The organism is Aeromonas sp. EU05-FHT14A05 (assembly GCF_058791175.1).
In genome coordinates, this window is record NZ_JBYTDH010000003.1 from 112,819 (window position 1) to 155,407 (window position 42,589).

Here is a 42,589-nt window from a genome sequence, read left to right on the forward strand (position 1 = left end):
GGGCTGGGCGGCCGAGCCCGCCGCCTCGGGCTGGCAGCTGACCCCTTTCCTGGGTTACAGCTCGTCCATCGACTTCGAGGCCATGGATGAACCCGCTCCCACGCCGCACTCGACCGGCATCGACTCACTGCAAGGGGAGAGCTCGGGCAACTGGGGCCTCTTCATCAGCCGGGAGGTGGATGATCCCGGCATGGTGGAGCTGCTCTACAGCCATCAGTCCACCCCCATCTCCCCGGATCAGCCGGACAGGCTGACGGTGGATACCCTGCACTTCGCCGGGGCACTGACCCTCTCGGACAACCTGATGGCACCCTATCTCGGCGCCGGGATCGGGGTGACCCGCTTCGATGCCTATGACAGCGAGACGGCCCCCTCCATGTCCCTGGCGCTCGGGGTGCAGCCGCGCCTGGGGCAACATCTGGCGCTGCGGGCCGAGGTGCGCGGCTACGGCTCCCTGCTCAATGACGACAGCGCGTTTCTCTGCAACCCCGAGGTGTGCGCCTTCCGGGTGCGGGGGGATCTGCTCACCCAGTGGCAGGCCAATATCGGCTTGACCCTGAGGTTCTGAGCCCGCTCTTTGGGCCGGTTGATGGGATGCCGAAGGTGAGACGGCTCTGGGACTCGTTGACGCCAAATCCCCTGTCGTGCACCGCGTTGGCACCCATGGTGAGCCCCCGCTGCTCGTATGGCTTGGCTCATGCAGGCTCGCTGGCTGCAGAGGCCTGCGCGAGCGGCCTCAGCGAGCCCGCAGCAGCCAGCCGCTGATCCGGTTTGTCGCCAGCAGTCGGCAGGCGAGCAGAGAGAGCACCAGCAGCACCGGCACCTTCGCCAGCTCCCACCACAGCAGCTTGCCCTGGGGGCCGAACACCATCAGCCAGACCACCAGCATCATGTGCAGGCAGTAGAGACCCAGCACTTTGGGGGCCTGGCGTTCCAGCCAGCTGCCCTTGCCCCAGTTTGGATTGGCCAGCAGCAGGCCGAACAGGCCGAGCGCCCAGGGCAGGGAGCCCAGCAGAAAGTCGTGACGGTTGAGAGGCACGGCGGCGAAACGCAGCAGGCCTGCGGCCTCCAGGGCATAGAGACCCATCCCCGCCACCATCAGCAGGGCGCTGCGCCTGGCATCGGGTTGCCAGCCACGCAGGCGCAGCTCGGCGCCAAGGGCCACGAACAGCAGCGAGAAGAAGGGGCCGTTGCGGGTCAGCAGGGCCCACTCCCCCCCTAGCAGCGGACCATAGGAGCCGCCGATCAGGGCCAGGCCGTAGAGCAGGGCGCCCGCCACCAGAGCCAGTCGGGGCAGCCTGACCCGCCAGCAGAGAGCCAGCAGCAGGATGGCCAGCATCAGGGCGGGCAGGAACCAGAGGTGGATCATGCCACCCACCCACCAGGCGTTGAGAGGATCCCCCAGCTGCATCTGCCACTGGCCCGCCATGCTGGTCAGATAGCCTTCCGTCATGGCCGCGACCGGGTTGAAGGGCACCAGCAGATAGAGCAGGCTCCAGGCCAGCCAGAGCCCCAGCAGGGGGCGGCAGTAGCGCAGCGCCACCGCCATCGGCTTGCCTGCGGCGAGGGCGGGTTGCAGGAAGTAGCCGGCGCAGAGGAAGAAGAGCGGCACCGCGAAGCGGCACAGCTGGTTGATGACGGCCCCGAGCCAGAGGTAGGGGGTGCCGTCCCAGAGGGTGGGATCGAACGGATTGCTGAAGGGGGAGAGGTGAATGGTCATCACGGCCAGGATGGCCAGGACTCGCCCGCACTCGATGCTGGAAATGCGCATGATGGTTTCCGACGGCTGAAACCCGGCACCCTAGCAGCCGGGCACATGCCTCTTCCAGCCGGGGGGTCGTCAACTGTGACCCCCATCGGTGGCCGGTTACCCTTTGTTACCCGGGGGATGGGCAGGGTTACCCCGGGTGGGAGGCGGATCCCGTTTTGGTGTCGGTAAAAGCCCTAGAGCAGGGCGACCAGCACTGTCGCGACGACGCCCGTCAGCAGCAGGGCGATGCCACGGCCGGCCGGGCCGTGCAGCTTGTTCCACATCAGCAAACTGGTGAGGGCCAGCAGCAGCATGGAGAGGGCCGCGAGATCGCCGACCAGTTGCCAGGAGAGGCCAGTGCCCATGCCGCGATGAAGCCGGTTGAGGCTGGCGGCGACGTTGGCCCGCTGCAGCTCGATCTGCACCAGCAGGGTACCCTCCACATAACTGGCGGCCAGGCTCTGGCGGAGGGTGACGCCGCGCAGCTCCCAGCGAGCCGGCAGGGTGAGGGGGCCTGTGGGGGTGGGCAGGGTCCGGGCCGGGGTGATGCTGATCCGCCCCTCCTCCAAGCCCTCGGGGTAACGCTGTTGCAGCAGGGCTTTCAGTGCGTCAGGGCTCGCCAGCGGCGTGGCCAGCGTTATCTCCTCGCTCGACTTTTCGGTGTGGGGGCCGGGCAGGGGCAGCACGGCCCTGTGCTGGAGCCAGAGGCCGGTCAGGCCGTAGAGCAGCATCAGGGTGAGGGTGGCAAAGCCCGCCCAGGCGTGGATGCGGCGCACCCACTTGTTGTTGTGAAGGGGGAGTCTCTTGGGTTTCATCATGGTGGCGCGTCATAAAAAAACTGGCCAGCAGAGGCTGGCCAGTTTGGCTGTGGGCAGGAGGATCAGAAGCGGTAGGCGGCGGTGAGATTCAGCTGACGGGGGCTGCCCGGCATGATCTGGGCCGCGCTGGTGGCGCTGACAAAGTAGTCGTGGTCGGTCAGGTTCTCCACGCTGAGCTGGGCATCCCAGTGCTGCCAGCGGTAACCGGCGCGGGCGTCATAGCGGGCGTAGCCCGGCAGCACTGTGGTGTTGGCGTTGTCGGCGAAGCGATCCCCCACCGCCGTCACCCCGGTTTCCCCATACCAGCCCTGCTTGCCGCTCTGGTAGCCGGCGAACAGCTGGCCGTTCTCGCGGGAGACGTTCATCGGCCGCTTGCCCTGCAGATCCGCATCCGCCTTGACCTGCTCCGCATCCTGGATGGCGATGCCGCCGTGCAGGTAGAAGGCGTCGGTGAGCTGGGCGCGGGCGCTCAGCTCTATGCCGTCGGTGCGCTGCAGGCCGGTGAGGAGCACCTTGGTGGGATCCAGCGGATCCTTGCTGCGCTTGTTGTACATCTCCAGCCGGTAGAGGGAGAGGGTGGTGGCCAGGCGGCCGTCCAGCCAGTCGCTCTTCACGCCCCCCTCGTAGAGCCGGGTGTGCTGGGGATCCAGGTTGTTGTTCTTGTCCCCCGGGGTGATGCCGATCAGCTCACCGCCGACCGGGGTGAAGGTCTTGCTGTAGGAGGTGTAGAAGGCGTGCTCCTCGATGGGGTTCCACACCAGGCCCAGACGCGGGCTCAGGCTGGTGACCGAGAGGGTCTCCTCCTTGTCGAGGTCGTTGCGGCGGCTGGTGACGGTGAACGCGTCCCGACGCAGGCCGCCGAGCAGGTGCCAGTCCCCTAGGCTGAGCTGATCCTGCACATAGAGGCCGTAGCCGCGCACCCTGTGCCTGGCGTCGCTGGAGAGCTTCATGGCACCGTTGTAGCTGGGCAGTGAACCCGGATCGTACAGGTTGCCCGGGGGGATAGCGGTAGCGTTCTGATAGAGCTTGGGGGTGCGCTCCTGCCAGCTCTGCTCCAGGCCCACCAGCAGGCGATGCTCGACGGGACCGGTCTGCAGCTGGCCTTCCGCTTCCGTGTTGCTGGTCAGGTTGCTGGCCTTGAGATCCTGCTGCCAGCGGGCGCGGGTCACCTGGTCGCCCTTGACGCTGGTGACATAGGTGTTGTCGAACTGGCTGTCGAGGCTGGTGTAGCCGAGCTGCTGGCGCAGTTGCCACTGCTCGTTCAGATCCCAGGTGAGCTGGGAGCGGGTGGACTGGGCCACGTCATCGATGAAGTCGCGGCTGGTGTCGCTGTAGACGCTCTCGATGGGCACGTCGGCCGGGCGACCGTTGACGCCGGGGATGCCGCGATCCGGGGTGCGATCGCTGCCGTTGCGCTCGTACTGCACCAGCCAGTTCAGCTTGTCGGTGATCTCCCAGTTGGCGGACGGGGCCAGCAGGGTGCGCTTGCTGGTCACGCCGTCGCGAAAACTCTCCTTGTCCTCCTGGGCCAGGTTGAGGCGCAGCTGCACCTGCTCGCCTGCCTCGGCATTGAGATCCGCGGCGAGGCGCAGGCTGTCGAAGCTGCCGACCCGGGCGGTGACGCTGGAGGCCTGGCCCCGTTGCGGCTTCTTGCTGACCCGGTTGACTATGCCCCCGGTGCTGCCACGGCCGTAGAGCACGGCGGCCGGCCCCTTGAGCACCTCGACCCGCTCTATGTTGCCGAGATCCCGGGTGTACTGCATGTCGTCCCGCAGACCGTCGAGGTAGAAGTCGTTGCTGGCGTTGAAGCCGCGGATGTTGACGCCGTCGAAGCGGGTGTCGCCGCTGGCGTTGACCCCGGGGATGCCGCTCAGGGCCTCGCTCAGGGTCGGTTGGCCGTAGGCGGTCAGCTCGCTGGCGGAGACGCTCTCTATGGTCTGGGGCACCAGCTTGGCCGGGGTGCTGGTGCGGGTGGCGGTGGCCACCTCTTCGTGCTGGCTGCGTTTGCCGACCACGGTGAGGGTCTCGTCTTCGGCCTGGGCGCTGGCGCAAAGGGACAGCAAGGCGACGCCCAGCAGGGCGCGCGGGGGGTTGGGGTTATGCATCTGCGTGTGACTCTTCTAATCGACCTGTTGGCCTGAACTTATTGATTTATTAGTAATTATTAAAATGCTCCCGATGCGGGAGGGCGCTAATGATATTTATTTTCATTTGACTGGCAAGGCAAAGATGCAAAAAGCCCACACCTACGACCAGTTTTGCGGTCAGTTGAGGCTCATTGCCCTGATGCAACGGATCGGATGAGTCTTGGTTGTGGCAAAGGGCTGGTTTACCATCCGGGTTCGGTGGCGCCGATGCCGCCCCAGGGAAACAGGAAACGGAACATGGAAGAGATCATCAGGGCAGACCTTCATAACCGGCAGCACGGCGAGGCGCTGGTCTATCTGCTCAACGAATACGCGAAAGACGAGATGGGCGGGGGCAGCCCCCTCGCCGATGAGGTGAAGGCCAATCTGGCGCAGGCCCTGGCGGCGAGAAGTGGTGCCCATGTGTTGCTGGCCTGGGTCGATGGGCAGCCGGCCGGGGTGGCTACCTGCTTCGAGGGCTTCTCGACCTTCGCCTGCCGGCCCCTGTTCAACCTCCACGACCTTGCGGTGCACCCGGGTCATCGCGGGCGCGGCCTCGGCAAACGGCTGCTGGCACAGGTGGAGCAGCTCGCCCGGGAGCTCGACTGCTGCAAGCTGACCCTGGAGGTGCTGGAGGGCAACCGGGTGGCCCAGGCCGCCTACCTGGCCAGCGGTTTCGAGGGTTATGAGCTGAACCCGCAAGTGGGCCGGGCCCTGTTCTGGCAGAAGAAACTCTAGCCTCTGTGGCTCAGCCCCCCAGCGGGAGGGAAGAATGAAAAACGGCGCGCAGAGGGATCTGCGCGCCGTTTTGTCTGGGGCCGGAGTTAGAAGTCGTAACGGGCCGCCAGCTGGAAGTCATCCTTGGTGTTCAGCTTGCCGCTGTCATTGCTGTCCAGGTTGTTGATGCGGTACTCGCCGATGACCCTCAGGTTCTTGTTGAACTTGTACTGGGCACCCAGGGTGTAGTAGTCGATGGAGTCGTAGTCGGACTTGCCGCTCTGCTCCACCTTCTGCTTGTTCCACAGGGCCATCAGGCCGAAGCCGCTCTCGAAGTTGTAACCCAGGGCCCCTTCCCAGCCGGTGTGATCCTTGCCGGTGGCCAGGAAGTCGCTGCCGTCGGCATAGCTCAGGGCGGCATAGACGGCCTTGTTGTCGTACTTGGCGGAGAGCAGCCACAGCTTGGCATCCTCTTCCCCGCTCTTGTCGCGGATACCCACGTTGTAGGCGGTACCCAGGGCCAGGTTGAACGGGAAGGTGTAGGCCAGGGCGGCGCCGTAGGCGGCATCGCTGTCCTTGCTGGTGGTCTCTTCGGTGTCACCGCCGTCGAACTTGTAGCTGGTATCGACCTGGAAGCCGTTGAACAGGCCGGAGTATTTCAGCACAGAGCCGGCACGGTTGGTGGCGAAGGTGTCGGTCTTGGCGCCCAGGGCGTCGTTGCCGTAGCCGTCGGAGAGGGAGACGTCGGTCCAGTCGGCCAGCAGGCCGGGGGCGCCCTTCTGGCGGCCGAAGGTGACATTGCCCCAGTCGGCGCCCACCCCGGCGAAGGCCAGGCGGGTGCGCATGTTGTCGGAGTTCTCGCTGACGGTCTTCTCGCTGTCATTGACGTAGATCTGCAATTCGTACTGGGCCAGGGCCTTGAGACCCGGGTTGATCTCGCTCTCTACCTTGGCGCCCAGGCGGACGAACTGGTTGGCACCCTGCTTGTCGCTGTATTCGTTCTTGATGTCGCCATTGGCATCCAGCTCCTTCTTCTCGCCGAAGAACTGGCCGGCGTAGATGCGGCCATAGAGATCGAGCAGAGTGGAGTCATTTTTATAGACTTCGACGGCTTGAGCCTGGAAGGCGGCGGTGAGAGCCAATGCTACTACTGTCAGCTTTTTCATCATGATCCCTTGTGTTGCAAGCTTCTGTTTTAAAAGACGGGGCCATGCTAGAAGTGACAGATGACAGCGGGGTGACCGGGGTGTGAACAAGCCGTGGCGGTTTCATGTCAGCGGGATGAAAACCGGGATTTATGTGGCTGGTCGCCACTTTTGCGCGCAAAGGTTTGCCCTTGTGGTAGAATGCCGCCCGTTTTCGAGCTCCTAAGGTTGGATATGCGATGAGACGTGAACTGGCAATCGAATTTTCCCGAGTGACGGAAGCGGCTGCACTGGCTGGCTACAAGTGGCTCGGACGTGGTGACAAGAATATCGCCGATGGCGCGGCCGTTGCGGCCATGCGTCACATCCTCAATCAGATCCAGATCGATGGCGAGATTGTGATAGGCGAGGGGGAGATCGACGAAGCCCCCATGCTCTACATCGGCGAGAAGGTGGGCACGGGTCAGGGCGACGCCGTGGACATCGCGGTCGACCCCATAGAGGGCACCCGCATGACCGCCATGGGACAGTCCAATGCCCTGGCCGTGCTGGCCGTGGGCGACAAGGGCTCCTTCCTCAAGGCCCCCGACATGTACATGGAGAAGCTGATCGTGGGTCCGGGTGCCAAGGGCGCCATCGATCTCGATCAGGCCCTGGAGCTGAACCTCAAGGCCGTCGCCAAGGCGCTCGGCAAGCCCCTCTCCCGCCTGACCGTCATCACCCTGGCCAAGCCGCGTCATGACAAGGCGATCAAGGAGATGCAGGGGCTGGGGGTGCGGGTGTTCGCCATCCCCGACGGGGACGTGGCCGCCTCCATCCTCACCTGTCTGCCTGACAGCGAAGTGGACATGCTCTATGGCATCGGCGGCGCTCCGGAAGGGGTGATCTCGGCGGCGGTGATCCGCGCCCTGGACGGCGACATGCAGGCGCGCCTGGTGCCCCGTCACCAGGTCAAGGGGGACAGCCCCGAGGTGCGTGCCCTGGGCGAGCAGGAGATTGCCCGTTGCCAGGAGCTCGGCATCGACGTGAGCAAGGTGCTCAAGCTGGAAGATCTGGCCAAGAATGACAACGTCATCTTCTCGGCCACCGGCATCACCAAGGGTGATCTGCTGGAAGGCATCACCAGCAATGGCGTCATGGCGACCACGGAGACCCTGCTGATCCGCGGCAAGTCACGCACCATCCGCCGCATCAAGTCGATTCACTTCCTGGATCGCAAGGACAGCGTGGTGCGCGACATCATTCTCTGATGAGAGTGGGTTGAACCTGCGGCAAGATGAAAAGCCCGACCGCTGCTGCCGTCGGGCTTTTTGTTGCCCTGCGTCCGGGTCTGGACTATTTAGCGGGACAGGGCGGATAAGGCTAAGGGGAATCGGGGCCCTTTGATAGACTGCTTCGCCATGCACAGGAATGCATCATATGGAATGTCGTCAAGGTTGCGGTGCCTGCTGCACAGCCCCCAGTATCAGCAGTGCCATCCCCGGCATGCCGGAGGGCAAGCCGGCCGGCGTTCCCTGTGTTCAGCTCGACCAGTGGCTGGGCTGCAAGATCTTCGGCCAGCCCGAGCGTCCTGCGGTGTGCAGCAGCTTTCGGCCCATGCAGGACGTGTGCGGCTCACACCGCCAGGAGGCCGTCTGGCTTATCGGCGAGATGGAGCGGCTGACTGCCTGAGGCGAGGTGGTGGCTCGTCCGATGATGTGGCGATGTCCGCAACGACATCACCTTGTCCGATTACGCCGCTGCGCGGCTAATCGAACCTACATGGCCAATCAAGCCTCCACATCCAGCCGTTCTCGTAGGTTCGAATAGCGAAGCGTATTCGAACGATCGCGAAACGTGGAGAAACCCGGAATAGAAAAAGGCCGCAATTGCGGCCTTTTTTTGTCTCCCGTGACGGGGAAGGTCAGACGTCGGCCAGTTGCAGGGCCTGACGATAGTACTCGTTGGCCTTGTTGGTGAGACGGCGCTTGTCCATCACCTGCCCGAGGGCATGGTAGAGGGCGGCATCGGGCCGCTTCGCCACTTCCTGCTCCAGCAGGTGCTGGGCCTCGTCCAGCTGGCCGGCCAGCAGGTAGACTCGCGCCAGTGCCGCCTCGGCGCCCGGCTGATCCTGGATCTTCTTGAGCAGGGTCAGCATGGGCTGATAGTCATCCAGCCTGAGCTTGGGCAGGCGGGCGAACAGCTCGGGGGAGGGATCCTTGCGCAGGGCCTCCAGCCAGAGGTCGGCCGCCTCGCTGTCGGCACCGAGCCGGCGCAGACGATCCCCGTAGCTGGCCAGCAGTGCGGGGTCCTGACGCAGCTTGCGGGGCAGCGCCTGCCACACCGGGCGCAGGGTCTCGAGGGCGCCGCTGGCGGCCTCGAGACGGCCAATCCAGGCCTGGTGCAGCAGCGCCTCTTCCTGCTGGGCGGTCAACTTGCCCACCTTGCGCAGGGCCGGGGCGAGATCGATGAGGGCCGCCCAGTCTTCCCGGGCCAGATAGACCTGGCGCAGCTGATCCAGCACCATGGGATGGCGCGGGTGCAGGGCGTAGACGGACTCGAGCCGACCGAGGGCACTGTCGTACTGGCCCTGCTCTATCTGCAGCTGGGTCTGGATCAGGGTCAATGCCAGCTCGGCCTTGGGGTTCTCCTCCTGCGCCTTTTGCAGGTAGTGATCCCGGCGCACGTCATCGCCTCTGGCCTGGGCCACCTTGGCGGCACTCAGATAGTTGAGCAGCGGGGTGTCGCTGTTGTCGGCCCCCTTGATCAGCAGCTTCTCGGCCTGGTTGTAGTGCCCCTCGGCCATGGCCAGGGTGGCATTCACCGTTTGCAGGTTCGCCTTGCGGCGACGGCGCGAGCCGAACCAGCCCTGGGTCTTGCGGCGCAGGCCGAAGACCCGGCCCAGCACCCACTCGACGATGAGCAGGGCACCGTAGAAGAGCACCGCCAGGATCACGGCGCTGGTGACCGAAGACTCCACCGTGTAGTTGCCGAGCGAGATGAGCACATAGCCCTTGTTGCCGGACGCTTCGGGGCCGAAGATCAGGCCCGCGACCATCACGGCCACCACGACGATCAGACGAATCATGGTCTCCTCCTCAGTTGCCGGCCAGGATGCGTTGCAGGCGCTCGGTCAGCACCTGTTCCAGCATGGCCTGGGTCTTGAACTGATCCGGGTAGTCAAACTGGATCTGCTCGTCTTTGAGCTTGTCGAGCTCGGACTGCATGTACTGGGTCGCGCTGTTGTCGGTATCGAAGTACTGGGTCAGCCAGCGCTGGGCCTTCTCCAGGCTGTCGGTATAGAGCGCCTGCTGCTCGCGATAGACGGCGAGCTGGGCCTGCAACAGCTTGGTCTTGAGGTTCTCCCGCAGGAAGATCTCCTGCTGCGGTGAGAGCAGGGCCTCCACGGCCCCGTCGCGGCGACGTATGGTGATGAAGTTCTCGGTGAACTTGACCCAGTTCTTCTTGAGATTGCTCTCCCACTCGTCCGGATTGGTGCTGACCGCCTGATCCGGCTCGGCCTTGGCTTGTGGCATGCTCACGGTGGAGAGGGGCAGCAGCTCTATCTGGTCCGACAGCGCGGCCAGCTTCAGGGTCAAGCCTTCGCGATCGACCCGCGGCATCCCCTTGAGCTTGGTTATGTCTTCCGCCAGCGCCTTGCGAATGGGCATCAGGCTGGGGTCGTTGAGCGCCTTGATCCGCTCGTCGGCGTTGCCGAGCAATGTGATGGCGGAGACGATGTCGTGTTCCAGCCACAGCTTGCGGCCCGCCATGCGTACCAGGTATTCGGATTCGGCCAGCATCCAGTCGTTGGGGCGCTTGTCGTCGAGATCCAGCACCTTGTGCTGCAGGGCGTCCAGCGCCTCCTGCTGCTGTTGCTGGCTCTTGCCGAGGGCGCTGAACTGTTCGGCATCCTTGCTGTTGTTCTGATCCAGCTTGCCCATGGCCTCGGCCAGCTGCAGCTTGAGGGCGCCGAGTTCGGCCTGCTGGGCGACGGCATTCTGGTGGCCGTGCAGATAGAGGCCGCCGGTCAGCCCCAGAGCCAGCAGGATGGCAACGCCACCGAGGACGACGCCGGCGCCGCCCTTCTTGTTGCCGACGGCCTTGTGCTCGGGCTTGTTGTTGTCGGCCCCGGGGGCCGCAGCACTCGGCTGGACTTCTTGCTGTTCAGTCATTCCATCTTCCTCAGTTCCAGGGCGGCCACCAGAGCCTGGTTGGATGCACCTTGGGCAATCACGATACGGGTAAAACCAGCTCCCTCGGCCATCTCGGCCACCCGGGGACTGGGCACCACCAGCAGGCGGTCATAAAGCCAGGGTCGCTGCGGGCCGGGCACCAGGGCCAGCAACCGCTGCAAGAGTTCACCACTGGTGATGAGCAGGCTGTCGAGGCCGGCTGCCTGCCAGTGGCGGGTCAATGCGTCCCCGTCGAGCTCGGGGTAGTGGCGCTCGTAGGTGGCACAATAGTGCACCAGTGCGCCGCGTGAGGCCAGTGTCCGGGCGATGAGATCCCGCCCGTCGTTGCCGCGCAGGATCAGCACCCGCTTGCCGCTCACCCCTTGCAGGGGCGGCAGGGCCAGCAGGCCTTCACTGCGGGGATCGGTCGGGCAGAGGGACTGGACACCCACCTCGCTGAAGGCATCCGCGCTCGCCTGACCGACCGCAAAGTAGTCAATATGTGGCCAGGTCAGACCAGTTTGCAACAGAAAATGATGAGCAAATTTAACGGCATGGACGCTGACGGCGATGATGATGTCCGTTTGGGGCAGCAGTTCGGGCAGGCGGGGGAGTTCACTGCCCGGCCGGGTTTCCAGCAGCGGGCAGCACAGTGGTGCATGGCCCTGCTGGCGCAGCAACTGCACCAGCAGGGTGGCCTGGGCGGCCGGGCGCACCACCAGCGGGACCATCAGGCGGCGCTCCGGGCACATGACCATGAACCGGTCCGCGCTGCACTCATGCCCGGTAGACCTCGGCCAGAATTGCGTCGGCGCCGGCGGCCAGCAGACGCTGGGCCAGGGCGTGGCCCAGCGCCTCGCCGTCCGCCAGCGGGCCGCGGATCTCGTCCCGGATCACCCGGGTGCCATCCGGGCTGCCCACCAGGCCACGCAGCCAGACCTCGTCCCCCTGCACCAGGGCATAGGCACCGATGGGCACCTGACAACCCCCTTGCAGGGCGCGATTCATGGCGCGCTCGGTCAGCACCCGGATTCGGGTTTCGGCGTGTTCCAGCGGCGCCAGCAGGGCGTGCAGCTCAACATCGTCCTGGCGGCATTCGATGCCGACGGCTCCCTGGCCGTTGGCGGGCAGGCTCTGCTCCGGCTCGAGGAAGGCGGTGATGCGGTGGGCCATCTCCAGCCGTTTCAGGCCGGCGGCGGCGAGTATGATGGCGTCGTATTCACCGGCATCCAGCTTGGCGAGGCGGGTGTTGACGTTGCCGCGCAGGTCGCGGATCACCAGATCCGGGCGGGCGGCCCGCAGCTGGCACTGGCGGCGCAGGCTGGAGGTGCCGACCACGGCCCCCTGGGGCAGCTCGTCTATCTGCTTGAAACGGTTGGAGACGAAGGCATCGCGCGGGTCTTCGCGCTCGCAGATGGTGTGCAGGCCGAGCCCCTCGGGGAACTCCACCGGCACGTCCTTCATGGAGTGGACGGCGATGTCGGCCCGCCCTTCCAGCATGGCAGTCTCCAGCTCCTTGACGAAGAGCCCCTTGCCGCCGACCTTGGCCAGCGGCGTATCCAGGATCTTGTCACCCTGGGTGCTCATGGGGACCAGTTCGACTCGCAGATCGGGATAGAGGGCTTCCAGCCGATCTTTTACAAAGTTGGCCTGCCACAGGGCCAGTGGGCTCTTGCGAGTGGCAATTCTCAGGGTTCGGGCTGCCATATCAATCAGTTGTTTCATCTTTAGTGAGGAAAACGATCTTACCACCCTTTGCATGGGCTTTCATGGCGCAGCCGGCAAAAGCGGGGCCAAGCTCAAAAAGGGTCGCTGAAATTAATTTTCATTCGCTCATTATATGATGGCAACTAATTGAAAATATTATTTTTTATTGCTTTCCATTGATACCGTTACGGGGCGTGCCAGAAATAATCCGGTGATTGTGTGCGGGCTTGTTTACCACTGCTGTTTGCATTGTTAACATGATCACACTTTTTTGACGTCTCCCCGTTTTGGTGCGTCATTTCTCTTCCCCATAGGTAGGGCATTGCTGGTAAAACTCGACACGCTGGTGGCGCGCTACGACGAGCTGAATCGTCTCAAGACGCAACGAGCGTTGGATCTCATGAGTCGCTATGGGCAGCAGGTCTTCCAACTGCTGCCTGTCATGCTGCACTTCAATCATCCCCTTCTGCCCGGCTATGTGGCAGGGGACGTGCCTCATGGTATCTGGAGTTTCGTCGCCAACGAGGCCCAGCAGGCCTTCATCCAGGATCTGTGCCAGAACGCCAACTGTCAGGGCGGCCTCAGCACCCACGACAAGTCGATCCAGGGCCTCTACTCCATGGGCAGCACCTCCTCCATCGGTCAGTGCTGCCACTCGGATCTCGACATCTGGGTCTGTCACGTGGCCGGCTTGTCCCAGGAGCGACTCGCCCTGCTGGAGCAGAAGTGCCAGCACCTCTCCCTGTGGGCCGAGCAGCGCGGGGTCGATCTCAACTTCTTCCTGATCCCCGAAGACAAGTTCCGCCAGCGCAACGATGCCCAGATGCAGGGGGAGAGCTGCGGCAGCGCCCAGCACCTGCTGCTGCTCGACGAGTTCTATCGCAGCGCCATGCACATCGCGGGCAAGCGGCTGCTCTGGTATCTGGTGCCGGCTGAATATGACGATCACTACGACGACTACGTCAACGGCCTGTTCGCCCACGGCAAGTTGAGCCAGGATGACTGGCTCGATCTCGGGGGCTTTGACCGCATCCCCGCCGAGGAGTACTTCGGCTCCGCCCTGTGGCAGCTCTACAAGGGCATAGATTCCCCCTACAAGGCGGTGCTCAAGTCGGTGTTGATGGAGGCCTACTCCCACGAGTATCCCAACACCCGGCTGCTGTCGGTGACCAGCCGCGACTGGTTCCAGCACAACGAGGGGATGCACTACCGGCTCGACAACTACTGCCTGATGCTGGACAAGGTGACCAACTACCTGAAATCCATCGGCGACATGCAGCGCCTGGATCTGGTGCGCCGCTGCTTCTATCTCAAGGTGTGCGACGGTCTGAGCCATCCGAAGGAGGATCACTCCCCGGACTGGCGCCGGGAGCAGATGGCCCAGCTGGTGGCTTACTGGGGCTGGAGCCCGGAGCGGCTGCATCACCTGGATCATCGCCAGGAGTGGAAGGTAGAGGACGTCAAGGTGGCCTACGCCGAGTTGCTGGAGGCCCTGATGCAGAGCTACCGCAACCTCATCCAGTTCGCCCGGCGCAACAACATCAGCGAGTCCATCAACCCGGAAGACATCGGCATACTGTCGCGCAAGCTCTATGCCGCCTTCGAGAGTCTGCCGGGCAAGGTGCAGCGGATCAACCTCAAGATAGCGCCGGATCTCGGCGAGCCGGATCTCAGCCTGGTGCAGGTGCCCCACGGCCGCCTGAATCGCGCCGGCTGGTATCTCTACAAGCATTCCCTCGAGCCCGCCGACATCATAGGTCGGGCGCCGCTCGAATATAACGGCTACATCAGCAAGCTGGTGGCCTGGGCCTACTTCAACGGCCTGCTGACGCCCCAGTCCAGGGTGCACCTGTTCAATCAGGGCTCGGATCTGCACATCGACAACCTGCACCAGTTCTGCCGCGATCTCTCGGGGACCTTCCCGGTCAAGTACCCTCGCGCCACCAACCTGGCCCTGAGCCGCCCCTGCGAGATCCATCAGCTCTCCATCTTCCTGAACCTGGAGACGGATCCGTCCAGTCACTGGGTGGGCCAGGTGATCGAGTTCGACGCCAATGCCGCGGACGTCTTCTCCTTCGGCCGCAACCAGGAGTGCCTGGTGGGATCCGTGGATCTGGTCTATCGCAACTCCTGGAGCGAGATCCGCACCCTGCACTTCCAGGGGGAGGAGGCGGTGGTGGATGCCCTCACCACCATACTCGGCAAGATGCACCAGGATGCCGCCGCCCCCGAGAAGATAGAGGTGTTCTGCTACAGCCAGCACTTCCGCTCCCTGGTGCGCGCCCGCTTCCTGCAGCTGGTGGCCGAGTGCATCGAACTGCGTCTGGCCCGGGACAAGCAGCAGCTGGTCAAGACGCTGGCGCTGGGGAAAGAGAAGTACGGCATCTTCTTCGAGCGGCGCGGGGTCTCGGTGAAGAAGCTGGAAAACGCCATCGACTTCTATCGTCACATCTCCCACAACAAGCTGGATCACCTGCCGCTGCGCCTCGACAAGACCCACAGCCAGCACCTGCCCGGCATAGTCGACGCCTACGCCAGCGAAGGATTGGTGCAGTTCTTCTTCGATACCCGGGATGCGGGCACCAATATCTATATCCTTGACGAGGCGAACCGGGTGGAGATCTACCAGCACTTCGCCGGCAACAAGGACGAACTGGTGCAGGGGGTGAACCGCTTCTACACCTCGGGCCACGAGCGATTCAGCAATGCGGGCCAGTTCAGCAACTTCAACCTGCCCCAGTATTACGAGATCGTGCAGATGGGCGACAAGCTGGAGGTGATCCCCTACCGCAGCCAGAATCCCCAGCGGGACAATCCGGGGGCGGCCCGGGAAGTCGGGTGAGGGAAGTGGAATGATGTGCCGGTGTAGCGCCGGAAGGGATGAAAACAAACGGCCTGCATGATGCAGGCCGTTGTCCTATCCGTGATCCGAAAATCAGGCGCCGAGGCGTGCCAGCAACCAGCGACGGATGTCGGCGAGCTGGGGCCGGCAGATCTCGTGGCGCATGGGGTATTCGTGCCACTCGGGGCTGAGTCCCGCCGCCTCCAGCCGGTTCTTGGCGTCCCAGCCCATGGAGAGGCTCACCACGTCGTCATAGATGCCGTGCATGTAGCAGATGGGCAGGGCGCGGGCGGCCTCGCTCATTTCCTCGACCAGTTGCTCGGGCGCCGCCAGATAGGTGGACATGCAGAGCAGGCCTGCCAGTGGCACCGGATGGCGCAGGGCGGTGAAGGAGGCGATGACGCCCCCCTGGGAGAAACCGGCCAGCACTATGTTGCCCGGGGCGAAGCCCTCGGCCACCAGCCGATCCAGCAGGGCGGCGATACGATCGGCGGACTCGCGCACATGGGACTCCACGGCGCGATCCGCCGGATCCTCGAAGCTCTTGATGTCGTACCAGCCGCGCATCTTGTAGCCCATGTTGATGGTGATGGGCCGCTCGGGCGCATCGGGCAGCAGGTGGCGGACCGGCAAGTCGGCGGGCAGCGCCAGGGCATCCACCAGGGGCGCGAGCCCGGCGCCGGAATCCCCCAGCCCGTGCAGCCAGATCACCGCATGACGGGCGCCCTGGGGATGCAGATCCATCATGGAGGGCTCAGCCATCATGGGAACCGGACGGGCTCGCCCGCCTGGGTGGTGCAGGCCCGGGTCAGCAGAGCCTTGAGCTCGTCGCCGAAGCGGTTGTCGATCCAGCTGTCACCGCGCAGCTCGAAGTGGAAGCCGTTCTCCCGGGTGGCGACCCAGATCTGGTGCAGGGGCTCCTGCTTGTTGATGATGACCTTGGTCTTGTTCTCGAAGCTCAAGGTCAGCACACCGCCGGCCCGCTCGCAGTCGATATCCGGATACCCTTCGTCGATGACGTCTTCCACATACTGGAAAAAGGCGTCGGTCAGGGCGTGATACTCGTGATCCTTCATCGGTTTATCCTGTTGCTTTTAACAATGTGAGTGCGATTATAGAGGGCCAAAAATTTTTTCGCAGCGAACCATTATGATTACCCAGTTCACCAAGTGCCTGTTTGCCGCGTCGCTGTCGTTCGGGTTGGCCGCCTGCGGCCTGACGGGGCCGCTCTACATGCCACCGGCCGAGCAGCCCGCCTCCACTGAGCAAGCACCGGCACAGCCCAAGACAGAGAGTACACCGCAAGCCGCCTCGCCTGCGACCGCCAAACCGGCCTCCGAGGCCGCGCCGCAATAATCTAGGAAGGAACCGCCCCCTTGGATCACTTTAACTACGACGCCGACGGCCAGCTTCAGGCCGAGCAGCTTCCCCTGCAACAGCTCGCCGACCAGTACGGTACCCCGCTGTATGTCTACTCTCGCGCCACCCTGGAGCGCCACTGGCACGCCTTCGATCAGGCGGCGGGCGACATTCCCCATCTGATCTGCTACGCGGTCAAGGCCAACTCCAACCTGGCACTGCTCAACCTGCTGGCGCGCCTGGGCTCGGGCTTTGACATCGTCTCCGGCGGGGAGCTGTCCAGGGTGCTGGCGGCGGGGGGAGATCCGGCCAAGGTGGTCTTCTCCGGCGTCGCCAAGAGCGAGGCCGAGATGCGCCTCGCGCTGGAGAAAGAGATCCTCTGCTTCAACCTGGAGTCGGAAGCCGAGCTGGAGCGCCTGAACCGGGTCGCTGGCAGCATGGGCAAGAAGGCGCGGGTCTCGGTGCGGGTCAACCCGGACATAGACGCAGGCACCCACCCCTACATCTCCACCGGCCTCAAGCAGAACAAGTTCGGCATCCCCATCGAGCAGGCGCCCGCCATCTACCGCAAGGCGGCGGCCATGGCCCATATCGAGATCAAGGGGGTGGATTGCCATATCGGCTCGCAACTCACTGAATTAAATCCCTTTATGGAGGCGGCGGACAAGCTGCTGAAGCTCATCGACGAGCTGGCGGCGGAAGGCATCCACATCCATCACCTGGACGTGGGTGGCGGCCTTGGGGTCAACTATGGCGCCGAGCAGCCGCCGCATCCGACCGAGTACGCCGAGGCGCTCAAGCAGAAGCTGGCGGGCCGGGATCTGACCCTGCTGTTCGAGCCGGGCCGCGCCATCGTCGCCAACGCCGGCGTGCTGCTGACCCGGGTCGAGTTCTTGAAGCCTGGCGAGACCCGCAACTTCGCCCTGATCGACGCCGGCATGAACGATCTGCTGCGCCCCTCCCTCTACGGCGCCTGGATGAACATCATCGAGGTGGACAGCCGCACGACCCACGAGAAGGCGCTGTATGACGTGGTCGGCCCGGTGTGCGAGACCGGTGACTTCCTCGGCAAGGAGCGTACCCTGGCGATTGCCGAGGGCTCATTGCTGGCGGTGCGTTCCGCCGGGGCCTACGGCTTCACCATGTCGTCCAACTACAACACCCGTCCCCGTGCGGCCGAGGTGCTGGTGGACGGTGACCAGGCCCATCTCATCCGTGAGCGGGAGCAACTGGCCGACCTCTGGCGTGGCGAGCATCTGCTGCCGTGATGGATGGATTTTCAGCGTTCCTCCATGTGAGAGCGTGATTAACGGTGAGACAGGAACGCGCGATGTTGATTGAATTTTCCAAGATGCACGGCCTCGGGAACGACTTCATGGTGGTGGACGGCGTCACCCAGAAGGTGTTCTTCAGCAACGACGTCATCAAGAAGCTGGCGGATCGCCACTTCGGCATCGGCTTCGATCAGCTGCTGCTGGTGGAGCCGCCCTATGATCCCGAGCTCGACTTCCATTACCGCATCTTCAATGCCGATGGCAGCGAGGTGGAGCAGTGCGGCAACGGTGCCCGCTGTTTTGCCCGCTTCGTGCGCCTCAAGGGGTTGGTCAACCGGGATCGCATCGCGGTCAGCACGGCCCGTGGCCGCATCACCCTGCAACTGGAGGGGGAGAACCAGGTCACGGTCAACATGGGGGTGCCCCAGTTCGAGCCGGGCAAGATCCCGTTTCGCGCCCAGAAGGCGGAGAAGACCTACCTGCTGCGGGCACAGGATCACACCGTGATGTGCGGTGCCGTCTCCATGGGCAATCCCCACTGCGTCATCGAGGTGCCCTCGGTGGCCGATGCCCCGGTGGAGACCCTGGGCCCCATCATGGAGCGCCACGAGCGTTTCCCCGAGCGGGTCAACGTCGGCTTCATGGAGATGGTCAGCGCCAGCGAGATCAAGCTGCGGGTGTTCGAGCGCGGTGTGGGGGAGACGCTGGCCTGCGGCACCGGCGCCTGCGCCGCCGTGGTGATCGGCATCAGCCAGGGCAAGCTCAGGGAGCGGGTTACCGTCACCCTGCCGGGGGGCAAGCTGACCATCGCCTGGAAGGGGCCGGGTCAGCCGGTCTACATGACAGGTCCGGCCGAGCATGTCTTTGATGGCCAGATAGAGCTGTAAGTCAGTGAGCGGGCCAGTCGAGCATATGACGGGCACGGCCGAGCACGTGTTCGACGGCCAGATAGAGTTATAGGCATCGAGCGGGACCTCCTCCGCGCAGCCACAAGGTTATGTCGGGGCCCTGTGCCCCTTTTTCGGATGGATCAACCAAGTTATGAGCGAACTCAAACGGCAGGAATCACTGATGGACGAAGCCACAGTGCTGGAGTACCTGGCCCGTTACCCCGAGTTTTTCCAGCGCCACGGGGCCATGCTGGACAGGATCCGTATCCCCCATGAGCACAAGGGCACCATCTCCCTGGTGGAGCGCCAGCTCGACAGGCAGCGCGAGCGCATCGAGCAGTTGGAGCAGGAGATCACCGAATTGATGGGGATCGCCAGCGAGAACGAGCGGATCTTCCGGGTCTATGCGGATCTCTATGGCGAGTTGTATGGCTGCCAGACCCTGTTCGAGCTGAGCGCCGTGATGGGCAAGGCCTTCGTGCAGCGGCTGCGGCTGACCGGTCTGCGCCTCTGGCTCAGCCCGAAGAAATTCCAGCTGAGCGGCCCGGAGCAGCGCTTCCTGGCGGACGGCAAGCAGCTCGATCAGTTGCTGGGCCAGCGGCTGCCCGGGACGGATTACTACTTCGGGCGGCTCAACCAGAGCGAGAAGCAGGCGCTGTTTGGCAGCGACGTGCTGGTCAACTCCGTGGCCCTGATGCGGCTCGGGGATCTCGGCGTGCTGGCCTTCGCGAGCTCGGATCCCAGCCACTTCACCCCCCACAACGACACCCTGCTGCTGGGTCAGCTAGGGCGTCTGCTGCAACTGCGTCTGCCCGAGCTGGTTCGTGGCTAAGGCACCCCTCCCTGCCGCCGACCCCCTGCCTCCCGCCTTGGCGGGGGAACTCACCGCCTTTATCGAATACCTGAGGGTCGAGCGCCAGCTCAGCCCTCATACCCGCAGCAACTATCAGGCCCATCTGGAGGCCATGGCCGCCGAGCTGGTCAGGCTGGGGGTGGATGACTGGGCCCGGCTCGAGGCGAGCCAGGTGCGCAGCCTGGTGACCCGGATGCACAAGGCCGGCCTGGCCCCCCGATCCCTCGCCACCAAGGTCTCTGCCCTGCGCAGCTTCTGCGACTGGCAGGTGCGCCAGGGGCGGCTCCCTGCCAACCCGGCCCGCGGCATCGTCACCCCCAAGCAGGGGCGGCCGCTGCCCAAGAACCTCGACGTGGACGAGATGTACCAGCTGCTCAACATCACCGACGAGCAGGATCCGCTGGCGGTGCGGGATCGCGCCATCATGGAGCTGATGTACTCCTCCGGCCTGCGCCTCGCCGAGCTGGTGGGGCTCAACCTTGCGGACGTGAAGCTCGACGAGCGCCAGCTCAGGGTCACCGGCAAGGGGTCGCGGGAGCGGGTGCTGCCCATGGGCAGGATGGCGGTGGAGTGGCTGCACAAGTGGCTCAAGGTGCGGCCAGCGCTGGCGGGGGACGAGGGGGAGGCATTGTTCGTCTCCAAGCGCCGGCAGCGGCTGTCGGCCCGCTCGGTACAGGAGCGGCTCGACGGTTGGGGCAACAAGCAGGCCCTCAATGCCCACGTCCATCCCCACAAGCTGCGCCACAGCTTCGCCACCCACATGCTGGAGTCCTCCGGGGATCTGCGGGCGGTGCAGGAGCTGCTGGGCCACGCCGATCTCTCCACCACCCAGATCTATACCCACCTCGACTTCCAGCATCTGGCCAAGGTGTATGACAGCGCCCACCCCAGGGCCAAGCGGGATCCCGACACCCCGGAAGATGAGTGAGCTTGATTGATGGTGGCCTGATATCAAGGGGGTCAGGGGAGTGACGGCGCCCCCTCGCCAGAGCCAGGCGGGATCCTGCCACCCCGGAAGATGAGTGACAGCAAGGAGCCCGGGGGCTCCTGTTGATGACGCAGAGGAGAATGCATGCATTTTTACCGTCGCTGGCAGCCGGTGGCCGCAATCTCGTTCGACCTTGACGACACCCTCTATGACAACGGCCCCGCCATAGCGCGGGCGGAGCAGTGGATGCTGAGCCATCTGCGCAGCGAATACCTGGCCACCGCCATGCTGGACAAGCCGCGCTGGCTCGAACTCAAGCGCCAGTTGCTGCTGGCCCGGCCCGAGCTGAGCCAGGACGTCAGCCTGGCGCGCCAGCACGGCATCCGCGAGGCCATGGTGCAGGGGGGCATGGCCGCCTCCCTGGCCGAGCAGGAGGCAGAGCGGGTGTTCGCCGCCTTTCTCGCCGAGCGCTCGAAGATAGAGGTGAGCGAGGCGACTCACGCCCTGCTGGCGCGTCTGGCGGCGCGCTACCCCCTGGCGGTGATCACCAACGGCAACCTGGATCTGGAGCAGGCGGGTCTGGCTGGCTACTTCACCCAGGTCTGCAAGGCGGGGGCGGGGGCCAGGATGAAGCCGGCACCCGACATGTTCGTGCAGGTGCAGCAGGCCCTCGGGCTCGCCCCCGGCCAGATACTCCACGTGGGGGATCATCCCGAGACGGACGTGCTGGGGGCCAGGTTGCACGGCTTTCGGGCCGCCTGGCTCAACGAGCGCCAGCTGCCCTGGCAGTCGCTGAAGTTGCTGCCGGATGTGGAGCTCGCCACCCTCGACGAGCTGGCCGGGCTGCTGCTCTGAGCCCTCTTGAGGGGCAGAGAAAAAGGTGCGCAGGCGAGGCCATTTATTTATTCTTGGCGCGGACTGACAAGGGAGTGCTGGGCGTGAGTGGAATGAAGAGTGTCATCTGGTTGGCCATCCCCATGGTGCTGGCGGGTTGCGATCTGTTTCGCGATCACTACCGGATGGAGTTTCGGGATGGATCCTGGCGGGATATCGCCATTTCGCCTTTCTCGGATCAGGCCCGCTGGCGCGAGGGGTGCGCCACCGGCGAGATACTGGTGGACATGACCCTGCCCCTGAAGCGGGGCAAGGTGGTCGATGGCCGCGAACAGCTGCTGATCGGCGGCGAGCTGTTCGAGCTGGAAGAGGCCCGGCTCTATCGCGGCAACGGCATGGTGCTGGGGCAGGCACCTGACCATGTCCAGCGTGGCCTCAAGGGGCTGGATGTCTGCCGTACCCTGCGCCCCGATCGCGGTGCCCTGCCCAAGCTGAAGGGCAAGGGGTTCGGCGACTAGCCGACCCGCTGTCCCTGCGCCCCGATCGCGGGGCCCTGCCCAAGCTGAAGGGCAAGGGGTTCGGCGACTAGCCGACCCGCTGCCGATACTGGCGACAGGCGTCGCCGAAGGCGCGAAACAGCTTGATAGAGTGGGGGTTCTCTTTCGCCTTCCACTCCGGGTGCCACTGCACCGCCAGGGTGAACTGGGGCAATCCGGGAGCATGAATAGCCTCGATCAAGCCATCCTCGGCATGGGCAAGCGGTGCCAGCCCCTCCCCAAGGCGCCTGATCCCCTGGCCATGCAGGGAGTTGACCGGGATCTGCGCCTCCCCCATCAGGTCGGCAAACCAGCTGCCGGGCACCAGGCTCACCTGGTGGCTGTGGCCATACTGCTCCTCCACGGGATCGTCCGCATCCTCCCTGTGATCCGCATAGCCGGGCTCGCAATAGACCTTCTGATGAATGTCCCCCCCCAGGGCCACGTTGATCTCCTGCATGCCGCGGCAGATGCCGAGCAGGGGCAGTCCCCGATCGAGGGCGGCACGCACCAGTGCTATGTCGAACAGATCCCTGTCCCTGTCCTGTGCCTTCTCCGGGGTCAGGTTCTCCTGGCCGTAGAGGGCGGGATCTATGTTGGATCCCGCCCCGCTCAGGTAGACCCCATCGGCGAGATCCAGATACTGCTCCAGATCAGCGGTCCCGCAGCAGGTGGGAACCAGCAGGGGCACGCAGCCGCTGATCTCCACCAGGGGGGTGATGTATTTGTGGGTCATTACCTGGTAGGCGTGGCCGCTGCGGGCCTGGGCCCCCATGGTCATCAGCACGACGGGTTTGGAACGGGAACTGGGGTTGGGCATAGGTCACCTTGGCTATCCTTGGCGGTCTCATCCTGCGCCTTGGGAAGGCCCTTGCCGCGTCACTCTCGCAAGGGCTTGCCTCAAGGCATGGTCATGGGATCAGGGTCGTGCCGCAGTGCCAGAATCGTCGGTCAGCCTGGGCGATGACAGCCTGGATCCCGATCCCAGTCTGCCAAGGCCGTTCAATATGTCAAACGAAATGATGCCAAAATGTTAATTCGATAATGTCTGAGCCAGCTTGAGTCCCTGCATCAGGGACTTTAGCCGCAGTCGGCGGGCGTTTAGGGGAAAGTCGTGGTGGATATATTAAACATTCGGCCCTGATGGCCGGATAGCAGAAGGGGCCCGCAGGCCCCTCGTCGATTCAGGCATTAAGGATGAACTGCTCTATCACCCTGGCCACGCCGTCCTCGTCGTTGCGGGCCGTGGTGTGCTGCGCCAGCGCCTTGATCTCGTCGGTGGCGTTGCCCATGGCGACCCCGAGTCCGGCATATTCGATCATGTGGCGGTCGTTGCCCGCATCGCCCACCGCGATCACCCGGGAGGCGTCCAGACCCAGGTGCTCCGCCAGGGCGGCCACGCCGGTTCCCTTGTTGCTTCGCTTGTTCATAAACTCGAGGAAGTAGGGGGAGCTGCGCACCACTGTGTAGCGCTCATCGAGCTCGGCGGGCAGCTGGGCGATGGCGCGGGAGAGCTGGGGCTCTGGGTCTATCATCATCACCTTCATGATCTGCTCGTCGGCGGGCAGGGTGGCGAAGTCCACCAGGTTTATCGGCATCTTGATCAGCCGTGACTCGTGCTCCGTGTAGGTGCTGACCCTGGGGCTGATGAGGCCCTGGCGGACGGAGAAGCCGTGGACGTTGACCCCCAGCTCGGAGGCCAGATGGGCGATGGCGCTGGCATCGCTGCCGGTCAGCAGCTGGCTGCGCAGTATGCGTTGATCCGCGACCTGTTGCACCAGGGCGCCGTTGTAGCAGATGACGTAGTCATCCTGGCCGGTGAGGCCGAGCTCGGCCAGATAGGGGGTCATGCCTTCCAGCGGGCGGCCGGAGGTCAGCACTACTGTGACGCCCTGGTCGCGGGCGGCCGCGATGGCGGCATGGGTGCGGGGGGTTATTTGACCTTGCGGGTTCAGCAGGGTGCCATCCATATCCAATGCGATCAGCTTGTACATCTTCTCACTACCTGAGTCTGGCCGGCCCGCCCTATGGGGCCAAGGGGAGGCCGAGTGTAGCGAAAATCGCCGCCGGGATCACGCCGCCATCGCCGCAGAGTGGCCATGGCGCCTCTCAGCGCTGGCCCTGATAGGGGGTCAGCTGCAGCTGATCTTCCCGGATGGCGAAGTGGATGGGGCCGTGCTCTATGTCGACCCTGTTGTGGTGATGGGCCATCTCCACCTCGACGCCGGGGAAGAGGCGCTGGGTGGCGATGATGTCCATGTTGGCCATCAGGGCCTGCAGCTCGCGCTGCGCCTCGGCAAGCTGTTCGTCGAGGGACTTGCTCTCGTCCAGCTGCCGGGTGCGCAGCGCCTTGATCTTCTGCAGTGTCTCGGGATTGCGCTTGTCGCCGGGCTGTTGCAGCAGCCGCAGGATGAGATCCTGCAGCTTGTCGAGCTGCTCCCGGCAGGCCTGCTTGCGTTGACGCAGGGCCTGTTCCCGCTCCTTGTGGCTGAAGTAGCCGCCGAGGATCTGCAGCCGGGTCCGGTTCGCCGCCGAGGCGCCGAGCACGGGGGCCATGATGAGGCGGTTGGCGATGTTGATGCCGCCGATGAGGTGGCCCTTGCGCATGGCGCTGTCCCCGACCCTGAGGTCCTGGCCGCTGCGACAATAGCTGTGGCTGAGCTGGCTCTGGATATGGATGTCGCCATCGGCCTCCAGCCTGGCGTACTGGGCATAGCTGGCGTGGATCTCGCCCCCGGCGTTGAGGTGGCAGAGGTACTGGTCACCCTCCAGCTTGCGCCCTATGATGCCGTTGCGCACCGTGATGGTGCCGCCGGATTCGATATAGCCCCCCTCGACGAAGCCCCCTATCACCACGTCGCCGCTGGTCTTGATCCGCATGCCGGGCATGACGTCCCCGGTGACCAGCAGGGAGCCCTCGAACATGACATGACCGTGGCGGATGTCGACCTGCTTGACGCTCAGCACCTCGTCCACCCTCATGCCGGCCCGCTCCTGGCAAGGCAGCCCGGCGCGGGTCGCCAGCAGCAGATCCGGATCCTCGGGGGAGAAGCAGGTGCCTTCTCCCGCCGTCATGGCGCTCTCCTTGCCGTGGCGGGCGGGCAGGGGCTGGCCCGTCACTGTGAAGCCGTCTATGCCCTGGGTGGCGGGGTGGCGCCGCATCAGGGGGGCTCCCGCCTTGACGGTGAGCAGGGTGCCGAGATCGCGCATGTCCACCTTGCCGTGGTCCACCTCCTGGGGCCTCAGGATCCGTTCCGCCGCCGTCTCCACCAGCCGCTCCAGGCGGGTATCAAGGCCGTGTCTGGCCGCCTTGCCCAGGGCGATGACGGGGGTGAGGCGAGCGCCGGGAGCCGCCTCGCTGGCGGCCTTGATGGCGGCGGCGAGCAGCCGCTCGCTCACCCCCTGCTTGATCGGGCTCGCCGCCACCGCCTCCTGCAACTGCGCCAGGGTCAGGGGGCTGCCGCCCCAGTCGGCGGTGATCTGGGCGCTGGCACTCATCTGATCCTTGTCCACCAGGACGAGGAGCCGGGCGTCCTGCCGCTGGGCTATGGGCACGGGAGGGTGGGAGGGGGCGTCCGGCTGGGTCAGCAGGGTGTTGAGCAGGGCGACGGCCTGCCGGATCCCCTCGTCGAGGGGCTGATAGCGTCGGCAGTTGGAGAGCCGCAGCAGGGCCAGGACATGCTGCTCCTGGACGGGCTCGGTGAGACCCGGGGTAATGCGCAGACAGACATAGGTCATGTCTGCCGACAGCTGAAACCACGCTTTGCTTAACACCGGGATCCTCCTTCGTTGTCCCGATCCGGCTAGCCCCCCTGTGGCCGGGGGCGGGATCCTTGCCAAGAGCCGATGCCGCCAGGGCGAGAGCGGCCAAGAACCGCAGTATTCTGGCATTTCGCCTCCCGGGTCAACGAGCCGAGTGCAAATGGGTGAGCCGGGTTGAGGAAATCCTGTGTGACGGGGAGTTGGGCCGATGGCGCTGGCCCGACCGCTTGCTGAGTGTCAAATGAGGTGTGTCTGGCGGTATCTGCTGACTATTTCACCGACGGCGGCTCCCGGTGGGTATCAAGTTCAGGGTGGCGATACGATTCACCTTGCCAGAGGCGGTTCAAGGGATTTTAATCTGCCGCCGCCCCGAGGCGTTGACGCGGGTCGCAGCCGACCCTACTGCCCTCTTGTCCAACCGAACGAGCCCCATGACCGCCCAAGGCCACCTGCTGTTTTCCGTCACCTGCGCCCTGCTTGCCCACAAGGTCGAACTCACTCCGGCCCTGGCCGAAGGCAGCCTGTGGCACATAGTGCCCATGGCCCTGGCCAGCGCCCTGCTGCCGGATCTCGATCACCCACAGTCCCTGCTCGGTCGGCAACTGCCTTGGATCTCGGGGCCCCTCTCCCGCCTGTTTGGCCATCGCGGCTTCACCCACAGCCTGCTGGCTGTCGGCCTGGGGATATGGGGGCTGGCGCAGTTTCAGGCCCCCGGCCTTCTGTCCGGGGTGATGAAGGATGCCCTCATCGTCGGCTACCTCAGCCACCTGCTGGGGGACTGGCTCACCCCCATGGGCATCCCCCTGTTCTGGCCCTGGCGCCGGCGCTTTCGGCTGCCCGGCCTGCCCCTCAAGAGCGGCGGGGGCTACGAGAGGGCCTTCTGCCTGCTGACCCTGGCGCTCGCCGGATACTGGGTGCATGGGAACATGGGCTTAGGCGCCTTCTAGCCCGGCATCAGTCGATGCGGCTGGCGGTTCTGGTCAGGGTGAGGTAGTCGGCGAGCACCGGCAGCCCCTGCAGGTGACGGCGCAGCATGTCGAGGGCGGCGAAGGCGAGGATCCGGCGGCCGCTCTCGGGATCCGGGTGACTTAGCTTCACCCGCTGGCCGATTCGCTGGCCGTCTGCGCACAGCAGCAGCGGCACGCCGTCTGGGCCCGCACTGCCTATGGTCAGGCTGGGCTCCCGTCCGCTGCATGTCAGATGGTCGAGCTCGCAGGGGAGGCTGTGGCTGAAGCTGGCCTCCAGCCCCGGATGGGGGTGGCACATGGCCAGCAGGGCGCCCCGGCTCTCCCCTTCCTGCAGGCACAGCGGCCGCTCCCCCAGCAGGGCCAGGATCTGCTGCGCCGGCGCCTCGTTGCCCCGCCCCACCAGCCAGGGGGCTATCTCCCCGAGCAGGCGCGCCTCGGCAGCATCCATGTCGGCGGCGCTGGCGCCGTGGCCGATGAGTTTCAGCTCGATGAGGGGCATGGAGGAGCGGTAGCCGAGCTCGATGCCCGCAGGCCAGGGCGCCCCATCCAGCTTGTCCGAGAGGGCGGATTCCGAGATGCCGAAGGTATAGAAGCGGCGCAGCTCGGTGTCCGTCTCTTCCCCCGCCAGCGCCTTGAGGCGCGGCAAGATCTGCTCGCGCACCATCTGCTTGAACTCGAACGGCACGCCCGGGGTGAAGAAGAGCCGGCTCTGGCCGTGGCTGGCCGGGTGGCTGACCACGAAGCCGCAGGCGGTGCCGACCGGGTTGTCGAGGATGTCGCAGTCCCGGGGCAGCCAGGCCTGCTTGCTGTTGCTCTGGGCCATGATGCGGCCCCGGCTGGCGTAGCGCTCGGCCATGGTGGCGAGCCAGTCGGGGAACAGGGCGAGCGGCTGCTCAAAGGCTTCGGCCGCCGCCTGGGCGGTGAGATCATCCGCGGTGGGGCCGAGCCCCCCGCACACCAGCACCACTTCTGCCCGGTCGGCGCTCTCCTGCAAGGCGGCCTTCAGATCCGCGAGGTTGTCCCCCACAGTCAGGCGACGGCGCACCTGCCAGCCTTGCTCCAGCAGCAGGGCGCTGAGCCAGGCGGCGTTGGTGTCCACCACCAGGCCGGTCACTATCTCGTCCCCCGTGCTGATGATCTCGATACGCATGCAGACTCCTTGGATGGTGGACCCCGATCAGGGCTTGTTGTGCTCGAAGTAGTAGCTGATCCGGGTGCGGGGGTTGAGGTACTCGAACACCGCCGGCGGCAGTCGCTTGGGGTGGATCACCTTGGCAATGGAGAGCTCGGCCTGCTCGAGATCTATGATGGCCGCCTCCTGGCGCGGGATGCGGGGATCGTACACCAGCACCGCGGGGTAGAGCAGGCGGGAGGCGTTGACCGACATCACCAGCCCGACCTGGCCGTTGGAGAGCTGCACCACGCTGCCGGGCGGGTAGATGCCCATCAGGCGGATCAGCATGCCGAGGTGGTCGGTGTTGAATTGGGCCTTGCGCTGCTTGTAGAGGTTGCCGAGGGCCGAGTAGGGCACCTTGGCCTGCAGGTGGCAGAGGTTGTCGTACTCGTTGATGAGGGAGACGATCTGGGTCAGGGGGTCGAGCTGATCCCCCCTGAGCCCCTGTGGTCCGCTGCCGTCCAGGTATTCGTGGTGGTACTGCACTATGCGTTTCGCCGGCTCGGGGAAGTCACTGGCCAGGCTCAGCAGCTCCAGGCCGTAGCGCGGGTGCTGGGCCATCAGATTCTGCTCCGGCTTGGTCAGTGGGCTTGTCTTGCGCAGGATCTGGCTCGGGATCTTCAGCTTGCCGATGTCGTGGAACAGGGCCCCCATGCCGACCTGGCGAATAGCCTCCGCCGGCAGCTTGCACTCCCTGGCCAGCAGCATGCTGAGCACGCTGACGTTGAGGGAGTGAAACTGGAGGCTGTTGCCATCCGCGCTGTCGGAGACCAGGTGCAGCACCATCTCGTCCACCGACAGCAGCTGCTCCGTCATGGCGTTGATCAGCTCCTGGGCCTCATTGATGGCGTTGAGGGGGCGGGACTGGATCTTGCCCATCAGGTTGCGCACCTGGGCCAGGGACTGCTGGAAATGCTTCTCGCACTGCTGCAGATCCCGGCGATAGCGCTGCAACTGCTCGATGCGCCTGGTCTTCTCCTGCTGCATCTCCTGCTGGCGCCCGACCAGATCGTCAGCGCCATCCGGTGCGGGCTGCACCTGATCGAGGGGCTTGGGGGGGGCGTCGCTCTTGTCGGGGATGATGGTCACCAGCTTGAGACCGAGCCGGCGGATCAGCTCTATCTCCTCTTCACTCTTGAGTTTGAAGCTGGAAAACAGGAAGGGGTGCTCACGCCATCCCAGTGGCAGGGAGACGTAATTGCCGACTTGCAGCCGATCGACCGAGATCTTGATTCCTGTCATGGGGTTGGGCACGAGAGACACACAGAGCCGTATGCTAGTCAAAGGCAGGGGTGAATACAAAAGGTATCTGATGACAGGATGAGTGCTTTATTATAGGCTTCTAGATGTCCAGACATATTTACCGATGCAGTACAGGGAGTCAGCATGCCGATCAAGATCCCGGACCAGTTGCCCGCCGCCGAAGTGCTGGGGCAGGAGAACATCTTCGTGATGACGGAATCCCGGGCCGTCACCCAGAACATCCGTCCGCTGCGGGTGCTCATCCTCAACCTGATGCCCAAGAAGATAGAGACCGAGATCCAGCTGATGCGGATGCTCTCCAACTCGCCCTTGCAGGTGGACGTGGATCTGCTGCGCATCGACGATCGGGAGTCGAAGAACACGCCCCAGGCGCACCTGGAGAACTTCTATCACGACTTCGAGCAGGTCCGTGGCAACAACTACGACGGCATGATCATCACGGGGGCGCCGCTCGGGCTGGTGGAGTTCGAGGAGGTGGTCTACTGGCCGCGTATCGTCGAGATCATCGAGTGGTCCCATCAGCATGTGACCTCCACCCTGTTCCTCTGCTGGGCGGTGCAGGCGGCGCTCAAGGCGCTCTACGGCATGGAGAAGCAGACCCACGGCGAGAAGCTGTCAGGGGTCTATCGCCACCACCGCCTCGATGAGCACGAGCCGCTGCTGCGCGGCTTCGATGACGAGTTCGTCGCGCCTCACTCCCGCTATGCGGCCTTCGACGGGGATCTTATCCGAGCCCAGACCGATCTGCAGATCTTCGCCGAGTCCGAGGAGGCGGGTGTCTATCTGGCGGCGACCAAGGATTGCCGCCAGGTGTTCGTCACCGGCCATCCCGAATACGATGCCCTGACCCTGGATGGGGAGTACCGGCGGGATCTGGCGGCCGGCCTCACCCCCGTCATCCCGGTCAACTACTACCCGGGCGACAATCCCGATCAGACCCCGCGCGCCACCTGGCGCAGCCACGGCCACCTGCTGTTTTCCAACTGGCTCAACTACTACGTCTATCAGCTCACCAGCTATCGGCTGGAGGACATCGGCAAGGTGTTCACTTACGAGCAGCCCAAGGGCCAGGTGTAGGGCCGGTTCACCCGCTATTGGCCGGAGGAGACCGGCAAGGTGCTCAGCTATAAATCGCCCAAGAGGCAGGTGTCATAGGGCTGGAGGAGATCGACATGGTTTTTACCTGCGAGCACTCCAAGAGCCAGGGCACCCTTCAGTCGGCCCCGGCCAGCCGTCTCCCCCGGGTGTCGAGCCAGTGACGGTGGCAGGCCAGGGTGAAGGCGCCGGGCCGCCTGGCCCGGATGGCGGCCATGGCCTCCGGCTGGGGCTGGCCAAGGGCCATCAGCAGCAGGGCCGCCACCAGCCCGGTGCGGCCGCTCCCTCCGTGACAGTGAATGGCCAGGTATCTGCCCTCGCGCAGCAGGGCGATCAGTTGCGGCAGCATGGGGGGCCAGGCTCGCTCGAAGGCCTCATCGGGGGCCTCATCGTCCGCTATGGGCAGGTGGAACCAGGCCATGCCCCTGGCCTCGACCAGTGAGCCGAGGGAGCCTGCGCCGTGTGCGGCCAGCTCATCCTTCGTCATCAGCGTGAGCACTCCACCGGCACCGGCCAGCTGCAACTGGGCCAGGGCGAGCGGCATGGCAACCTGCTGGTTGCCGGGGCAGGGGGTGAGCAACAGCTGGCCGTCGAGGCGCGGAACCTCCAGGCTCCAGAAGGGGTGGGCACTGAGCATGAGGATCCTTGTCGGTGCTAGTAGGGTGTCAAACGAGCTTATTGGCCCCCTGTTTGAGTGCGGCACAGCATAGAGGGCGCGGGTGTGATGTCAATCTGCGTTGTGTTCGGCCCGGTTTACGGGCAGAGTCTAAAAAAATAGAGCGATGGAAGGAGTAGAGATGAGAAACCTGGATCAACTGGACTTGGACATCCTGGCCCATCTGTTTCGCGATGCGGGCATGACCAACAAGGATTTGGCGGCCCTGGTCGGGGTGGCTCCCTCCACCTGCCTGGAGCGGGTGCGCAAGCTGCAACAGGACGGGGTGCTGAAGGGCGCTCATTGCGAGGTGGATTATCAGGCCCTGGGCGGCCATATCCAGGCCATGGTCTCCCTGCAGCTGGCGCGCCACAGCCGGCAGATCATAGATGCGTTTCGCGATGCCATCCTGGCGTTGCCCGAGGTGATCAGCCTGTTTCACATGGGTGGCAAGGATGATTTCCTGGTGCACCTCTGCGTCGCCGACACCGAGCACCTGCGCAACTTCGTGTTCGATCACTTCACCTCCCGGGAAGAGGTGGTACACCTCGAGACCTCCCTGGTGTTCGAGCACAGGTTCAGCCGATCCCTGCCCTGTTTCACCCATCCCTGAGCGCCAGGGGGCAGAAAAAAACCGCCAGCTGGCGGTTTTTTCGTTTCTTCATCCCGTCAGTTGAGGGCGAGCCTGTCGTCCGGCGCCGTCTGGTAGAGCCCCTGCTGGTAGGCCAGGTTGCCCCAGAGCACCAGGCCCAGCGCGGCATCCTTCATGGCATCCGGCTGCGGGGCCGGGGTGAGGGTCTCGCTGGCATCGTCATAGATGAAGCCTTCCGCCGCCCGCTCCGGCTGCAGTATCACCACATCCTTGCCCCGCATCAGAGCGAAGTTCTTGTCGTACTGCATGATGGCGCGCCCCGGCCAGTCTGCCGGCATGCGGGTCAGATCCTTGCCCAGCATGGGGTAGTCGGCACTTATGCCCATCAGGGAGAGCAGGGTGGGCGCCATGTCTATCTGGCTGACGATGCGCGGATCCTGTTTCGGCGCTATGCCCTCTCCCACTATGACCCCAGGGATATGGAAGCGGGGGATGGGTACCAGGCTGGCGCCGCCGACCCGGCTGTCGTGATCGGCGATGACCAGGAACAGGGTGTCCTTCCAGTAGTCCGATGCCTTGGCCCTCCTGAAGAACTCGCCGACGGCGTAATCCGCGTACTTGGCGGCGTTGTTGCGGGTCGCCTTGGGCTGTTCATAGAGGGAGATGCGGTCGTCCGGGAACTCGAAGGGATCGTGGTTGCTGGAGCTGAACACCAGGCTGAAGAAGGGCTTGCCCTGCCTGTGCAGTGCCTCGAAGGTGTCGTTGGCCTTGGCCATGAGATCTTCATCCGAGGCGCCCCATGAGCCCTCGAACACCGGGTTCTTGAAGTCCTTCTGCTCGACTATGGTGGTGAAGCCATTGCCGAGGAAGAAGCTGCGCATGTTGTCGAAATGGCTCTCGCCGCCGTAGATGAAGCTGGTGTCATAGCCCCGCTGCTTGAGCAGATCCGCGATGGTGAAGAAGTTGGTCTGGCTCTTGCCGAGCTTGACCACGGCCTGGGCCGGGGTCGGGGTGAAGCCGGTCAGTACCGCCTCTATGCCGCGCACCGAGCGGGTGCCGGTGGCGTAGAGCTGCTCGAACGCCCAGCCCTCCCGGGACAGCGCATCTATGTTGGGGGTCAGCGGCAGGCCGCCGAGGGAGCCGACAAACTGGGCGCCCAGGCTCTCTTGCAGCAGGATCACCAGGTTCTTCGGCTTGCCGCTATGGCTGGCTTCGTTGAAGGTCTGGCTGGGTTGTGTCTCGGAGCTGAAGTCCTGGTCGGGGCGGCCGCTCTCCTCGCGCACCAGCGCCATGATCCGCTCCCTGGGCAGTTCCCCGTAGAATTCGCCGGCACTCTCCTCGTTGCTCATCTGCTTGATGGCGAAGAAGAGGGAGTAGGCGGAGTTGACCGTCAGGGCGTTGACCAGGGGATCGCTGGCGAATGCCACCATGGCCGGGTTCAGGGCTCGGTGCCCAAGGCTGGAGCGGGCGCCGAGGAAGCCGATGGCCAGGATCAGCAGGGCGAAGGCCGGGCGCAGATGCCAGCGCGGGAAGCTCAGGTGCCGCATCAGGCGCCCGCTCAGCCACCAGCCGCCCCCCAGAGTCAGCAGGCTGAACACCAGGGCCAGCAGCAGCTCGCCCTTGCGCCCCGCCCACAGCATGGCGAGCACCTCCTTCGGGTAGATGAGGTATTCGATATAGAGGCGATTGGGGCGCACCCCGTATTCGGTGACGAAGGCTGGGGTGGAGATCTCGAGGAAGAGCATCAGCCAGAGCCCCAGGGTCAGCCAGACCCGGATGAGTTGCAGCCAGGCGCGGCCCAGGGCATGGGGGCCGGCCAGCAGCAGGGTGAAGACGGCGGGGACACCCCACAGCCAGCAGAGGGTGGCAAGGTCGACCCGGATACCTTGCAGCAGCAGTTGCGACCAACCGGCGACGGCGTCGACCCGCTCCTGTTGCCAGAGCCCCAGGCCTGCCCGGCTGGCGGAGAGGGCAATGAGCGCGATCACTGAAAAAATGGCGATGGGCCAAAATGGACCCAGCCAGTGTCTTATTTTTGTCATTGTTTTTCCTGATAAAGCCTGTTTTTTGATGCCCATCCGAGGACAGCTTTTTTTATATTGCAGGGTTATGACAATGGGGGCGGGGAAAGGTTGCGGCGCAGGGGGCCATAGGATGCTATTGATAACATTGATTTTTTAATGAGGTGTCCCGAGGGAGCCCAAAGACAGCATAAATGACTGGGCGTTGTGTGATCCCCACTGCAAAGCGCGGCGGGGGGCTTGCCTATAATGGCGCCGGATTTTCTCAATCGGAGCCGAAGGGATGCCGGTCTTTATCGATGTGGAGTATGTGCACGGCTGGTGCCTGTTCGTGGTGCTCTCGGACGGCACCACCGGGGTGCTGGATCTGACCCCCTGGCGCAGCCAGCCCCTGTTCGCTGCGCTGGACTCGGAGCGGCATTGTGCCCGGGTCTTCATCAATCGTCGCCACCAGCTGGAGTGGCCCTCGGGCTGCACCCTGTCGGCCCAGGAGGTCTATCACCTGATTGCCCCCGTCGACGAGCGCGAGGCCTTCCCGGATCGCAACCCGGGCTGAGAGTGACGGGCTAACTCGTTGAGTCAGGTAACGTTTTCAGTCACAGACCCGCTTTAGCTAGGCCGTTATCATGGCCTCAGGGTGGCGCATTTTGCGCCAGCACCACAGCGGGAAGATAACAATGAAACAAGGAAGGTTGCGCCATGGCGGCCTGATCGGGGCCGCCTTGTTACTGACAGCGTGCGGCAGCGGCGGTGGGGGATCCAGCAGCGAGACCCAGCCCCCCGTGGTCAATCCGCCTCCCACCTCGGACAGTCGCGCCTGCTACGGCGATGATCAGCCCGCCTGCAACCTGAGAACCTATCAGGTGATGGTGGAGTCCTTCGTCGATGGCGACGGCAGTGCCAACTACGGCGTCGGCTACGGCCCCTCCAGGCACAACGGCGATCTGCAGGGGATCATCGACAGCCTGGACCACATCAAGAGCCTCAACGTCAACGCCATCTGGCTCACCCCTGTGTTCGACTCCTGCGCCGGTCAGGCCGGGGACGATCGGCTGGATGCCACCGGCTATTTCGCCTGCGACTTCTTCAACGTGGATCCCAACTTCGGCAGCAATGCCCAGCTCAAGACCCTGGTGGACGCGGCCCACCAGCGCGGTCTCTACGTCTTCCTCGACGGTGTCTTCGGCCACGTCAACAGGGTGGGGGTGAGCAAGCCCTCGCCAGAGGGCCGCCTGCCCGTCCTCAAGAGCGGCGGTGCCGGTTATCCGGGCCAGCTGGTGGATTACAGCCAGCCCGAGAGCCTCGCCTACTTCAAGGAGGTGGCCCGCTACTGGGTCCAGCAGTACGGCATCGACGGTTGGCGCCTCGATCAGGCCTATCAGCTGGGGTTGGACGACTGGCGCGCCATTCGCGCCGAGGTGGCGCAGGCCAGCGCAACGCGCAAGGCCGCCGGCCAGCAGTGGGGCACGCTCGGCTACATGGTGGGCGAGGTGTGGAAGGGGGCCGACGAAATCCGGGCCCAGGCGTATGGCAGCAGCGACAACCCGGCGCTCTCCTCGGCGTTCGACTTCCCGCTGCGCTACGGCCTGGTGCAGGCGCTGGCGGTGGAGGAGTCCGGCAAGGGCGGGCAGGGGGCCGGCGTGCTCGACGCCAGCTGGAACAAGGTGGAGAACTACCCGAACCACGCCATGCCGAACCTGATGCTGGGCAACCACGATCTGGTGCGCTTCGGCGATCTGCTGGAGCGCGGCAACTTCAACCAGGCGGACTACTGGCAGCGCCACAAGGCGGCCTTCAGCTTCCTGGCGGCCCGCTCCGGCCCCATCACCCTCTACTACGGCGAGGAGTTTGGCGACGAGGTGCCGGGCTTTGCGGCCCAGGTGGGCGGTGACTGTGCGGCCCAGGGATTGTGCGACGATCACGTGGCCCGCAGCGACGGCAAGGTGCCCGGTGTCACCGGCTTCGTGCCGAGCGGCGAGCAGAGCGATCTGAAGCAGTGGCTGAGCGAGTTGCTGGCCCTGCGCGCCGCCCACCCCGCCCTCTACCAGGGGGAGCGAGTCAAGCTGGTGGCCGAGGGCAGCGTCTACGGCGACATCAAGCAGACGGCGGCGGAACAGATCGTCTATCTGCTCAACGTTTCAAGTACGCCCCAGAGCTACAGCCTGCCTCTGGCCAAGCTGCGCAGCGGCAGCACCCTGGTGGATCTGCAGAGCGGCGAGCGCCTGGCCATGGGGGGCAGCAGCCTGACGGTGGGCCTGCCGCCCCTCACCGGCCGCTTCCTGCTGCTGCAATGAGATGGCAGACAGCAAAAGGGCTCCCGCGGGAGCCCTTGTTGTTGCCAGCTGGCGGCAGGGTCACTTCTCGAGACCGCTGCCGAGCTCCTCCTGGCGGGGGCTGGCCGGCGCGCCGCGCTCGTTGCCGTTGCGCCAGTGCTCCAGCCGGTTGTGCACGCCACGGCGCAGGCTCTTGAAGCTGGTCTCCAGGTAGTGAACCCCCACCAGGATCCCCAGGGTCACGCCGGTGAGCAGCACTGCCTGGTGCAGCATTCCCATGCCGATCAGGGCGCCGAGGGCGGCCAGCATCCAGATGGTGGCGGCCGAGGTCACCCCCAGCACCTGACCATCCCGGGTCATCATGACCCCGGCACCGAGGAAGCCGATGCCGGTGATGAGCTGGCCCAGCACCCGCGCCTGATCCGCAGACTGCGGGCTGACGGCGGCGCCGATGGCGAGAAAGCAGTAAGTGCCGAGCACGATGAGGGAGGAGGTGCGAATGCCGACCGGCTTACCGTGCAACTGCCGCTCCAGCCCCACCAGACCGCCACACACCAGACAGGCCAGAATGTTGTTCCAGCCAAGGGGCGCTATGTCCCACCACTGCATTGTCATCATACCCACCTCTGCCGATCCTGCTTGTTATCCTGCCGCGCTCTGCCCCCGGTTCTCCAGCCGTTGCCGGAAGGCCCTGGCCAGGCGCTCGTAGAGATCTTTGGCCTCTCTGTCTTCAATATCGCCACGTATCCAGGGATTGTCGATGATTTCCAGCAGCACGCAGCCCTGGCCCTGCTGGCGCAGATCCACCCCGAACAGGCCGTTGCCGAGCTGGTGCACGGCGCGGCGGGCGGTCTGCAACACCCGCTCCGGCACCTCGGTGAGCGGCAGCGCCTCGATCCGGCTCATGTCGAGGGGGTGCTTGCGGCGGCGGATGCGATTGCCAGGCTCCGGCCGGTAGCGGCGGCAGGCGAACAGCGGCGAGCCGTCGAGAAAGCCGATGCGCCAGTCGAATTCGGCGGGGATCCGGCTCTGCACCAGCAGCAGGGCGGAGCGACCCAGCCCCTCGTCCAGCAGGCGGGCGAGCTGGGTCTCGTCGCTTGCCATGGCGAGATCCCGGCCCTGGGCACCGTCGGGCACCTTCACCATCAGCGGCAGGCCGAGGCGCTGCACCAGCTCGTCCACCTGGTGGCGGCCGCGGCGGGTCACCACCATGGTGGGGGGCATGGGCACGCCGCTGCGCACCATCAGCTCGTAGAGGTAGAGCTTGTTGCTGCAGGCGAGGATGGCACGGGAGCTGTCGATCACCGGCATCTTGAGCTGCTCGGCGCGGCGGGCGAACTCGAAGGTGTAGTGGCCGACCGCGGTCTCGGCCCGTAGCCAGAGGGTGTCGAACTCCGGCAGCCGCTCGATGGCGGAGGGGGCCAGGATCTCGGCCTGGATCCCCTGGGCGGCGGCGGCCTGGATGAAGCGCTCTATCGCCAGGGCATCGCTGCTGGCCCGGCCATCGTTCTGATCCATCAGGATGGCGAGCTGATAGAGGGGCGCCGTCTGCTCCTCGCCCCCTGTGCCCACCAGCGCCTGGGCGTGCTGCACCATCAGTGCCTTCTCGCTCGGGCTGAGCGCCAGGGGAGAGAGGCTCTGCTGCTGGCGCACCGACCAGCCGTGACGGCCTCGCTTGAGGGTCAGCTCCTGCAGCGGCAGCTGGCTCAGGCCGTAGTAGTAGCGGGCCAGCCCCGCCAGCTCGCTCTGTTCGCACTGGCCGAAGATGGCGCGCACCCGGATCCTGTCCTCGCTCTGGCGGGTCAGCCAGCCCTGCAGCTTGCGCCACAGCTTGGCCGGTGGCTGTTGGGGTTGCAGCCGGCTGATGGCCTGCAGCCCCGGCAGGCAGTGGTGGCTGCGGGCCTGGGCCAGCAATGAGCAGTAATAGCCTGCGCTCAGGTGCTCCAGACTGCGGCAGAGGTTGATGATGCGGGGGCGGCCGCCGGTGGTGGGCACGCCGTGTTGCAGATAGGTGCGGGCGGTCAGCAGATAATCGGCATGGCAGGGCCAGTCGCCCAGCTCGTCGACGATGACATAGGTACTCATATTTTCGGCTCCACAGAAAGGACTGCCCGAGAAGGCAGGATCCCCAGTGGGCTTCGATGCACCGACAAGCACGACAATGGCGCGAGGGGAAACAAGAGGTTACAGTGCCTAATATTCTGCCTTGGTAACTTGTGATACAAGTCGCATTTCTGGTGCTGAGGATAAATAACCGAACAAGGACTCCCCGTGTTGACCGTGCGCGCGGCCCGAACCGATGATTTGGGCGCCATCGTTAAGCTGGAACGCTACTGTTTCCCCCCCGAGGTCGCCTTCGGCCGCAGCCGCTGGCACTACCTGCTCAGCCATGCCAGGGGGCGCACCCTGCTGCTGCTGGATGAGAAGGCGCAGTTGATGGGCTACCTCAGCGTGCTGGAGCACAGGGGCTGGGACAGGCTCATCATCCAGACCCTCGCCATTCGCTGGACGGTGCGCCGCCAGGGCTGGGCCCGGCGCCTGCTGGAGCAGGTGATCCGGGAAGGCCGCGAGGCAGGCTGGGGCGCCATCCGGCTCGAAGTGGCTGATGCCAACCCCGAGGCCCAGACCCTCTACCACGGGCTGGGGTTTCGCCCAAGGCTCAGGCTGCCGGACTACTACGGCCCGGGCCAGCATGCCCACCGGCTGGTGCTGGCGCTGCGCCCCGCCGGGCGGGATGCGTCGTGAATCGCCCCCTGACATCGAGGGGCAGCCATGAGCTGTGATGACTGTCTGGCCACCGCCATCAAGGCCAAACTCGGGCGCTGCCCGATCTGCGCCATCCAGACCTTCGTTATCGGGGCCGTGGGCTGGCTGGTCTGGTGGTGGTGTGGCGCCGACACCTCGGTCAACGCCCTCACCGGCCTGCTGTTTGCCCTGGGGGGCAGCGGCCTGCTGCTGCTGCACCTGTCGGTCTTCCTCTGGCGCAAGGTGACGGGGCGCGAGCTGGATAATGAGTGAATTCTTTTTGTTTCAACCAGATAAATAACAATGGAGGTTCAGATGATCGCAATGGTAACGGGCGCCTCGTCCGGGTTTGGTGAGGCCATCAGCCGTCTGCTGGTGCAGGCTGGTTACAGGGTGATAGGCACCGGTCGCCGCGCCGAGCGGCTGGCCGCCCTGGCCGACGAGCTGGGCGAGCAGTTCCTGCCGCTGGCGTTCGACGTGCAGGACAAGGCCGCCACCCGCGCCGCCATCGCCGGGCTGCCGGCCGAGTGGCGCGAGGTGGATCTGCTGGTGAACAACGCCGGGCTGGCGCTCGGGCTCGAGCCCGCCCACAAGGCGGATCTGGAAGACTGGGAGCAGATGATCGCCACCAACATCAGCGGCCTGACCCTGCTCACCCGATTGCTGCTGCCGGGCATGGTGGCGCGCAATCGCGGCCACGTGGTCAACATCGGCTCCATCGCCGGCACCTATCCCTATCCGGGCGGCAACGTCTACGGCGCCACCAAGGCGTTCGTGAAGCAGTTCAGCCTGAACCTGCGGGCCGATCTGGCGGGCACAGCCCTCCGAGTTACCAATGTGGAGCCTGGCCTCTGTGGCGGCACCGAGTTCTCCAACGTGCGCTTCCACGGTGACGACGCCAAGGCGGCCACCGTCTATCAGGGGGTGCAGGCCATCCAGCCGGAGGACATCGCCAATACCGTGCTCTGGGTCAGCCAGCAGCCCGCCCACGTCAACATCAACAGCATAGAGATCATGCCGGTGGCCCAGACCTTCGGCCCGTTGCAGATCAGCCGTCGCTGAACTCCGTCTCGCCGGGATGAGAAGAGGCACCCCCGGGTGCCTCTTCTCGCTCTGTTTTCTATCCTGCCCGCTGCCCCCGTCTGGCGCCATCCACCCTCTATCCCAGATCGCTGCCAGCTGGTGGTCAAGTTGGCCTGCAACTTGCTGAGTCATGGTGATTGGCGGGGAGTGTCTCCCCGGACGCCGGTTTGGCCGGCAGCAGCTTGGAGCCTTCATGGACATCAAACCCTATGGTCAGCAACTCGCCCAGAGTGCGTCCCACAGCCGTGCCCTGGCCACCCTCAGTGGCGATGACAGCCAGCAGGGAAGCTGGGATCAGCAGGTCAGCCTCTCCAGCCAGGTGCTGACCGGCAAGGCGCAGCAGGTACTGACTTACGAGCATCTGGCCAGAAGCGGCAAGAGCGCCTCCCTGGCCGGGAGCGCCAACAATACGGTGGTGCAGCAGCTGGTGGACAAGGCACTCGGCTTCGATCGCAAAAAATTTGACGATCTCGAGAGCCAGATCAAGGGGGTGGCCGACAACAAGACGCTCTCGGCCGAAGAGCGGGAGACCCAGACCCGGGCCCTGACCGAGCAGCGTGATGCCATGCTCAAGGCGGCCATGGACAGGCTCACCGGCAAGTCGTCGAGCGGGCAGAGCACCCAGGCCTGACACTTCCGACTCGAACGGCAATCTTTGGTGTCGGATGGGCAAGATGTTGCCCCGGATGCCGGGGAAGGATGAAGCAGGGAGCGCCAGCGCCCTCCCTGCCGCAGACGGCGTGCCTCAGGGCTGTTTGGGCACGATTCCTATGGCGATGGCCGTGGTCTGGACGGCCTTGATCTGATCCCCCTTGGCGATCAGGGCGAACTGGGCCGGATCCCTCACCTTGAGGGTGAGGGTATTGTCCACCCCCTTGACCCTGATGGTCTGCTGCGCCTTGTCGACGTCGATGACGTCGGCATAGATGGTGACCTGCATGCCAGCCCCGGCGCCCGGTTGCTGGCCGGCGGCCGCCTTGCTCCCCTCTACCTCTACCACCCGCTTTCTCACGCCGGCTGTGCCCTTGAGCAGCTCGAGATCCAGCAGCTGCAGGTAGCGCAGCGCCACCACGTCCCCCACCTTGAGGTTCTGGAGGTTGGTCACCTCTTCCCCGGCGACCAGATCGAAGGTCTCGCCTTCGGCATTCTTCAGGCTGATCTTGCGGGTCGCGAGATCGAGGGCGGTGACGGTCGCCTCGGCCTTCACCTCTTCTGCCAGGCTGGCCTGGCCCGGAGTGACTGCCACATTGGCGGTCACCTCGGCGGCCTGTATCAGGGGATTGACACAGAGAGTGAGCACTCCTGCGATCCATGCGTGCTTCAGTTTCATGATTAGACCCTATGGCTGGAAAACAGAACCCCGTGAGAGGCGTCAGGATGACGACATGGCGCGGCGCCATGACGGAGCAGGGGAGTGAGCCCCCTGCTCCAGTGACACCATAGCAAAGTCACACCTGAGTACCATCATGCCAAAGAGAGCGCATCACCATTTTGATGGCTCGCTCCCGTTTTTGACCCAATGGGATGACGACATGGCGCGGCGCCATGAGGGAGCAGGGGACTGCGCCAGTGACACCATGGAAAGTCATGCCTGAGTACCATGATGCCAAAGGGGGGGGGCATCACCATGTTGATGGCTCGCTCCCGTTTTTTGACCTGATGGTATGGCTGGCGCACAATCCCCCTGCATGCATTCAACCGAGGGCTCTGCCGTGTACAACTTCCAATATGCCAATCCCACCCGCGTCTGTTTCGGGGAGGGCCAGATAGCCACGCTGCCGGAGCTGATCCCGGCGGGCAGCCGCCTGCTGGTGCTCTACGGCGGCGGCAGCATCAAGCAGAACGGCGTCTATGAGCAGTTGACCCAGGCGCTGGCGGGCAGGGAGTGGCTGGAGTTTCCCGGCATAGGTGCCAACCCCCAGTACGATCAGCTGATGGAGGCGGTGGACCTGGTCAAGCGCGAGCGCATCGACTTCCTGCTGGCGGTCGGCGGCGGATCCGTGGTGGATGGCACCAAGTTCGTGGCCGCCGCGGCCTGCTTCGAGGGGGAGGATCCCTGGGACATCCTGCTGGAGAAGGCGCCGGTCAAGGGGGCGCTGCCGCTCGGTTGCGTGCTGACCCTGCCTGCCACCGGCTCCGAGAGCAATCCCGCCGCCGTGGTGAGCCGGGGAGAGGCCAAGCTCTCCTTCTACAATCCGCTGGTGCTGCCCCGGTTTGCGGTGCTGGATCCCACCACCACCTACAGCCTGCCGGTGCGCCAGGTGGGCAACGGCGTGGTGGATGCCTTCGTCCATATCCTGGAGCAGTACCTCACCTTCCCGGTGGGAGGGGATGTGCAGGATCGGCTGGCGGAGGGCCTGCTGCAGGTGCTGGTGGACAACGGCCCGCGGGCGCTGACGGAGCCCACCAACTACCAGGTGCGGGCCAACCTGATGTGGGCCGCCAGCCTGGCCCTCAACGGCCTCATCGGGCGCGGCGTGCCCCAGGACTGGTCCACCCATGCCATAGGTCACCAGCTCACCGCCCTGCACGGGCTGGATCATGCCCAAAGCCTGGCGGTGGTGCTGCCCTCCTTGCTGCGGGAACAGGCAGCCCAGAAGCAGGAGAAGCTGGCCCAGTTCGCCGAGCGGGTCTGGCACTCCCGCCGGGAGGACAAGGCGCTGCGCATCGAGGAGGCCATCATCCGCACCGAGCAGTTCTTCCAGCAGATGGGAGTAGGCACCCGCCTCGCCGACTACGGCCTGAACGAGAGCTGCATCCCCGCCATCTGCTCCAACCTCAAGCGCTTCGGGCTGACCGCCCTGGGTGAGCAGCAAGATATCGATCCCGACAAGGTGGCGCGGATCCTCTCCCACGCGCTGTGATCCCTGCGTTCTGTCTGCTCCAACCTCAAGCGCTTCGGGCTGACCGCCCTGGGTGAGCAGCAGGACATAGATCCGGACAAGGTAGCGCGGATCCTCTCCCACGCGCTGTGATCCCTGCGTTCTGTCTGCTCCAACCTCAAGCGCTTCGGGCTGACCGCCCT

At 64.8% G+C, this 42,589-nt stretch carries 42 protein-coding genes (1 of these 42 cut by a window edge); 22 read left to right on the forward strand and 20 right to left on the reverse strand.

Annotated features, from left to right (window positions below; all coding sequences use genetic code 11):
• On the forward strand, window positions 1–568 hold the 3' portion of the coding sequence (locus AC3WR3_RS05760; RefSeq protein ID WP_492291523.1) for an outer membrane beta-barrel protein. Its footprint begins 29 nt before the window's first position; the window shows 568 of its 597 coding nt (coding positions 30–597); the start codon falls outside the window, past its left edge; it ends in the stop codon at window positions 566–568.
• 168 nt (window positions 569–736) lie between these two features.
• On the opposite strand, the gene AC3WR3_RS05765 is transcribed toward AC3WR3_RS05760, so the two are convergent.
• The 3 genes from AC3WR3_RS05765 to AC3WR3_RS05775 all read right to left on the reverse strand — a co-directional run bounded on the left by AC3WR3_RS05765 (window position 737) and on the right by AC3WR3_RS05775 (window position 4,673).
• A complete protein-coding gene (locus tag AC3WR3_RS05765; protein ID WP_492291418.1) occupies window positions 737–1,771 on the reverse strand; it encodes an acyltransferase family protein in 1,035 nt (344 codons plus the stop codon).
• 173 nt (window positions 1,772–1,944) lie between these two features.
• Window positions 1,945–2,565, reverse strand: a complete 621-nt coding sequence (locus AC3WR3_RS05770) for a PepSY-associated TM helix domain-containing protein (protein ID WP_492291524.1) — start codon at window positions 2,563–2,565, stop codon at window positions 1,945–1,947.
• Between the two features lie 65 nt (window positions 2,566–2,630).
• The gene (locus AC3WR3_RS05775) at window positions 2,631–4,673 is read right to left on the reverse strand and encodes a TonB-dependent receptor (RefSeq protein WP_492291419.1); all 2,043 of its coding nucleotides are present in this window, start codon (window positions 4,671–4,673) and stop codon (window positions 2,631–2,633) included.
• A 279-nt stretch (window positions 4,674–4,952) separates the two neighbouring features.
• Here AC3WR3_RS05775 and AC3WR3_RS05780 point away from each other — a divergent pair, with 279 nt between their 5' ends.
• The gene (locus AC3WR3_RS05780) at window positions 4,953–5,432 is read left to right on the forward strand and encodes a GNAT family N-acetyltransferase (RefSeq protein ID WP_492291420.1); all 480 of its coding nucleotides are present in this window, start codon (window positions 4,953–4,955) and stop codon (window positions 5,430–5,432) included.
• A gap of 86 nt (window positions 5,433–5,518) precedes the next feature.
• On the opposite strand, the gene AC3WR3_RS05785 is transcribed toward AC3WR3_RS05780, so the two are convergent.
• Window positions 5,519–6,577 carry a porin gene (locus AC3WR3_RS05785; protein WP_139435509.1) on the reverse strand — a complete coding sequence of 353 codons (1,059 nt, stop codon included), beginning with the start codon at window positions 6,575–6,577 and terminating at the stop codon, window positions 5,519–5,521.
• A 218-nt stretch (window positions 6,578–6,795) separates the two neighbouring features.
• Between AC3WR3_RS05785 and glpX the strand changes: the two genes are divergently transcribed.
• Together glpX and AC3WR3_RS05795 are read left to right on the forward strand one after the other, a co-directional pair.
• Window positions 6,796–7,806: a class II fructose-bisphosphatase gene (glpX, locus tag AC3WR3_RS05790; protein ID WP_041206766.1), complete on the forward strand. Its 1,011-nt coding sequence runs from the start codon at window positions 6,796–6,798 to the stop codon at window positions 7,804–7,806.
• A 169-nt stretch (window positions 7,807–7,975) separates the two neighbouring features.
• A complete protein-coding gene (locus tag AC3WR3_RS05795) occupies window positions 7,976–8,227 on the forward strand; it encodes a YkgJ family cysteine cluster protein (protein ID WP_025325492.1) in 252 nt (83 codons plus the stop codon).
• A 232-nt stretch (window positions 8,228–8,459) separates the two neighbouring features.
• Here AC3WR3_RS05795 and AC3WR3_RS05800 read toward each other — a convergent pair whose 3' ends face one another.
• The 4 genes from AC3WR3_RS05800 to hemC are packed head-to-tail and all read right to left on the reverse strand — an operon-like array spanning window position 8,460 to window position 12,417.
• The gene (locus AC3WR3_RS05800; protein ID WP_139435507.1) at window positions 8,460–9,623 is read right to left on the reverse strand and encodes a heme biosynthesis HemY N-terminal domain-containing protein; all 1,164 of its coding nucleotides are present in this window, start codon (window positions 9,621–9,623) and stop codon (window positions 8,460–8,462) included.
• A 10-nt stretch (window positions 9,624–9,633) separates the two neighbouring features.
• Complete coding sequence (locus AC3WR3_RS05805; RefSeq protein ID WP_139435505.1) at window positions 9,634–10,710, reverse strand: uroporphyrinogen-III C-methyltransferase; 1,077 nt, start codon at window positions 10,708–10,710, stop codon at window positions 9,634–9,636.
• A complete protein-coding gene (locus AC3WR3_RS05810) occupies window positions 10,707–11,441 on the reverse strand; it encodes a uroporphyrinogen-III synthase (RefSeq protein WP_492291525.1) in 735 nt (244 codons plus the stop codon). The genes AC3WR3_RS05805 and AC3WR3_RS05810 overlap by 4 nt, the downstream gene beginning before the upstream one ends.
• Window positions 11,442–11,487: 46 nt before the next feature.
• Window positions 11,488–12,417: a hydroxymethylbilane synthase gene (gene hemC, locus AC3WR3_RS05815; protein WP_319912287.1), complete on the reverse strand. Its 930-nt coding sequence runs from the start codon at window positions 12,415–12,417 to the stop codon at window positions 11,488–11,490.
• 322 nt (window positions 12,418–12,739) lie between these two features.
• Here hemC and AC3WR3_RS05820 point away from each other — a divergent pair, with 322 nt between their 5' ends.
• The gene (locus AC3WR3_RS05820; protein WP_492291421.1) at window positions 12,740–15,259 is read left to right on the forward strand and encodes a class I adenylate cyclase; all 2,520 of its coding nucleotides are present in this window, start codon (window positions 12,740–12,742) and stop codon (window positions 15,257–15,259) included.
• A 93-nt stretch (window positions 15,260–15,352) separates the two neighbouring features.
• Here the strand turns inward: AC3WR3_RS05820 and AC3WR3_RS05825 are convergent, their stop codons facing one another.
• Together AC3WR3_RS05825 and cyaY are read right to left on the reverse strand one after the other, a co-directional pair.
• Entirely contained in the window at window positions 15,353–16,006 is a 654-nt protein-coding gene (locus AC3WR3_RS05825; protein WP_202047724.1) for an alpha/beta hydrolase, read from the reverse strand.
• A 14-nt stretch (window positions 16,007–16,020) separates the two neighbouring features.
• Window positions 16,021–16,335, reverse strand: coding sequence for an iron donor protein CyaY (gene cyaY / locus AC3WR3_RS05830; RefSeq protein ID WP_005330957.1), 315 nt, complete (start codon window positions 16,333–16,335; stop codon window positions 16,021–16,023).
• A gap of 73 nt (window positions 16,336–16,408) precedes the next feature.
• On the opposite strand from cyaY, the gene lptM reads away from it, so the two are divergent.
• The 7 genes from lptM to AC3WR3_RS05865 all read left to right on the forward strand — a co-directional run bounded on the left by lptM (window position 16,409) and on the right by AC3WR3_RS05865 (window position 21,915).
• Entirely contained in the window at window positions 16,409–16,615 is a 207-nt protein-coding gene (gene lptM / locus AC3WR3_RS05835; protein ID WP_202047723.1) for an LPS translocon maturation chaperone LptM, read from the forward strand.
• Window positions 16,616–16,635: 20 nt separating this feature from the next.
• Window positions 16,636–17,886: a diaminopimelate decarboxylase gene (gene lysA, locus AC3WR3_RS05840; protein ID WP_042649014.1), complete on the forward strand. Its 1,251-nt coding sequence runs from the start codon at window positions 16,636–16,638 to the stop codon at window positions 17,884–17,886.
• 62 nt (window positions 17,887–17,948) lie between these two features.
• A complete protein-coding gene (dapF, locus tag AC3WR3_RS05845) occupies window positions 17,949–18,779 on the forward strand; it encodes a diaminopimelate epimerase (protein ID WP_025325502.1) in 831 nt (276 codons plus the stop codon).
• 154 nt (window positions 18,780–18,933) lie between these two features.
• Window positions 18,934–19,614 carry a DUF484 family protein gene (locus AC3WR3_RS05850; RefSeq protein WP_202047721.1) on the forward strand — a complete coding sequence of 227 codons (681 nt, stop codon included), beginning with the start codon at window positions 18,934–18,936 and terminating at the stop codon, window positions 19,612–19,614.
• Window positions 19,607–20,563 (forward strand): tyrosine recombinase XerC, encoded by a 957-nt coding sequence (xerC, locus tag AC3WR3_RS05855; protein WP_041206763.1) that lies wholly within the window; start codon window positions 19,607–19,609, stop codon window positions 20,561–20,563. The genes AC3WR3_RS05850 and xerC overlap by 8 nt, the downstream gene beginning before the upstream one ends.
• Window positions 20,564–20,707: 144 nt before the next feature.
• A complete protein-coding gene (locus tag AC3WR3_RS05860) occupies window positions 20,708–21,418 on the forward strand; it encodes an HAD-IA family hydrolase (RefSeq protein ID WP_492291422.1) in 711 nt (236 codons plus the stop codon).
• Between the two features lie 92 nt (window positions 21,419–21,510).
• Window positions 21,511–21,915, forward strand: a complete 405-nt coding sequence (locus AC3WR3_RS05865; protein WP_025325506.1) for a hypothetical protein — start codon at window positions 21,511–21,513, stop codon at window positions 21,913–21,915.
• Between the two features lie 67 nt (window positions 21,916–21,982).
• On the opposite strand, the gene AC3WR3_RS05870 is transcribed toward AC3WR3_RS05865, so the two are convergent.
• The 3 genes from AC3WR3_RS05870 to AC3WR3_RS05880 form a co-directional block, all read right to left on the reverse strand.
• The gene (locus AC3WR3_RS05870; RefSeq protein ID WP_492291423.1) at window positions 21,983–22,753 is read right to left on the reverse strand and encodes a gamma-glutamyl-gamma-aminobutyrate hydrolase family protein; all 771 of its coding nucleotides are present in this window, start codon (window positions 22,751–22,753) and stop codon (window positions 21,983–21,985) included.
• A 364-nt stretch (window positions 22,754–23,117) separates the two neighbouring features.
• Window positions 23,118–23,927 carry a sugar-phosphatase gene (yidA, locus tag AC3WR3_RS05875; RefSeq protein ID WP_492291424.1) on the reverse strand — a complete coding sequence of 270 codons (810 nt, stop codon included), beginning with the start codon at window positions 23,925–23,927 and terminating at the stop codon, window positions 23,118–23,120.
• A 115-nt stretch (window positions 23,928–24,042) separates the two neighbouring features.
• On the reverse strand, window positions 24,043–25,707 hold the full coding sequence (locus AC3WR3_RS05880) for a flagellar assembly protein A (RefSeq protein WP_492291425.1): 1,665 nt from the start codon (window positions 25,705–25,707) through the stop codon (window positions 24,043–24,045).
• Window positions 25,708–26,126: 419 nt separating this feature from the next.
• On the opposite strand from AC3WR3_RS05880, the gene AC3WR3_RS05885 reads away from it, so the two are divergent.
• The gene (locus tag AC3WR3_RS05885; protein ID WP_492291426.1) at window positions 26,127–26,642 is read left to right on the forward strand and encodes a metal-dependent hydrolase; all 516 of its coding nucleotides are present in this window, start codon (window positions 26,127–26,129) and stop codon (window positions 26,640–26,642) included.
• Between the two features lie 7 nt (window positions 26,643–26,649).
• Here AC3WR3_RS05885 and AC3WR3_RS05890 read toward each other — a convergent pair whose 3' ends face one another.
• Together AC3WR3_RS05890 and AC3WR3_RS05895 are read right to left on the reverse strand one after the other, a co-directional pair.
• The gene (locus tag AC3WR3_RS05890; RefSeq protein ID WP_492291427.1) at window positions 26,650–27,813 is read right to left on the reverse strand and encodes a molybdopterin-binding protein; all 1,164 of its coding nucleotides are present in this window, start codon (window positions 27,811–27,813) and stop codon (window positions 26,650–26,652) included.
• A 27-nt stretch (window positions 27,814–27,840) separates the two neighbouring features.
• Window positions 27,841–29,079 (reverse strand): HD-GYP domain-containing protein, encoded by a 1,239-nt coding sequence (locus AC3WR3_RS05895; RefSeq protein WP_202047715.1) that lies wholly within the window; start codon window positions 29,077–29,079, stop codon window positions 27,841–27,843.
• 144 nt (window positions 29,080–29,223) lie between these two features.
• Here AC3WR3_RS05895 and metA point away from each other — a divergent pair, with 144 nt between their 5' ends.
• Window positions 29,224–30,177 (forward strand): homoserine O-acetyltransferase MetA, encoded by a 954-nt coding sequence (gene metA, locus AC3WR3_RS05900; protein ID WP_247627359.1) that lies wholly within the window; start codon window positions 29,224–29,226, stop codon window positions 30,175–30,177.
• Window positions 30,178–30,313: 136 nt separating this feature from the next.
• Here metA and AC3WR3_RS05905 read toward each other — a convergent pair whose 3' ends face one another.
• The gene (locus AC3WR3_RS05905) at window positions 30,314–30,832 is read right to left on the reverse strand and encodes a phosphatase domain-containing protein (RefSeq protein WP_492291428.1); all 519 of its coding nucleotides are present in this window, start codon (window positions 30,830–30,832) and stop codon (window positions 30,314–30,316) included.
• A gap of 160 nt (window positions 30,833–30,992) precedes the next feature.
• Between AC3WR3_RS05905 and AC3WR3_RS05910 the strand changes: the two genes are divergently transcribed.
• Window positions 30,993–31,463, forward strand: a complete 471-nt coding sequence (locus AC3WR3_RS05910; protein WP_025325515.1) for an Lrp/AsnC family transcriptional regulator — start codon at window positions 30,993–30,995, stop codon at window positions 31,461–31,463.
• Between the two features lie 56 nt (window positions 31,464–31,519).
• Here AC3WR3_RS05910 and AC3WR3_RS05915 read toward each other — a convergent pair whose 3' ends face one another.
• Complete coding sequence (locus AC3WR3_RS05915; RefSeq protein ID WP_492291429.1) at window positions 31,520–33,484, reverse strand: LTA synthase family protein; 1,965 nt, start codon at window positions 33,482–33,484, stop codon at window positions 31,520–31,522.
• A gap of 262 nt (window positions 33,485–33,746) precedes the next feature.
• Here AC3WR3_RS05915 and AC3WR3_RS05920 point away from each other — a divergent pair, with 262 nt between their 5' ends.
• Complete coding sequence (locus AC3WR3_RS05920; RefSeq protein ID WP_492291430.1) at window positions 33,747–34,019, forward strand: DUF2442 domain-containing protein; 273 nt, start codon at window positions 33,747–33,749, stop codon at window positions 34,017–34,019.
• 121 nt (window positions 34,020–34,140) lie between these two features.
• Window positions 34,141–35,757: an alpha-amylase family glycosyl hydrolase gene (locus AC3WR3_RS05925; RefSeq protein ID WP_492291431.1), complete on the forward strand. Its 1,617-nt coding sequence runs from the start codon at window positions 34,141–34,143 to the stop codon at window positions 35,755–35,757.
• A 60-nt stretch (window positions 35,758–35,817) separates the two neighbouring features.
• Here AC3WR3_RS05925 and AC3WR3_RS05930 read toward each other — a convergent pair whose 3' ends face one another.
• Both AC3WR3_RS05930 and AC3WR3_RS05935 read right to left on the reverse strand, forming a co-directional pair.
• Entirely contained in the window at window positions 35,818–36,354 is a 537-nt protein-coding gene (locus AC3WR3_RS05930) for an MgtC/SapB family protein (protein WP_162519295.1), read from the reverse strand.
• Between the two features lie 24 nt (window positions 36,355–36,378).
• Window positions 36,379–37,821, reverse strand: a complete 1,443-nt coding sequence (locus AC3WR3_RS05935) for a RimK family ATP-grasp domain-containing protein (protein ID WP_139439184.1) — start codon at window positions 37,819–37,821, stop codon at window positions 36,379–36,381.
• 186 nt (window positions 37,822–38,007) lie between these two features.
• Here AC3WR3_RS05935 and AC3WR3_RS05940 point away from each other — a divergent pair, with 186 nt between their 5' ends.
• The 4 genes from AC3WR3_RS05940 (at window position 38,008) to AC3WR3_RS05955 (ending at window position 40,195) form a co-directional block, all read left to right on the forward strand.
• Entirely contained in the window at window positions 38,008–38,481 is a 474-nt protein-coding gene (locus tag AC3WR3_RS05940) for a GNAT family N-acetyltransferase (protein WP_492291432.1), read from the forward strand.
• Between the two features lie 27 nt (window positions 38,482–38,508).
• Window positions 38,509–38,754, forward strand: a complete 246-nt coding sequence (locus AC3WR3_RS05945; protein ID WP_247627351.1) for a DUF3624 family protein — start codon at window positions 38,509–38,511, stop codon at window positions 38,752–38,754.
• A gap of 42 nt (window positions 38,755–38,796) precedes the next feature.
• Window positions 38,797–39,543 (forward strand): SDR family oxidoreductase, encoded by a 747-nt coding sequence (locus AC3WR3_RS05950; protein ID WP_492291433.1) that lies wholly within the window; start codon window positions 38,797–38,799, stop codon window positions 39,541–39,543.
• Between the two features lie 214 nt (window positions 39,544–39,757).
• A complete protein-coding gene (locus tag AC3WR3_RS05955; protein WP_202047523.1) occupies window positions 39,758–40,195 on the forward strand; it encodes a hypothetical protein in 438 nt (145 codons plus the stop codon).
• 114 nt (window positions 40,196–40,309) lie between these two features.
• Here AC3WR3_RS05955 and AC3WR3_RS05960 read toward each other — a convergent pair whose 3' ends face one another.
• A complete protein-coding gene (locus tag AC3WR3_RS05960; RefSeq protein WP_247627349.1) occupies window positions 40,310–40,894 on the reverse strand; it encodes a hypothetical protein in 585 nt (194 codons plus the stop codon).
• Window positions 40,895–41,252: 358 nt separating this feature from the next.
• Here AC3WR3_RS05960 and AC3WR3_RS05965 point away from each other — a divergent pair, with 358 nt between their 5' ends.
• Window positions 41,253–42,428 (forward strand): iron-containing alcohol dehydrogenase, encoded by a 1,176-nt coding sequence (locus AC3WR3_RS05965; RefSeq protein WP_319912273.1) that lies wholly within the window; start codon window positions 41,253–41,255, stop codon window positions 42,426–42,428.
• Window positions 42,429–42,589 lie beyond the last annotated feature (161 nt).

Bases quoted from the DNA above. Each gene is read 5' to 3' on its own strand.
- lptM (WP_202047723.1), top strand. From the start codon at position 16,409: ATGATTACCCAGTTCACCAAGTGCCTGTTTGCCGCGTCGCTGTCGTTC.
- AC3WR3_RS05890 (WP_492291427.1), bottom strand. From the start codon at position 27,813: ATGCGTATCGAGATCATCAGCACGGGGGACGAGATAGTGACCGGCCTG.
- AC3WR3_RS05910 (WP_025325515.1), top strand. From the start codon at position 30,993: ATGAGAAACCTGGATCAACTGGACTTGGACATCCTGGCCCATCTGTTT.
- AC3WR3_RS05885 (WP_492291426.1), top strand. From the start codon at position 26,127: ATGACCGCCCAAGGCCACCTGCTGTTTTCCGTCACCTGCGCCCTGCTT.
- AC3WR3_RS05955 (WP_202047523.1), top strand. From the start codon at position 39,758: ATGGACATCAAACCCTATGGTCAGCAACTCGCCCAGAGTGCGTCCCAC.
- AC3WR3_RS05795 (WP_025325492.1), top strand. From the start codon at position 7,976: ATGGAATGTCGTCAAGGTTGCGGTGCCTGCTGCACAGCCCCCAGTATC.
- AC3WR3_RS05920 (WP_492291430.1), top strand. From the start codon at position 33,747: ATGCCGGTCTTTATCGATGTGGAGTATGTGCACGGCTGGTGCCTGTTC.
- AC3WR3_RS05825 (WP_202047724.1), bottom strand. From the start codon at position 16,006: ATGATGGATCTGCATCCCCAGGGCGCCCGTCATGCGGTGATCTGGCTG.
- AC3WR3_RS05785 (WP_139435509.1), bottom strand. From the start codon at position 6,577: ATGAAAAAGCTGACAGTAGTAGCATTGGCTCTCACCGCCGCCTTCCAG.
- hemC (WP_319912287.1), bottom strand. From the start codon at position 12,417: ATGGCAGCCCGAACCCTGAGAATTGCCACTCGCAAGAGCCCACTGGCC.
- AC3WR3_RS05860 (WP_492291422.1), top strand. From the start codon at position 20,708: ATGCATTTTTACCGTCGCTGGCAGCCGGTGGCCGCAATCTCGTTCGAC.
- AC3WR3_RS05965 (WP_319912273.1), top strand. From the start codon at position 41,253: ATGCATTCAACCGAGGGCTCTGCCGTGTACAACTTCCAATATGCCAAT.
- AC3WR3_RS05780 (WP_492291420.1), top strand. From the start codon at position 4,953: ATGGAAGAGATCATCAGGGCAGACCTTCATAACCGGCAGCACGGCGAG.
- AC3WR3_RS05870 (WP_492291423.1), bottom strand. From the start codon at position 22,753: ATGCCCAACCCCAGTTCCCGTTCCAAACCCGTCGTGCTGATGACCATG.
- AC3WR3_RS05775 (WP_492291419.1), bottom strand. From the start codon at position 4,673: ATGCATAACCCCAACCCCCCGCGCGCCCTGCTGGGCGTCGCCTTGCTG.
- metA (WP_247627359.1), top strand. From the start codon at position 29,224: ATGCCGATCAAGATCCCGGACCAGTTGCCCGCCGCCGAAGTGCTGGGG.
- AC3WR3_RS05770 (WP_492291524.1), bottom strand. From the start codon at position 2,565: ATGAAACCCAAGAGACTCCCCCTTCACAACAACAAGTGGGTGCGCCGC.
- AC3WR3_RS05950 (WP_492291433.1), top strand. From the start codon at position 38,797: ATGATCGCAATGGTAACGGGCGCCTCGTCCGGGTTTGGTGAGGCCATC.
- AC3WR3_RS05850 (WP_202047721.1), top strand. From the start codon at position 18,934: ATGAGCGAACTCAAACGGCAGGAATCACTGATGGACGAAGCCACAGTG.
- AC3WR3_RS05930 (WP_162519295.1), bottom strand. From the start codon at position 36,354: ATGATGACAATGCAGTGGTGGGACATAGCGCCCCTTGGCTGGAACAAC.
- AC3WR3_RS05905 (WP_492291428.1), bottom strand. From the start codon at position 30,832: ATGCTCAGTGCCCACCCCTTCTGGAGCCTGGAGGTTCCGCGCCTCGAC.
- AC3WR3_RS05925 (WP_492291431.1), top strand. From the start codon at position 34,141: ATGAAACAAGGAAGGTTGCGCCATGGCGGCCTGATCGGGGCCGCCTTG.
- AC3WR3_RS05865 (WP_025325506.1), top strand. From the start codon at position 21,511: ATGAAGAGTGTCATCTGGTTGGCCATCCCCATGGTGCTGGCGGGTTGC.
- yidA (WP_492291424.1), bottom strand. From the start codon at position 23,927: ATGTACAAGCTGATCGCATTGGATATGGATGGCACCCTGCTGAACCCG.
- dapF (WP_025325502.1), top strand. From the start codon at position 17,949: ATGTTGATTGAATTTTCCAAGATGCACGGCCTCGGGAACGACTTCATG.
- AC3WR3_RS05895 (WP_202047715.1), bottom strand. From the start codon at position 29,079: ATGACAGGAATCAAGATCTCGGTCGATCGGCTGCAAGTCGGCAATTAC.
- glpX (WP_041206766.1), top strand. From the start codon at position 6,796: ATGAGACGTGAACTGGCAATCGAATTTTCCCGAGTGACGGAAGCGGCT.
- AC3WR3_RS05960 (WP_247627349.1), bottom strand. From the start codon at position 40,894: ATGAAACTGAAGCACGCATGGATCGCAGGAGTGCTCACTCTCTGTGTC.
- AC3WR3_RS05800 (WP_139435507.1), bottom strand. From the start codon at position 9,623: ATGATTCGTCTGATCGTCGTGGTGGCCGTGATGGTCGCGGGCCTGATC.
- AC3WR3_RS05935 (WP_139439184.1), bottom strand. From the start codon at position 37,821: ATGAGTACCTATGTCATCGTCGACGAGCTGGGCGACTGGCCCTGCCAT.
- AC3WR3_RS05810 (WP_492291525.1), bottom strand. From the start codon at position 11,441: ATGGTCCCGCTGGTGGTGCGCCCGGCCGCCCAGGCCACCCTGCTGGTG.
- AC3WR3_RS05805 (WP_139435505.1), bottom strand. From the start codon at position 10,710: ATGACTGAACAGCAAGAAGTCCAGCCGAGTGCTGCGGCCCCCGGGGCC.
- AC3WR3_RS05915 (WP_492291429.1), bottom strand. From the start codon at position 33,484: ATGACAAAAATAAGACACTGGCTGGGTCCATTTTGGCCCATCGCCATT.
- AC3WR3_RS05945 (WP_247627351.1), top strand. From the start codon at position 38,509: ATGAGCTGTGATGACTGTCTGGCCACCGCCATCAAGGCCAAACTCGGG.
- cyaY (WP_005330957.1), bottom strand. From the start codon at position 16,335: ATGAAGGATCACGAGTATCACGCCCTGACCGACGCCTTTTTCCAGTAT.
- AC3WR3_RS05765 (WP_492291418.1), bottom strand. From the start codon at position 1,771: ATGCGCATTTCCAGCATCGAGTGCGGGCGAGTCCTGGCCATCCTGGCC.